Raw genomic sequence first — 57,671 nt, forward strand, 5'->3', positions numbered from 1 at the left:
TGGGCCGGTCCCACCTCGACGCCTCCCGGGTGCTGCACCGTCCGGCCCGGCTGGACGAGGCGGCCGAGGCGTTCCGGGGCGCGGCCGAGGCGGCCGGCACGGCGGAGGCGGAGCTGGACGGTCCGCAACAGTTCGGACAGGCCGTCGAGCTGAGTGCTACAGCCAACCACTGGCGGGGTATGACGTACGAGAGGGCGGGACGCCCCCGGGCCGCACGCGAGGCGTACCGGGCGGCCCACCGGGAATGGCGCAAACTGCCGGACGGCGGCGGCTCGGCGGGCGAGGCGACCGCCGAGCGGCTGGCGGAACTGGAACGCTGAGCCGCTCGAAGGAGCCTCCGGCGGAACGGTGCCGCCGGTGCGCGGGTGTGCCGCGGTCGTACGACCGGCGCGCGACCGGCACCGGCGGACGGCACGCTTCACGAGGCGTAGGCCCCCTCGTGCGGGGCATCCGTACAGGGGCGGCCGGTGCGGGCGGGATCCGCACCGGTGCACGGGTCAGGGACGCGGGCTCGACGGGGTGCGCTCAAGGGCGAGCACACCACCGCGAGCACGATGCGGTGTTACGGGGAGGAACGATGAGCGAGACGGCACACCAGGGCATACCCGACAACAGCGCGTCCGGCGGGCCGGGCGCACTGCCCGATCTGCTGGGGCTCGATCTGGAGTCGCTGCGGACGCTGGACCATCCGGTGCTCGCCGAGGTGGTCGCGGATCTGCGCGGGCGGGCCGAACAGCCGCGGGAGATGCTGTGGGGTTTCACCAACGCCTTCTGAGGCCGCACGATTTCGGTCCGGGGTCCGGTTGAACAGGACATCGTGGTGAGGGACGGGTTTGCCCCTGTGGCACGCCAGGGATACTCGCCTCGGGGCGGCGACGGGGGCCGTACCGGCGGATGTGAACGGCGCGGGGGTGCGGGAGTGTCTCGACAGGCGACGCCGAAACCGCGCCCGCGTACCGAGGGCGGCCGACCTCCGTTCCCCTTCGGGCAGTTCATCGTCAAGGTGCACGGCCGGTGCAATCTCGCCTGCCGCTACTGCTACCTCTACGAGGGACCCGACCACACCTGGCGCGACCGTCCGGCCGCCGCCGCACCCGCCGTCCTCGACCGCACCGCGCACCGCATCGCCGAACACGCGGCGACCCACGGACTGCGGGACGTGGCGCTGGTCCTGCACGGCGGCGAACCCCTCCTCGCGGGCGCCGACCGGCTGGCCGCCTTCGCCGACCGGGTACGCGGCCTGACGCCCGGCGACTGCACCGTCCACACCACCGTCCAGACCAACGCCACCCTCCTCACCGAGGCCCGCGTCACCACCCTCGCCCGGCACGGCATACGCATCGGCATCAGCCTCGACGGCGGCCGGCCCGCCCACAACAGCCGGCGCACCGACCACGCCGGACGCCCCTCCTGGCCCGCCGCCTCGCGCGGCGCCCGCCTCCTCGCCGACCGGCACCCCGACGCGTACGCGGGCATCCTCACCGTCGTCGACCCGGACACCGACCCGATCGAGATGTACGAGTCGCTGCTCGAACTGCACCCCCCGGCCCTGGACCTGCTGCTGCCGCACGGCAACTGGACGACCCCTCCACCGGGCCTGCCGTTCACCGGACCCGGCCGCCCGACCCCGTACGGCGACTGGCTCACCACCGTCTTCGACCGCTGGTGGCGCACCGGACGGCGGGAGACCCGGGTCCGGCTCTTCGAGGAGTGCATCGCCCTGCTGCTGGGGCTGCCCGGCGCCACCGAATCCCTCGGCCTCGACCCGGTCGACGCGATCGTGATCGAGACGGACGGGGCGATCGAACAGGTCGACTCCCTCAAGTCCGCCTACGACACGGCCGCCGCCACCGGGCTCGACGTCTTCCGCCACACCTTCGACGACGCCCTGCGCCACCCCGGCGTCGCCGCCCGCCGGGCAGGCGCCGACGCACTCGCCGCAGCCTGCCGCGCCTGCCCGCTGCTGACCGTCTGCGGGGGCGGCCACTACGCACACCGCTACCGCGCAGAGAACGGCTTCGCCAACCCGTCCGTCTACTGCGCAGACCTCGAACGGCTGGTACGCCATGTGGCCGCCCGGCTGTCCGACGCAACCGCAGGAGAACGCCGATGATCCCCCCACTCCACGACCACATGCTGCGCCAACTCGGCCGCACCGAGGGCGACTCCGACACCCTTCAGGTCCTCGTGCGCGATCAGGACACCCGTCGGCTCCTCCTGCTGAGGGCCCTGCTCGACGCGGCCGAGGCGGCCCCCGCGGCCGTCTGCCCGCCCCGGTCGCTCGACCGCCTGCGCCAGGACTGGGCGCTGCTGGAGACGGCCGAGCGTGCCGACCGGACCGCCGTACGCACCGTGCTGCTCCATCCCCTCGCCGGCCCCTGGGCGCAGCGCTGCCTGCGTGGCCTCTCCGGCTCCGGTCCCCTCGCCGGACCCGGACCCGGGCCCGAACTCCGCGCCGACCTCGACCACCTGGGCGCCCTGGCCGCCGCAGCCGCGATCCGTGTCGGAATCCCGTTCACCACCCGACTCGCCGCACACGACGGTCTCCTGTCCCTGCCCACCCTGGGCGCGCTGCGCACGGCCTCCGAGGCCGTCGACATCACCTTCTCCGACGGCGACCTGTCGATACGTCAGGAAGTGGGTGAACCCCTGTCGGCACACACGCAGCCGGACGGCACGACCGGATCGGCCGACCCGCGCTGGCTGCCGGTGCTCGCCCTGCCCGCCGTGCAGTCCGGCATCGGCCCCGTACCCCTGGACGACGTCGACCCGTACCGCACCGACGGCAGCGGACTCCAGCCGCACGGACTGAGCGCCGCCACCCACATCGACGACCACGAACGCAAGGCGTGGGCCGAGTCCTGGACCGGAGCGGCGCCCCTGCTCCGCGTCGGCGGCGAACACCGCCTCACCGAAGCGGCGGTCCTGCTGCGCTGCCTGGTGCCGCTCGGCCCGCCGCCCGGCTCCGGACCCATGGGCGAGAGCGCGGCACACTGCAGCGGCACCAGGCGCGAGGCCTTCGGCGCCGTCCTCAGCAGCAAACCGGCCACCCCCGCCTACTTCGCCTCCACCCTCGTCCACGAACTCCAGCACACCAAACTGGCCGCGCTCGGCGCCCTCGTACCGCTGCACCACGAGGACCCGGAGCCACGTCACTTCGCACCGTGGCGTTCCGACCCCCGCCCCTTCGACGGCCTCCTCCAGGGCGCCTACTCGCACATCGCGCTCGCCGACTACTGGCAGCGGTTCGCGCTCTCCGCCCGGCGCGTCACCCACCGCGACCTGGCCTGGGCCGAGCACGCCCGCTGCCGCGAACAGGTCGGAGCGGTCCTGCCCGTACTGGCCGGATCGGCGGCGCTGACCCGCGAAGGCCGGGTACTGGTCAACGAGATGATCACGCTCTACCACCGTCTGGACGATTGCCCGCCTCCTACGGGGCACCTCGCGCGCGCGGAGGCGTACGTGGCCACCGCCAAGGTGATATGGCAGCAGAGGAACGGTCCGCACAGGCCGTGAGAGACCCCGGGACTGTCCGCCGGAACGACCATGCTCCGGTGTATGTTGACAAGGCTCGAATCGAGGCAGGGAGACGTTTGAATGCCCGGAACGCGTAGGCAAGTTGGAGCAACCGGGGCGCAAACCGTCACCATCAGTTTCGCCGGTTTCAACCGGGCCTGGGCGACGTGGATCGGGGACCGTCTGGAGCGGCGCGGGGTGACGGTCGTCCAGCAGCGCTGGGACCCCCCGGTGGAGGTTCCGCTGGAGGAGTCCCTGCGGGATCTGACGCTCTCCCGGGGCCGCGTCCTGGTGATCCTCAGCGACTGGTACTTCCAGCTCGGCCCCCGCAGCCACGACGAGTGGAACAGGGCACTGCGCGAGGTCGTCGCCCCCGACCCCGACCGCTTCACCGCCGTCTGCGTCACCACGTCCGCGCTGCCCGGCGCCACCGCGGCCCTCGGCGCGGCCGACCTGACCAACGTCGGCGCCGACGAGGGCGAGCGACGGCTCCTGGTGCGCCTGGGCCTGCCCACCGACCCGCTGCCCGAGGCCGTCGAGGCCAGGCAGGGGCCCCGCTATCCGGCCGACACCCCCGAGGTGTGGGGCGGGGTGCCGCGCCGCAACACCCGGTTCACCGGCCGCGAGGAGCTGCTCAGCAAGGCGTACCAGGCCCTCCAGGACGCCGGACCCGGCGCCGGGGTCGTGGCCCTGCACGGCATGTCCGGGGTGGGCAAGACCCAGCTGGCGGCGGAGTACGTCTACCGGTTCGGCTCCGAGTACGACGTCGTGTGGTGGGTGCCCGCCGACCGCCGCGCCCTCTACCGCCAGAAGCTCGCCGAACTCGCCCCCGAACTGGGCCTGTCCACGGGCGCCGAGTACGGCGAGCGGCTGCGGGCCGTCCGGGACGCGCTGCGCCGCGGCGAACCGCACTCCCACTGGCTCCTGGTCCTGGACGGCGCGGACGAGCCCGAACACATCTGGGACCTGGTACCGACCGGCCCCGGCCATGTGCTGATCACCTCCCGCAACCCGGAGTGGAGCGAGCACAACAGCAACCTCGTCGAGGTCCCGGTCTACGAACGCGACGAGTCCGTCGCCTTCATCCGCCGCCGGGCACCGCGCCTGACCCCGGACGACGCCGACCAGCTGGCCGAGGCCCTCGAAGACCTCCCGCTCCTCCTCGACCAGACGGCGGGCTGGCTCAACGACTCCGACATGTCCGTCGAGGAGTACATCGAACTCCTCGAAGGCGGCATCGACCAGGACGTCGTCAAGGTCTCCGCCGACTTCCCGCTCGCCTTCCAGACCGCATGGTCGATACTGCTGAACAAGCTCAAGGAAACCGTCCCGGAATCCGTCGACCTGCTGCGCCTGTGCAGCTTCTTCGCCCCCGGCTCCATCCCCGTGCGGCTGCTGAGGGAAATGCCTCCCGGCGAACTGCCGGAACAGCTCGCCGGCCTGATGAACGACCCGCTGCTGTGGAACAGGGCGATCGGCCAGCTCCGCCAGTACTCCGTGGTCCGCCTGGAGTCCCACGAGATGGCCGGCGAGGAGGCCTCGTCCGGCGAATCGCTCTACATGCACCGCATGGTTCACCAGAGCGTCCGCAAGGACATGCCGGAACGCGACCGCCACGAGTTCATCGACGTGGTCCGCAGGGCCCTCGCCGCCGCCGACCCCGGCCGCCCCACCGACACCCGGCTGTGGCCCGCCTACGCCGAGATCACCCCGCACCTGAAGTGGGCCGACGTACTCAAGAGCACCGACCCGGCCGTGCACACCCTGGTGCTCAACTGCCTGCGCTACATGTACCTCTCCGGCGAGTACCGGGCCGGCATCAAGCTGGGCGAACGCGCCATGAAGGCCTGGCGCGAACTCCTCGGCGAGGACCACCCGAGGGTCTGGGACCTCAGCTACAACTACGCGAACCTGCTGCGCGCCGTCGGCGACTACGCCGGCACCGAAGCCATCGAACGCGCCGCCGTCGACCACCTCCGCGCCGAGCGCGGCGCACAGGACCTGGAACACCTCCGCGCCGCCGGCGGCCTCGCCGCCGACCTGCGGGGCCTCGGCCGGTACGACGAGGCGCTGGAGATGTCCGGCTGGATCCTCACGTCGTACCGCGAACTGCTGGGCGACCAGGATGCGCGCACGCTCAACGCACAGAACAACCTGGCCATCTCGCTTCGGCTGCTCGGCAGATACGAGGAATCGCTGGAGCTGAACCGGCGGACGCTGGAGGCCAGGCGGCAGGTGTTGCGCCATCGCCACGGCTGGACGCTCTACTCCGAGATCAACTACGCCACCGACCTACGGCTCCTCGGCCGCTACAACGACGCCCTCTCGCTCCAGAACCAGAGCGTCCGGGTGCACCGGCTGGTCATGGGACCCGACAACCCGCAGACCCTGCGCGCCGAACACAATCTCGCGCTGTGCCAGTACCGATCGGGGGAGCGGGCCAAGGCCGCGACCCTGTTCACCCGGGTTCTCGAACGGAGCGAGCGGGTGCTCGGCGAGAGCGACCCGCTGACGATGATGTTCGCGGCCAGCCAGAGCTTCTTCGCCCGCGAGCACGCCGACATCGACCAGGCCAGGGCCATAAGCGAGAAGGTGGTCGACGGCTATGTGGACATGCTCGGCGAGCAACACCCGTACGTGGCGGGAACCCGGGCGAACCACGCTCTGATCCTCCGCAACGTGGGTGAACGCGACCACGCGCACGCCCTGTTGGAGGAGGCGCTCGCCGACATGACGCGAGCCGTGGGCGAGCACCACCCCTGGACCCTGGGCTGCGCGGTGAACGCCTCGGCGCTGCGCAACCTGGTGGGCGACCCGGAATCCGCAGCCGCGCTGACGGACGCGATCATCGCCAGGGCCACCGAGGTCCTCGGCCGGACCCATCCGCTGACCCTCTCCGCCCGGATCGCACACGCCGCGGACCTGCGCGGCATCCGTGACCGCGAGCGTGCCGAGAAGGTCGAGCGGGAGGCATTGGGCGACCTGGTCACGACGCTGGGCGCCCAGCACGTCCACACGGTGTCGGCCCGCTCCCGCAACCGTCCGTACTGGGACTTCGAACCACAGATCATCTGACGCGAGGCGCCCAGCCCACGCGCCGAAGGGCCCGCCCCCGCGATCGTCTCGCGGGGGCGGGCCCTTCGGGTTGTGTACAGCGACCGGTCAGGCCTCGAAGACCTCGGCGACCAGCTGTGCCTGCTCGGCCTGGTGGCGCTTGGCCGAGCCGACCGCCGGGGACGAGCTGTGCGGACGCGAGATGCGGCGCAGGCGCTCACCGTGCGGGACGTCGGCGCCGACAGCCAGGTCCAGGTGGTCGATCAGGTTCAGGGCGATGAACGGCCAGGCGCCCTGGTTGGCCGGCTCCTCCTGGGTCCAGAGGTACTTCTCGGCGTTCGGGTACTTGGCGATCTCGGCCTGGAGCTCGGCACCCGGCAGCGGGTACAGGCGCTCCAGACGGATGATCGCGGTGTCCGTGACGCCGCGCTTCGTGCGCTCGGCCTCCAGGTCGTAGTAGACCTTGCCGGCGCAGAAGACGACCTTGCGGACGTCGGCCGGGTTCACCGAGTCGTCGCCGATCACCGGGCGGAAGCCGCCGGTGGTGAACTCCTCCACCTTCGACGCGGCCGCCTTGAGGCGGAGCATCGACTTCGGGGTGAAGACGATCAGCGGCTTGTGGTGCGGGTTGTGCACCTGCCACCGCAGGAGGTGGAAGTAGTTCGACGGCAGGGTCGGCATGGCGACCGTCATGTTGTTCTGCGCGCACAGCGTGAGGAAGCGCTCCGGGCGGGCGGACGAGTGGTCCGGGCCCTGGCCCTCGTAGCCGTGCGGCAGCAGCAGCGTGACGCCGGAGGTCTGGCCCCACTTCTGCTCGGCCGAGGAGATGAACTCGTCGACGACGGTCTGCGCGCCGTTGACGAAGTCACCGAACTGGGCCTCCCAGACGACCAGCGACTCCGGACGGGCCAGCGAGTAGCCGTACTCGAAGCCCATCGCCGCGTACTCGCTGAGCAGCGAGTCGTAGACGTTGTAACGGGCCTGCTCGTCGGAGAGGTAGAGCAGCGGGGTGTGGTCCTCGCCGGTCACCTGGTCGACGAGGACCGCGTGCCGCTGTCCGAAGGTGCCGCGGCGGGTGTCCTGGCCGGCGAGCCGGACCGGGGTGCCCTCCATCAGCAGCGAACCGATGGCCAGGGTCTCGCCCATGCCCCAGTCGATCGTGCCGTTCTCCACCGAGGCCGCGCGGCGCTGCATCTGCGGCATCAGGCGGGGGTGGACGGTGATCCGGTCGGGGATGTTGACCTGGGACTCGGCGATGACCTTGACGACCTCCGGGGAGATCGCGGTGGTCACGGCGACCGGGAACTCGGGCTGGACCTCGGGGGTGTGCGCCGGGGCCGGCAGCGAGGTGGCCTCGCGGACCTCCGCGAAGACCTTCTCCAGCTGGCCCTGGAAGTCCTGGAGCGCCTGCTCCGCCTCTTCCAGCGTGATGTCGCCGCGACCGATGAGGGACTCGGTGTAGAGCTTGCGCACCGAGCGCTTCTTGTCGATCAGGGTGTACATCTGCGGGTTGGTGAACTCCGGGTTGTCGCCCTCGTTGTGACCGCGGCGGCGGTAGCAGATGAGGTCGATCACGACGTCCTTGTTGAACGCCTGCCGGAACTCGAAGGCGAGCCGCGCGACGCGGACGACGGCCTCGGGGTCGTCGCCGTTGACGTGGATGATCGGCGCCTCGATCATGCGCGCCACGTCGGTGGCGTACATCGAGGAGCGCGAGGACTCCGGGGCGGCGGTGAAGCCGACCTGGTTGTTGATCACCACGTGCACGGTGCCGCCGGTGCGGTAGCCGCGCAGCTGCGACATGTTGAGCGTCTCGGCGACGACGCCCTGGCCCGCGAAGGCCGCGTCGCCGTGGAGCGCGACGGGCAGGACCGTGAAGTCCGTGCCGCCCTTGTTGATGATGTCCTGCTTGGCGCGGGCGATGCCCTCCAGGACCGGGTCGACCGCCTCCAGGTGCGAGGGGTTGGCGGCCAGCGAGACCTTGATCTGCTCGCCGTCCAGACCGGTGAAGGTGCCCTCGGCGCCCAGGTGGTACTTGACGTCGCCGGAGCCGTGCATCGACCGGGGGTCGAGGTTGCCCTCGAACTCGCGGAAGATCTGCGCGTACGACTTGCCGACGATGTTCGCCAGCACGTTCAGCCGGCCGCGGTGGGCCATGCCGATGACGACCTCGTCGAGGCGGGCCTCGGCGGCGGAGTCGATGACCGCGTCGAGCAGCGGGATGACGGACTCGCCGCCCTCCAGCGAGAACCGCTTCTGGCCGACGTACTTGGTCTGCAGGAACGTCTCGAACGCCTCGGCGGCGTTCAGCCGACGCAGGATGCGCAGCTGCTCCTCGCGCTCGGGCTGCTGGGCGCGCGGGCGCTCCACCCGGTCCTGGAGCCACTTGCGCTGCTTCGGGTCCTGGATGTGCATGAACTCGATGCCGGTCGTGCGGCAGTACGACTCGCGCAGCACACCGAGGATGTCGCGGAGCTTCATCATCGACTTGCCGGCGAAACCGCCGACCGCGAAGTCCCGCTCCAGGTCCCACAGGGTGAGGCCGTGCTCGGTGATGTCCAGGTCGGGGTGCTTGCGCTGGCGGTACTCCAGCGGGTCGGTGTCGGCCATGACGTGGCCGCGGACCCGGTAGGAGTGGATCAGCTCGAAGACCCGCGCGGCCTTGGTCACGTCGTTGTCGTGCGAGGCGTCGATGTCCGTGAGCCAGCGGACCGGCTCGTACGGGATGCGCAGCGACTTGAAGATCTCGTCGTAGAACTCGTTCTCGCCGAGCAGGAGCTGGGCGACGATCCGCAGGAACTCGCCGGAGGCGGCGCCCTGGATGACCCGGTGGTCGTACGTCGAGGTCAGCGTCATGACCTTGGAGATGCCCAGCTTGTTCAGGGTGTCCTGCGAGGTGCCCTGGAACTCGGCCGGGTAGTCCATCGCGCCGACGCCCATGATGAGGCCCTGTCCGGGCATCAGGCGGGGCACCGAGTGGACGGTGCCGATGCCGCCGGGGTTGGTCAGCGAGGCGGTGACCCCGGTGAAGTCGTCCATGCCGAGCTTGCCGTTGCGGGCGCGGCGGACGATGTCCTCGTAGGCCTGCCAGAACTCGAAGAAGTTGAGCGTCTCGGCCTTCTTGATGGCCGCGACGACCAGTTGGCGGTCGCCGTTCGGCTTCACCAGGTCGATGGCGAGACCGAGGTTGACGTGCTCCGGCTTGACCAGGGTCGGCTTGCCGTCCTTCAGCGCGAAGGAGTGGTTCATCGCCGGCATGGCCTTGAGGGCCTGCACCATCGCGTACCCGATGAGGTGCGTGAAGGAGATCTTCCCGCCCCGGGCGCGCTTGAGGTGGTTGTTGATGACGATGCGGTTGTCGAAGAGCAGCTTCACCGGGACGGCGCGGACGGACGTGGCCGTCGGCAGCTCCAGCGAGGCGTTCATGTTCTTCGCGACGGCGGCCGACGGGCCACGCAGCGTCACGTACTCCGGGCCGGCCGCGGCCTCGGTGGCCGGCGCTGCCGCGGCCTTGGCCGGGGCGGGCGCGGCGGCCTGCGCGGCCGGAGCCGGAGCGGCCTTTGCCGGAGCGGCCGGGGCTGCCGGAGCAGCGGCGGCGGGGGCGGCCTGTGCGGGCGCCGGAGCCGCGGGAGCCGGGGCGGGTGCGGCCGGAGCCGGGGCCTGCGCCGGGGTGGCCTGTGCGGGCGCGGCCTGGGCCGGGGTCACCGCAGCCCCTGTGGCCGGGGCGCCGGGAACGGGCTTGTCCGCCGTGCCGGAGGTACCCGGCTTGTAGTCGGCGAAGAAGTCCCACCAGGCGCGATCGACCGAATTGGGATCCTGGAGGTACTGCTGGTAGATCTCGTCGACGAGCCACTCATTGGGCCCGAAAGCAGCAGCCGGGTTCGAACCCGGGCTGGCTTGGTCGGTCGAGATGCTCGAGTTACTGGGGGACTGAGACGACACGGCGGCAACCGCCCTCTTCCGCTTCACAAGGTGATGGACAGCGGAAATCAAGGCTACGCCTCCCCAGCCGTTCCACGCAGGCCGGGCCGGTCTTCGTCGCGCAAGTCACATTGGAAGGCGGGTTTCGGTGCAGGAATTGGCGGGAAACATGCACGGTTCCGCTTCACTTTGGGTACGCGGCATCGCGGCTACGGCCCCCTGGGCCGTACCCCCTTGAAAGGAACACGTAGAACGTGCTCTTCCGGTTCGAACCCTATGTCAACCTCGCGGTTGAGGGACCCCCGGAAGAGTGACCTGGATGCGGCAGCCGCGAACGGATTCGGCCACACCGATGCGTCCGCCGTGCAGATCCACCGCCCAGCGGGCGATTGCCAGGCCCAGGCCCGTACCGCCGTCGCTGCCCGGCCCGTGCGGGGAGGGCACCTCGCCGCGGTTGAAGCGCTCGAAGACCCGGTACCGCTCGGACTCCGGAATGCCCGGCCCCTCGTCCAGGACCTCCAGCGTCAGGGACTCCGGTCCGGGCCCGCGCCGGGCCAGCACGGTGACCCGGCCGTGCGGCGGGCTGTGCTTGACGGCGTTGTCGATCAGATTGGCCACCACCTGGTGCAGGCGTTCCGCGTCCGCGTGCGCGGTCAGCTCCGGCGGCGACACGTCCAGATGCAGATGCACGTCCTTGCGCATGTGGTTCCCGGAACCGGACGACAGCCGGCGGTGCGAGGCGGCGAGGTTCGCCTCCTTCAGCACGCCCGACAGATACGGCCACACCTCGAAACGGCGGGCCTTGAGCGTGACCACCCCGTTGTCCAGGCGGGACAGGTCCAGCAGCGTCTCCACCAGCCTGCCGAGCCGCTCGGTCTGCTTCAGCGCGGTACGCATCGTCTCGGGATCGGCCGAGGACACCCCGTCCACGACGTTCTCCAGCACGGCTCTCAGCGCCGCGATGGGTGTGCGCAGCTCGTGCGAGACATTCGCCACCAGCTCCTTGCGATGCCGGTCCACGGCCTCCAGATCGTCCGCCATGCGGTTGATCGTCTGGGCCAGGTCGCCGAGCTCGTCGCGCCGGTCGGCGCCGCTCACCCGTCTGGTGTAGTCGCCGTGCGAGATGGACCGGGCCACGGTGGTCATCTCGTCCAGCGGCGCGGTCAGACCGTGCGCCACGAACTGGGTGATCAGCAGGGTCGCGATCACCGAGAACACCGTGATGAACCGCAGCTCGGTCCTGGTGCGCACGGCCACCATCAGCAGGCCGGTGGTGATGAAGACCGAGACCACGACGAGCGTGCTCATCTTGGCCTTGATCGAGAAAGGACGCAGTCCGGAACCGGGCCGGGTCATGGAGCCGGGGTCTCCAGGGCATAGCCCACACCGTGCACGGTACGGATCCGTTCCGCGCCGATCTTCCGGCGCAGCGCCTTGATGTGGCTGTCGACCGTACGGGTGCCGGAGGCGTCCGCCCAGTCCCAGACCTCGGCCAGCAACTGCTCCCGGGAGAGCACCGCACGCGGCGTATTGGCCAGACAGACCAGCAGGTCGAACTCGGTCGGCGTGAGGTGGACGTCGTCGGCGCGCACCCTGACCCGGCGCTGCGCGTGATCGATCTCCAGCTCGCCGAGGCGCAGGATCCCGCTGCGCGGCGTCACCGCGGCCAGCGCCGCGCGCTCGACCCGGCGCAGCAGGACATGGACCCGGGCCGCCAGCTCGCGCATCGAGAACGGCTTGGTCATGTAGTCGTCGGCGCCGACCCCGAGACCGACCAGCATGTCCGTCTCGTCGTCCCGGGCGGTCAGCATCAGCACCGGCACCGGCCGCTGGGCCTGCACGCGGCGGCAGACCTCCAGGCCGTCGAAGCCGGGAAGCATGATGTCGAGCACCATCAGATCGGGTTGCCACGCCTCGGCCGCGTCCACTGCCGCCGGGCCGTCGAGTGCGGTCTGCACCAGAAAGCCCTCGGCCCGCAGCCGGGCGGAAATGGCATCGACGATCGTGGGGTCGTCCTCGACCACCAGCACCCGGCGCTGCGCGCCAGGGGTGGCCGCGACGCCGTTGTGGGTGGTGTGTGTCTGTTCCATCGCCCCGCCCCTGCCCCGTTCTCACGGGGGCCATTCCCCCGGACGCACGGTCTTCGCTTGTGGATTTCGTGGGTGATCCCGTTACCGGTCAGCAGCGTAAAGGCAGCGGACTGCTCTCGGCTACGCAGGGTGTAACGCCTCGGGTGCGAGGAAGTGGCGGAGTGTCTGTCTTGTGACGCTTGGCCCCGGGCCTCCGGGGGTCGGCGATACCCGGTGGGGGATCTCAGTCTGTCCGAAGTGCGAGATGCACCACGTCGGGCACACCTCGGGCAACATTGACCTCTTCGGTTCTTACCCCATCGAATCCGGCATTCCGCAGGGCCTGTTCGAAATCGGCGGACGGCTGTGCGGACCACACTGCGAGAACGCCGCCCGGTGTCAGCCGCTCCCGGCAGTCCGCGAGACCGGCGGGGGAGTAGAGGCTCGTGTTGTCCTCGGTGACGGTCCAGTCCGGCCCGTTGTCGATGTCCAGACACAGAGCGTCGTAACGGTCCGTAGTCGTTCTCAGGTACTCGACGAGATCCGTCGTCAGGATCCCGGTCCGCGGATCGGCGAGCGCCGCACCCGAGATCGCGGCCAGCGGCCCCTCCAGGTGCCAGTCCACGATCGCCTGCTCCCGCTCGGCGACGACGATCCGGCCCCACCGCGGCTCGGCGGCGGCCCGGACGAGCGAGAAGCCGACGCCGAGACCCCCGATGAGCACCGACGGGGCCGGCCGGCCGGTGGGCAGGGCGGCCAGCGCCGCGTCGATCAGCAGGCGCTCGGAGCGTCCGTCCGAGGTGTCCATCAGGAAACACCCGTTGGCGATGATCTCGAAGTCGTCGCCCCGCTCCCGCAGAACGACCTCGCCGTGCGGGCCTTCGCGGCGGTCGAGCGTGACGGGGGCGGGAGCGTCGGAGTGGTGGATATGGGGCATGGTGCGGGTCTCCGGTGGATGGCGGACACGGGTCCCCGCCATCCTGTCCGGTCGGCGCGGCCGGAGGCCAGCGGATTGCCGGATCCGTCCGAGGGGGCACCCGCCGCCGGGGCTACCCGCGCTCCGGGCGCGGGCCACGCACCGTGAGGAACACCGCCCCGGCCACGTACGCCGCCCCGGCCACCGCCCACGCAGCGACCTGCGGTCCCGGCTGCATCGGCCAGGCCCACACCGCCGCCGCGCCGCCCGGGGTGCGGGGCGCCGCCAGGTAGACGGCGCCGCCGTAGACCGTCATCGGCAGCCAGCTCAGCCGGGCGCCGAGCAGGGCGACGGAGGCGGCGGCCACCCCGGTCGCGCCGAGCACGTTGCGCACCATGGCCGGTACGCCGAACTCCTCCGGGTGCCCCGGGACCGCCGCCGCGAGCACTCCGGCCGTCAGCACGGTCAGCGTCAGCAGATGCAGCAGCCGGCGCGGCCACCAGCGGCCCACGGCGGTCCGGTCCAGCTCGTCGGAGTGCGAGTGCAGGCTGGTGCCGATCGCCGAGGAGGCGAGCAGCGGGGCCAGCACGACGACCGGGACACGGGCGGTGTGGTCGAAGTACGGCTGGCTCTGCAGCCAGTGGGAGGCCCAGGCGGCGACGAGGGCGACGCAGGCCAGGGTGGCGGTGGTGAGGGGGAGGGCGCGGGAGCGGAGGTAGAGGAGAGGGAGAGCGGTGTGGGCCGACGACTGAGCGCTCACAGGGCCGGCACCTCCGCGGGCTCGCAGCTCTTCAGGGTGGCCAGGAAGCGGCCGAGCCAGGCCCTGCGGTCGGCGTCCGGCATGGTCGTGAGGCGGGTGACGAGGGGGCGGGCGTCCGGGTCCCACGGGGAGTCGTCGCCGGCCAGCCAGGTGCGTACCGCGTCGTCCGTGAGATGCACTCGCTCGGCCACCTTGCGGTCGCTCGTTCTCAAGCCGTCCGGACAGTCGCGGTCCACCAGGGTCAGGGCGGTTTCCGAGGCGTACGCCTGAGGGGCGGTCAGCTTGTTCCGCGTGATGCCCCAGCCGCGCATGACGTGGGCGAGCGCGGCTTCGCCGGCCTTCGGACCGGACTCCGGGTCCACGTATCCGACCGGTGCGCCCGGGACCCCCTCCAACCGCGAGAACATGCCGGCCAGGGCCGCGGAGGCGCTGGGCAGCACCGGGGCGTCGGACGCCTTCACACAGATCTGCGGCGTACCGGCTGCGGGTGCCGAGCAGACCCTGCGCGCCACGGCCGGATCGTCCCGGAACAGATTCTCGCCCGCCGGCGCGATCACCGCCCCCGCCGCGACCGCCAGCACGAGCGGTACGACGGCCAGCAGGCGCCGCCGGGCCGCGTACGCGAGCAGCGCGGTGGCGGCGATGCCGCCGGTCCAGGCCAGCAGGGCCGGCGCGAACCACCACACCGGGACGGACCCTTCGAACGCGTACTGCTGGGCGGGGTTCAGGAACCGGGCGTCCGACTCCACATAGCTCGGGGCCCCCAGGAGCACGTAGAGAACGGCCGCGAGCACCGGGGCGGTCAGCCGCCACCGCACCAGCCGCCCGACCACGAAGCCGACGAAGCCGATGGACAGCAGGGAACCGAGATCCGCGACGACGACCGAGAGGGCCGGACCGCCCGCCCCGGTGTACGGAGCCGTGGCCGCGAACACCACGCCCAGCGCGAGCAGGTACCCGGCCGCCGCCCACAGCACGATCGGTGTCGCGGCCGTCGTCACCTGCGCGAGCCGGCTGCGGGGGACCGAGAGCAGCAGTTCGGCGGTGCGTCGGCGGTGCTCCCGGCCGCCCTGCCAGCAGGTGGCCGCGGCGACGAGCGGGCCGCCGAGCAGCGTCGCCGCCGCGTGCAGCTGGGTCTGGGTCTCGCCCCAGCTCCCCTGCCACTGGGCCGCCTTGCTCCACAGCGGTACGAGGAGGGTGAGCGCGACGGCGAGACCGGTCCAGGGGGCGATCCCGCGCCGGAGTTCGGTGCGCAGGGCGGTGCGCAGGGCGGTGCGGGCCGGGGCCCGCCCGGACGGGGGCTTCCCGGCCGCGGTCCTCACGGACGTGGCGGAGGCTGTCATCGGCTCGCCACCGCCGCCCGGTGCGCCCGCAGCGCGGCGGTGTAGCCGCGCTCGATCGGGTTGCCGTCCGGCCGCTCCGCTCCGCCGTCCGCGGTGCCGCCGAGCTCCGTCAGCTCCCGTGTCGTACCCCGGTACGCGATCCGGCCCGCCTCGATCAGCGTGACATCGGTGCAGGCCGCGGCGACGTCCTCGACCAGATGGGTCGAGACGATCACGGTGGTGGTGCGGCCCAGCTCCCGTATCAGCGCCCGGAAATCGACCCGTTGCTCCGGGTCCAGACCGGCGGTGGGCTCGTCGAGCAGCAGCAGGTCCGGATCGTTGACGATCGCCTGGGCGATGCCGACGCGCCGCACCATGCCGCCCGACAGGGTCTTCACCCGTGAGTCGATCCGGTCCGCCAGACCCACCCGGTCCACCGCGCGTTCCACGGCCGCCGGGACCGTCGCCGCATCCATCTCCTTGAGCCAGGCCACATAGGAGACGAACTCGCGGACCGTGAAGCCCGGGTAGTAGCCGAACTCCTGCGGCAGATAGCCGAGCCTGCGCCGGACCGCCGCCCGGCTGCGGTGGTCCGACTCGGAGCCCACCTCGCTGCCGAGCAGCTCCACCCGGCCGCCGGAGGGCGCGGCGACGGTGGCGAGCACCCGGATCAACGAGGTCTTGCCCGCCCCGTTCGGTCCGAGCAGCCCGTGCACGCCGGGCGCGAAGTCCAGATCGACGGCGTCCAGCGCGGTCGTCCTGCGGTGCCGGACGGTCAGCGCCCTGACCTCGACCGTGTTCACGGCCTCGATACCGCTCATGTGTTCACGCTCACAACTTCTCCAGATGGTCGAAGGATCTACGGCGTACGGCGAGCAGCGCGGCGCACACCAGCGCGCCCGCCGCCCAGCCGGCCTGTGCGGCGGGCCCCGCGAAGTACCGCGCGGCCTCGGCCGCCGCCTCGGCGGTCGCCGGGGGCGACGCGGCGAAGGCGGGAAGGACGACGGCGGCCGCCCAGGCCGCGGCGATGGACGTGGCACCGGTACGGCAGCCGACGTACGAACCGAGGGCGAGCGCCGCCAGCGTCATCGCGAGTCCGGGCAGCAGCCATGCCGCCGCGCCGGGCCACCCGGCGGACGGGGGCAGCGCCGCCCCGGCGAGCGTGAGCGCCGGGATGCTCACGGCGAGCACCGCGGCGGTCCTGGTCAGCAGCAGCGGCAGCCCGCCGGACGGGGTGGTGGCGGTGATCTCGTGCATCGGGTCCGCGTGCCGGCCGTAGGAGAGGGCGACCCCGGCCAGCGGCAGCACCGGCGCGACGACGAGGAGCAGCGGGCGGATGGTGTCCCCGGCCCCGGCCCCGTACGCCAGCGCGAGAGCCCCGACGGCCACCAGCACCAGCGCCAGCAGCCACGGCCCGCGCAGCGCGGGCCCGGCGGCCCACAACAGCCGCCCGGCGCGGGTCGCGGCCCCGGGGAAGCGGTGCCGGACGCTGCGGGGCGACCGGGGGGCGGCTCCCGGGGAGCGGTGCCGGACGCTGCGGGCGGGCCCCCTCGGGTCTTTCGTCCGGATCACGCCGGACTCGCGTGCCCCGGTGCCTGATCCGGCCTGATCCAGACGAAGGACCCTCGCCGGCACCCCCTCCGCCGCCGCCGCGGCCAGTACCCCCGCGCGCACCGCGTCCAGCGCCGCCCCCGCCTCCGGCCGCGTCCGTACCGCCGCCGAGATCCGGGCCGCACATCCCCCGCACGCCTCCAGGTGCTTCTCCACGGACCACGCGTCCGTCTCCGCCACCGAACCGGCGGCGTACCGCCCGGCCAGCTCCTCGCTCACGTGCCAGCGGGGCATGCCGTCGCCTCCCGTCGTGGTCATGCCGTTCCTCCCAGCGGTCCGGCCTCCGCGGCCGACAGCTCCAGTGCGGCACGCAGCTCGCGTCTGGCCCGCATCGCCCGGGTCTTGACCGTGCCCTCGGGTATGCCCAGGAGCCGGGCCGTCTCGCGGGTCGTCAGCCCGTCGATGACCGTGGCGCGCAGGACCTCCCGCAGTTCGGGCGAGATCCGGTCGAGCGCGGCGCCCACATCCCCGTACTCCAGCCCGGCGAGCACCCGCTCCTCGGCGGACGGCGCGGTGGCGGCCCACTCGTTGCTCCCGGTCCGTCCGGCCCGGTTGGCGAGATCGGTACGGGCATGGACCCGCTGGGCGTCCACCAGCCGGCGCGAGGCGATCACCCACAGCCAGCCGCCGACCCGGGCACCGCGGTGCGAACCGGCGGAGCGCCAGACCGTCACGAAGGTGTCCTGGAGAACCTCCCGTACGGTCTCGGCATCCGCGCACCGCCTGCCCAGCCGGGCCAGCAGCCAGCCGGCGTGCCGGTCGTAGAGCGTCGCCAGGGCTTCCGTGTCCCCCTGCGCGACGGCACGCAGCAGGGCGTCGTCGTCGTTCGGGTCCTCCCCCGAGGGGCGCAACAGCTTCACACCTCTCTATCGGGCGACGGACCCGGGCCGGTTCACGGACGGCGCGTGTGGTTCACGCCATGGACGGCGCGGGGGATGATCACAGAAGGCAGGGCGTTGCTTTGGGGGGCTTGTGACGGAAAGGGGCCTCACGCGGTGCATCAGCGTACGGACAGGGCGGTCCGCGAAGAACCCTTCGCGGCTCCGCTGCTCGACGCCATCCCGCGCCAGAGCCGCACGGGCGACACCGCCGCCCCGCCGCCTCCGGTCCGCAGGGCCCGCCGATGGCCGCGGCTGCTGCCGACGCCCACCGGTACCCCGTTCACCTTCGGATACCTGCTGGTGCTGGTCGCCACGTCCCTCTTCATGGAGTACGCCGATCCCGACACCGTCGCCGCCGTGCTGCGCGAATCGAGCACGGACGTCGCGCACCTCGGCGAGACCCCGCTGCTCGTCCTGGTGGCCAGCGCCCTGTGGGTCGTCGGCGGGCTCACCTCCCCGTACGTCTTCGCCTTCGCTCTCGTGCTGACCGCGCTGGAACGCCGCATCGGGGGGTGGCGGACCGCCGCGGTGTTCCTGCTCGGTCATGTCGTGGCGACGCTCGCCACGGAGATCCCGGTCGGGCTCTCCGTGGTCGTCGGGCATCTGCCGGAGTCGTCGCTGCACCGACTCGACTACGGCATCAGCTTCGGGCTGCTGGCGAGCGTGGGCGCGCTCACCGGACTGCTCACCCCGCTGGTGCGGGTGCTGGTGCTCGGCGGGGTGGGCGCGATGCTCGTGCGCGACCTGCTCGATCTGGACAACCCGCTCGCCAACTGGGGCCATCCGCTGGCACTGCTGCTCGGTGTGGCCTGCTGGCCGCTGCTGCGCCGGGCCGGTGCGGTCAGGGGAGCGGTGGTCAGGGGCGTGGTGTCTTCTCGCCGTGCACCGCGAGGTACTCGGCCGCCAGCCAGGGGGCCAGGTCGTCGATGAGTGCCGCGACGACGGCCGGGTCGGCGGAGGGGTTGCGGCCGATGTGCGCGGCCAGCCGCATCTGCTCGATCCGCTCCGGGTGGTCCGGGTAGTAGCGGGCGAACACCTCGGCGGACTCGGCCAGGTCGCTGGTCCAGCCGCGCCACCGCGGCATGACCAGGGTGAAGCCGGACCGGACGAGACGGCGGGCGACGCCCCGGCTCAGATATCGGCGTTCGGCGTCCGTGGTGGCTTCTGCGGCCCTTCGCCGCCAGCGGGGGAGCAGGAGATACAGGTCCCCGTTGGTCTCGCGGGCGAGCAGCGGGGTCGGACGACAGTGCGGCAGCTGTCCGGCGAGATCCTCGCCCAGCAGCGGGGTGCAGAGGCAGGCGACGAAGAAGCCGAGGTCGTTGCGTTCGAGCTCGCTGGTGAGGGTCTCGGCGCGGGACAGCAGGATGCCGACGCCGTCGATCACGTCGAACGAGGCGTCCAGCTCGGCCTCCAAGGCGCGGGCCGTCACTTCGTCGGCGGCCGTGGGCGCGCCGCGCAGGGCCAGCAGCAGATCCAGGTCGGAGACACCGGGAATGGCCGCGCCGCGCGGAATGCTGCCGTAGATGTACGCGCTGTGCAGCCGCGTGCCGTCGAACGCCTCGGCGATCCGGGACCGGGCCGCCGCCACCACGGGGGCGAATGCCTCGGGCACCCGGCTCAGCGAGCCCTCCCGCCGGATCGTCCCGTCCTGGTTCAGCCCTCGGCCGCCGCTGTCGTCGTCCATGCGGGCACTGTGCCCGCATTTCCGTGACGAGCCGAATGGTTTATCCGCCCCGACGGACGGGGGCGGGGGCCGGGGCCCGGCGACCGGGGGTCGGGGCGCGAGCGCGACCGCTCGATCGCTCACAGCGAACACTCCCCGGGGAACAATAGGCCGCTCAGGAGCATTGAGTCTGGATAGCTCAACTTGACTGCCGAAGGGGAGATCATGGCTATCGATTCGAATGCGGTCACTCCGCTCGCCCTGCCCGTGCTGCCGCTCGACGACGAGGTCGTGCTGCCCGGGATGGTGGTGCCTCTGGACCTGTCCGACACCGATGTACGTGCCGCCGTGGAGGCCGCGCAGGCCGCGGCCCGGGACGGCGGCGGCAAGCCCGAGGTGCTTCTGGTGCCGCGGATCGACGGGACGTACACCGGCACCGGTGTCATCGGCACCGTCGAACAGGTCGGACGGCTTTCGGACGGAGATCCGGGCGCGCTGATCCGCGGCCGGGGCCGGGTGCGGATCGGGGCCGGGACCAGCGGGCCGGGGGGAGCGCTCTGGGTGGAGGGGACACGGGTCGACACGGTCGTCCCCGACCCGCTTCCCGGCGCCGCCGCCGAGCTGGTCAAGGAGTACAAGGCGCTCGCCACCAGCTGGCTGAAGAAGCGCGGCGCCTGGCAGGTCGTGGACCGGGTCCAGCAGATCGAGGACATCTCCGCGCTCGCCGACAATTCCGGTTACTCGCCCTTCCTCACCACCGCCCAGAAGGTGCAGCTCCTGGAGACCACGGACCCGGTCGCCCGGCTGAAGCTCGCCATCCAGTGGCTCGGTGAACACCTCGCCGAGCAGGACGTCGCCGAGTCGATCGCCAAGGACGTCCAGGAGGGCGTCGACAAGCAGCAGCGCGAATTCCTGCTGCGGCGCCAGCTCGAAGCCGTCCGCAAGGAGCTCTCCGATCTCAACGGCGGTCCTGGTTCCGGCGCAGACGAGTCCGACGACTACCGGGCCCGGGTCGAGGCCGCCGACCTTCCCGAGCATGTCCGCGAGGCCGCGCTCAAGGAGGTCGACAAGCTGGAGCGCTCCTCCGACCAGAGCCCCGAGGGCTCCTGGATCAGGACCTGGCTCGACACCGTCCTCGAACTGCCGTGGACCGAGCGGACCGAGGACGCCTACGACATCCGGGGCGCCCAGCGCATCCTCGACGCCGAGCACGCGGGGCTCCAGGACGTGAAGGAGCGCATCACCGAGTACCTCGCCGTCCGCAAGCGGCGTTCCGACCGTGGCCTGGGGGTCGTCGGCGGGCGGCGCGGCGGTGCCGTGCTGGCGCTGGTGGGGCCTCCGGGCGTGGGCAAGACCTCGCTCGGGGAGTCCGTCGCGCACGCCATGGGCCGCAAGTTCGTCCGCGTCGCGCTCGGCGGTGTGCGGGACGAGGCGGAGATCCGCGGCCACCGGCGTACGTACGTCGGCGCCCTGCCGGGACGTATCGTCCGGGCGATCAAGGAGGCCGGTTCGATGAACCCGGTCGTCCTGCTCGACGAGATCGACAAGGTCGGCTCCGACTTCCGGGGCGACCCGGCCGCCGCCCTCCTCGAAGTCCTCGACCCGGCGCAGAACCACACCTTCCGGGACCACTACCTGGAGGTCGAGCTCGACCTCAGCGACGTCGTCTTCCTGGCCACGGCCAATGTGCTCGAAGCCATCCCGGAGGCCCTGCTCGACCGCATGGAGCTGGTCAGGCTCGACGGCTACACCGAGGACGAGAAGGTCGTCATCGCCCGGGACCACCTGCTCCCGCGCCAGCTGGAGCGGGCCGGTCTGGGGAAGGACGAGGTGACGCTCGACGAGTCCGCGCTGCGCAAGCTGGCCGGCGAGTACACCCGTGAAGCGGGCGTACGGAACCTGGAGCGGGCCGTCGCCCGGCTGCTCCGCAAGGTCGCGGCCCAGCACGAACTGGGCGACCGGGAGCTTCCGTTCACGGTCACCGAAGCGGATCTGCGCGGTCTGATCGGGCGTCCGCACCACGTCCCCGAGTCCGCCCAGGACCCGGCCGAGCGCCGCACCTCGGTGCCGGGCGTGGCCACCGGGCTCGCGGTGACCGGCGCGGGCGGCGACGTGCTGTTCGTGGAGGCGTCGCTGGCCGACCCGGAGACCGGGGCGTCCGGACTGACCCTCACCGGCCAGCTCGGCGACGTCATGAAGGAGTCCGCGCAGATCGCGCTGAGCTTCCTGCGCTCGCACGGCGCGGAGCTGGAACTGCCCGTCGCGGACCTGAAGGACCGCGGCGCGCACATCCACTTCCCGGCGGGCGCGGTCCCGAAGGACGGCCCGAGCGCCGGTATCACCATGACGACGGCGCTGGCCTCGTTGCTCTCCGGACGGCTGGTCCGCACGGACGTGGCGATGACCGGTGAGGTCTCGCTGACCGGACGGGTGCTGCCGATCGGCGGCCTGAAGCAGAAGCTGCTGGCCGCACACCGCGCCGGGATCACCACCGTGGTGATCCCGAAGCGGAACGAGGCCGACCTGGACGACGTCCCCGCCGAGGTGCTGGACACGCTGGAGGTCCACCCGGTGACCGATGTCCGCCAGGTCCTGGAGATCGCCCTGGCCCCGGCCTCCGCGACCAGGCCCGAGGAGAGGATCCCGGCCGCGGCGTAGCCGCCACGGCGTGACGGACGTGGCACCGCGTACGCGACCGGTACGGACGGCCCGCCTCCCGGCAACGGGTGGGCGGGCCGTTCCGCGTGCGCCGGAGGTGCGTGCAGGCGGGCCGTTCCGCGTGCTCCGCAGGTGCGTACCGGCAACCGGCCCCGGCCGACGGTGCGCGCCGTCACCCGCCCCGCACCGGCCGCCGTCCCGCACCGGTGGTCACACCTCCAGCCACCCCCGCAGCGTCGCCTGCGCCCCCGCCTGGAAGCGCGTCTGGGCCCCCAGCGAATCCAGCAGCACGCTGATCCGGCGCCGGGCCGTGTGCACATGGACGCCCAGCCGGCGCGCTATCGCCTCGTCCTTCAGCCCCGCCGCGAGCAGCCCGAGCAGTTCCTTCTGCGGTTCCGGCAGCGGCCCGCCCGAGCCGCCCAGCGGAGTCGCCCGCTCCCACACCGTCTCGAACAGCGGCACCAGCGCGTTGCGCAGCAGCGCGTCGCCGACGACCAGGGCGGAGGCCGTCGGGTCGGAGGCGTCGCTCGGCGGCAGCAGGGTGATCCGCCCGTCCACGATGATCAGCTTGGTCGGTACGCCCGGCGCGACCCGGGCCCGCAGCCCCCGCTCGACCAGTCCGGTCAGCGAGCGCATCCGGCCCGGGTAGCTCACGCCCTCCCGGTCCAGCACCGTGCGTACCCGTACGCCCCGGTCCAGCACCGTGCGTACCCGTACGCCCCGGTCCAGCAGCGCCTCGATGTCCAGCCCGGGGGAGCGTGAACTCCCCTTCCGCGGCAGGCCCTTCACGTAGGGCGGCCGGTCGAGGATCGCCACCTCGTGCTCGGCGGAGGCCAGCAGGTACTCCGCGCGTTCGCCGATGGCGTGCGGGCCGACGACCACCTCGATGCCGTCCTCCGGGGCGGTGGGCGAGCCGGACATCAGCCGGCCGGCCAGCCGGTCGGCGTTCATCCGGAGCTGTTCCAACTCGGCCGAGCGCAGATGGAGTTCCGCCTGACGGCGGTGGATGAGCGCGCGGATCGCACCGGCCGGGGTCGCCGCCCGCGGCAGCGCATCCGGTTCGCCGGGCGGTCCGGGCAGGGCGAAGCCGTGTTCGGCCAGCCGGTCGAGCGTCGCCGCCAGCAGCTCCGGTGTCATGTCCAGCAGTGCGGCGAGCTCCTGCGCGTCGGCGGCATTTCCCGCGAGCAGTGCCTCGTATACGCGTTGCTCGGCCTCCCCGAGACCGAGATCCCGCAGCTCCCCCTGGATCATGCCTGGATTCTCACTCCGTTTTCACAAGCCACACAAGTGGGCGTGCCCACTTGTCAACACGGCTGTCACATTGATCCATTGATGCCCCACGGGTTGCATGGCCATGACGACTTGGATGGTTTCCAGGCACGTGGGAGGGGTCGAATTGCGTACGTCCAGAAGAGGTTCACGCGGATCCACGGCGGCGAGGGGAAGCGGCGCACCGAGGGGGAGCGGCATACCGAGGGGCGCTGCCCTGGCCGCTCTGCTCGGCAGCGCGGCGCTCGTCGTGACCGCGCTCCCGGCCCAGGCGGTCACCCCGTCGGCCGCCGCGCCACGGTCCGAGGTCGTCCCCGGGGACGGCACCGCCACCCCGGCCCTCGTCGACGCGATCTCCGAGCGGGTGGACGCGGGGGCGAAGCCGGCCGACGCGGCCCGCAGCCACCTCGCCGACCGGAAGAGCCGCTACCGGATCGCCGATCCCCAGCGGGATCTGACGCCCGTGCAGTCGCTCACCAGCGGCTCCGAGGAGACGGTGCGGTTCCAGCAGAAGCACCACGGCGTCGAGGTGCTCGGCGGCCAGTACGTCGTACGGATGGAGAAGAAGGCCGGGAAGCGCGTCGTCACCGGCACCTCGGGCAAGTACTTCACCGGGCTGACGACCGGCACCGAGGCGAAGGTCGACGCGGAGCTCGCCGTGCGCCGCGCCGTCGCCACGACCGCGTCCCGGCTCGGTGGCAACACGCTGACCGAGGCCGACGCGGTCCGCGCGAAGGGGAAGAAGTCCGCACGGGCGGCCGCGCTCACCGGTACCGCGCGGGGGCTCGTGGTCATCCCGAAGGGGGCCGGGGTCCTGGCCCAGCACGTCACCGTGCGCGGTACGGACCCGGCCACCGGCGAGCCGGTGCTCCAGGAGGTCTACATCGACGCCGCGGCCGGCTTCCCGGTCCTCCAGTACAGCGGCATCAAGACCCTGACCGCGCCGGACGCGACCTCCGCGGCGGGCACACCCGCGAAGGCCGCCGCCGCCAAGGCCGCGCCGGCCGCCGGGGCGGGCGACGACTTCCCGGGCGTCAAGGGCACCGGTCTGCGTGTCGACGGCAGCAAGGTCCCGCTCGACCTCTACTACGACAGCGGCAACGACAAGTACCTCATGGAGGACTACTCCCGGCAGTGGGACACCAGCAAGGGTGTACTCGCCACCTGGGACGCCCAGGGTGTCGACGTCGGCGAGGCGTCCGGCCGCTGGCCCAGCGGGATCAGCGTGTTCAGCCACCCCACCAGTGACTTCGGCAAGGAGGCCGGCCAGTCCGGCGCGACGGACGCGCACTGGGCGGCCGGCCAGGTCTACGACTACTACAGGAAGCATCACGGCCGGGACAGCCTCGACGGCCGCGGCATGAACATCAACTCGCTGGTCGGGGTGACCCTCAACGGCAGGCCGTACGTCAACGCCTTCTGGGACGGCCAGAAGATGGTCTACGGCAGCGGCGACAGCGAGTACAAGCCGCTCTCCGCCGACCTCGACGTGGTCGGCCACGAGATGACCCACGGCGTCGTCGAGAGCACCGCGAACCTCGTCTACGCGGGCCAGTCCGGCGCGATGAACGAGGCGATAGCCGACTACTTCGGCAACGCCATCGACGTCACCGCCTCCGGCACGGCCATGGACGACCCGGACGCGGGGCTGATCGGCGAGGACCTGTGCCGTACCACCGCGCCCCGCGCCTGTGCCTTCCGTGATCTCAACGACGGCGCCACCACCTCGAAGAACCACCTCGGCGTGGCCTTCTCCACCGACAACGGCGGTGTGCACCTCAACTCCACGATCTACTCCGGCGCCCTCTGGGACATCCGCGAGGACCTCGGTGCCGAGCTCGCCGACAAGATCGCCTACCGGGCGCTCGACTCCTATCTGACCCCGCTCGACGGCTTCACCGAGGGGCGCAACGCCACCATCGCGGCAGCCCGGGAGCTGGGTGTCACGGCGAAGCAACTGGCGGTCGTCAAGCGGTCGTTCGACGCCCATGGCATCGTCCCGGGCTGGGAGAAGGCGCTCGGCGTCGACTCCGACAAGCTCTTCGGCAAGCTCAACATCGCCGGAACGGGCGTCGGCGCGGGCGGCGGCTGGTGGGCCACGTCCAAGTCGAACGACGACGGCTCGGAGCCGTACTCCGTCTACGCCGGACGCACCGACGGCAAGGGGGCGCCCAAGCTGATCAGCCCCAACGACGGCCGCTACCACGTGTATCCGGCGACCGACGGCAAGACCGTGGTGTGGGCGGCGTTCGGTGACACCGGCGTCGACATCCTGAGCCGCCCGATCGCGGGCGGTCCGGTCAAGACCGTCTGGACGTCCTTCACCGGCGTCGAGGGGCTGCGGGTCGACGGCGACCTGGTGGTCTTCACCGAGTACGACCCGTTCGGCAGCCAGCACGTCGGCTATGTGAACACCCGGACCGGCAAGCAGGCCTACGTGGACGGTGGCAAGTACTACCTCTCCACCGCGGTCGGATCCGTCAAGGGCTCCACGATCGCCTACGGGAAGCTCTACCCGGGCGAGAACGAGTACGAGCTGGGCGTCGAGGTGCTCGACGTGACCACCGGGAAGACCAAGCTGCTGCCGCAGAGCGGGACACCGCAGGCGCTCGGCCAGACCGCGGTCACCAAGGACTCCGTGGTGTGGCTGGTCGACGAGGTGGCGGACCGGGGCCAGTTCGCGGTGCGCCGGTCGAACCCGGACGGCACCGGGCTCAAGGACATCAGCCCGGAGACCGGTGACGGCGCGCTCTTCGCGTACGACCTGACGGCGTCCGACGACGCGGTCACCGTGACGGCGCAGACCCCGGACACGGTGTACCGCAACGAGACGCTGCCCAAGCTGTGGCAGCTGACCCCGGACGGATCGCGTGTCCAGCGGGTCTCCTGCAACCGTGGCGAGCAGTCGTCCGCGGCGGCCGACGGCGGCAGGCGGGTGGTGTGGATCGACGGCACCACCGGCTGGACCGACCTGGTGACGCGGGAGCGGCCCGCGGGCAACTGCGGCTGACGTACCCCCTGCCCGGCAGGACCCCCGGCGCACCCGTGCCGGGGGTCCCCGGGTGTCCGGCCCGGCCGCTCAGGGACGGTAGATGGTCCCGGGGACCGGCTCGGCGGGAGCCATCAGCTGCGGCACGGTGACGAAGGTGTAGCCCTGCTTCTTCAGTGCGTCGATGATGCCGGGCACCGCGGGCACCGTGCCCTTGTAGATGTCGTGCAGCAGGATGACGCCGTCCTTGCTCGCCTGGTCCAGGATGCGCTTCTTGATCAGCGCCGAGTCGGTCGTGGAGTAGTCCTTCGCGGTGGCGCTCCACAGGATCTGGGAGAGCCCCAGGTCCTTGCTGATGTCCGAGACGGTGTCGTCGGTGCGGCCCTGCGGCGGGCGCATGAGGCGCGGCTTCTTGCCGGTGATCTCCGCTATCGCGTCCTGCGTCTTCGCCAGCTCGGCGCGTATCTCGGCCGGCTTGCGGTCCGTCAGGACCTGGTGGGTCCACGTGTGGTTGGCCACCTCGTGCCCCTCGGCGGCGATCCTGCGCACGGTGTCGGGGTGCTTCTTGACGTGGTTCTTGCCCAGCAGGAAGAAGGTCGCGTGCACCTTCTTCTCCTTGAGGATGTCCAGCAGGTGCGGGGTGTCCTCGCCCGGTCCCGCGTCGAAGGTCAGCGCTATGCACTTCGCCTTGCGGCAGTCCACCGGGCCGAAGGAACCCTTGGCGTCGGAGCCCGCGTCACCACGCGCCGAGGCCGGCGCGGTGGTCTGCATGGAGCAGCCGCTCAGCGTCAGGGTGAGCGCCGTCACAAGGGCGGCGGCCAACCCCGTACCGATCGACTTCGTCTTCATGGACAAGGCGGGTCACTCCTCCGTGGCTGAACAGGGCGCGCGGTGTGCGGCAGAGAAGGACTATACATAGCGTGTATACGTCGAATGCATAAGGGGTCCGCTGCTGCCCCGGAGGGCGAAATCCCTGGTCGGAGGGGTGAAAGCGAAGAGCCCCGGTGGATCACCGGGGCTCTGCTGGGTGAAGCGGTGCGGCGGGCGGGCTCAGCCGTTGGCGAGGGCCTGGACGCGGTCGAGGGCGCCGTTGAAGCGGTCGTGGTCGCCGACGGTGGGGCCGGACGAGGTGTACTGCCATATCGTGTAGAAGCCCCAGCCGGCCGGGAGCTCGCCGACCGTGGAGTCGTAGCGGGCCACCCACAGCGGGTTGGTGGCGCCGAAGCCCGCGTTGTTCCCGGTGCAGGTCTTCCACCAGCTGGTGGCGGTGTAGATGACCGCGTCGCGTCCGGTGCGCGCCTTGTACGTGTTCACGAAGTCGCGGATCCAGGAGACCATGCCGGCCGCGGTCTTGCCGAAGCACTGGTCGCCGTACGGGTTCCACTCGATGTCGAGCACACCGGGCAGCGTCTTGCCGTCCCGCGACCAGCCGCCCCCGTGGTCCACGAAGTAGTTGGCCTGGACGGCGCCGCTCGTGGTGTTCGGGGTGGCGAAGTGGTACGCGCCGCGGATCATGCCGACGTTGTACGAGCCGTTGTACTGCTGCGCGAAGTACTCGTTCGTGTAGTACGTGCCCTCGGTGGCCTTGGTGTAGGCCCACTTCACGCCGCTGTTCCAGAGCGTCGACCAGTTGACGTTGCCCTGGTGGCCGGAGACGTCCACGCCTTCGGTCTGGACGGCGCGGGTGTCCCGCGGCAGTCCGCCCTGGCCGTCGTGGGCGACGACGCCCATGCCCATCGTGGCCGTGCCGCGGGCGGGCTTCTTGGCGGCGGCCGGGTCATGGGTGCCGGCGGCGCTCGCCGCGCCGGGCAGGGTGAGCAGGAGGGAGAGGGCTGCGAGCAGGGTTCCGGCCGCCGCGAAGCGCGAGCGGCGGGACGCCTTGGAAGTGGATCTGAGCACCGGCATGGGGAATGCCTCCGAGGACGTGGTGGGGGGACGTGCTGATCCCAGGGGGCGCCGGGCGCACCCCCTGTGACATGTAATGGTGTGAACATGCCATGCATGACGCTACGCACGTAGACCCGTGCTGCGGAAGGGGGCCTGGTCGCTGCCGTTGGTCTACGCCTACGAAATACTGGCGGAGCTGCGGCGATGACCAGCGGCGAAAGAAATTTTCAGCGACAGGAAAGCTCACGAGGGGTGTTGACGTGCACGGGAGCGAAAGCGGTAGTGAACCCGGCGCGACCGGGGGGAGTGGTGTGGACCACGCATTCCTCGCCCTGGAGCGGGAGTTGGCCGTCTTTCTGCGCCGGGCACGTGCCAACTCGGGGGAGATGGCACGCGAGGTCCACCCGGAACTGGAGGCCGCCGCGTACGGACTTCTCGTCCGGCTGGAGTCTGCGGGGCAGCAGCGGGCCACCGATCTCGCAGCCTACTTCGGGGTGGGCAAGGCGACCATGAGCCGTCAACTGCGCGCCCTGGAGGACCTCGGACTGGTGGCCCGTGAACCCGATCCGGCCGACGGCCGGGCCTTCCTCGTCCACCTCACCGTCGAGGGGCTGGCCCGCTACCGCAGTGTGCGTGACGCCCGCCGTGAGCGCTATGTCCGCAAGCTCGACGACTGGGACCGGGCCGAGGTGGCCGAACTGGCCAGGCTGCTGCACCACTTGAACGCCCGAGCCGAGGACTGACGCCCACCGGCCGGCCTCCCGGTGTGCCGTCACAGCACCGCGTAGACCGCCGTCGCGTCGTCGTGCGTCTTGCTGCGGCGCAGACGCACGCGTCCGGTGTCCGCGTCCTCCAGGGCCCTGACCCGGTCGATCAGCGCCTGCGTCCCTTCCTTGTGGAGGATGCCGAGGCAGTCCGCCCAGTCGCCCTCGTGGAACATCTCGGTCCAGCGGGCCGACCCGTCGGTCAGTGCGGCGATGGCCCGCACCTGGTCGCGCGGGGTGCGCCCGGTGACCGCGCGGGCCGCCACGGAGGGGTCTGCGGCGGCGGTGAAGAAGCCGCCCTCCTTGTTCCGCACCCGGGCGTCGGTGATCGCCTCGGTGCTCAGCGAGCCGGGCGGCAGCCGGTCGAGCCGGTCGTCGAGCAGGGGGCGCACACTTCCGTCGTGCGCCTCGAACAGCAGTACGGAATCGGAGAGCACCAGGTGTTCGACCTCGCGGTCGTCCCAGCGCGCCATGACGACCGTCGCCTGAGGTGTGCGCACGTGAGAAAGGTCACACAGGGAACGGTGCGTGTCGGCGGTGCGCCGGATGGACACTGCCAGGATCTCCTGAAGAGTCAGATCCCGCCGTGAACCGGACAGTTCGACCAGCGCGCCGCCCAGCCGGGCGGTGAACCAGGGGACCGAGTGCACACAACCGTCGTCCCCCCGGGGCGGGGTCACTCCGTCGAGCAGGATCAGCGCCCCGCCCTGGCCGGAAGCGGGAAGTGCGGTGGCGACCCAGTCCTCGTTCGGGCGTTCCGGGCTGCCGGGGGCGGTGGCCAGTTCGATGCGCATGCGGCCAGTCTGCACGACCCCTTCACGAGCCCTGCACCCGCCCGGGATTGGCCTGCACCAGCAGGTCAGACGAGTGCCCGGAGCGGAAGGAATGACTCCGTGGGGCGTGCGGGCGGGCATCCTGCCAAAGCCTGCGCGGAAGTTCCAGCCGACGGACCAGGTGTGGCCGAAGACCCTCCGGGGCAAACTTGTTCGCCAACTCCGGAGTGTTGTTCACTCGTTCAGGTGGCGGAGTGGTTGATGCGCGCCCCCCTCTCAAAAGCACTGGAATGGTCGGAAGCCGTACCAGGGGTCGGGGCGCTCGTTACATGTGACCGTGCGTCACCTCTGCTTCAAGGGCGGACGAGTCAAGATTGCGAGCACCGGTGCAGAAGAAGCGGCCTCGGAGCAAGGGCAGCAAGCAGCGCGGTTCCGGGGCGACGCCACCGGCACCTGCCGAGAGCGAGGGCACCCGGCGCACCGTGCGCGTACGGAGCCGGCTGGTCGCCGGTGTCGCGGTCGTCGGTATCACCGTCATCGCCGCGGGCACGCCCGCGATCCTCGCCGCCTCCTCCGAACTGAACGAATCGCAACGGCTGGTCACCCTCGCCGAGCTGAACCAGCAGGCCCTCGCCCTCGCCCACGCCCTCGCGGACGAGCGCGACGAGGTCACCGCCCGGATCGCCGCCGGACGTGACGGGAAGTCCGGCGCGACGGACGGCAAGGACGACTCGCGCGGCCGGAGCGCCCGCGTCGACCAGCAGGTCGACGAGATCAGGGGCACGGCCCCGGAGGCACTGCGCCGCGACCTCTCCACCATCCCCTCCCTGCGCCGCGACGCGCTCAGCGGCAAGGGCACGGCACTGGAGGCCCACCAGGCCTACTCCGAGGTCATCGCCAAGCTCCACGACCTCGCCGACGAACTCGCCGAGAAGACTCCGCCGCGCGCGGCCGAGGCCACCCGCGCCCCGCTCGCCCTCGGGCAGGCCACCGAGCAGGCCTCCGCCACCCGCGGTCTGCTGATCGCCGCGCTCTCGGTGCCCCGCAAGGACCCGGTCCCGCAGACCGACCCGCTGACCGGGCTCCCGATGCAGCCCCAGGACAGGGGCAGCGACAAGGACGACCGCACCCGTGACGAGCTGAGCGCCGCCGCCCAGCAGGCCCGGGTCCGCGAGCTCGGCTCGCTCGCCGACTTCGACCAGGCCGCGGGCGCCACCGCCCGCGACAAGCTGTCGTCCACCGTCACCGGCCCCGAGGTCAACAGCGCGGAGAAGTACCTCAACTCCCTCACCGACCGCCCCGAGCTGTCGGACTCCGACCAGCAGACCAACCTCAAGAAGGCCGAGGCTGCGCTCTCCGCCCGGATCGACCGGATGCGGAGCGTCGAGTCGGCCCTCGGCACCGAACAGATCCAGCGCCTGGAGCAGTTGCGCGACGACGACGTCACCGCGCTCGAACTGCGCATCGCGCTGCTCGGCGGCTGTCTGCTGATCGCCGTCGGCGTCTCCACCGCCGTGGCCCGCACCCTCACCCAGCCGCTCGCCGTCCTGCGGATCGGCGCCGCCCGCCTGGCCACGGAGCCCGACACCGCCGAGCCGATCCGCTACACCGGTCGCAACGACGAGTTCGCCCAGGTCGTACGGTCCCTCAACAGCCTGCACGGCAAGCTCCAGGGGCTCCTCCACGAGTTCAACGGCCGCTTCGAGAGCCTGCAGACCGAGCGCGCCGAGCTGATCGCCGGGCGCGAGGCCCTCACCGTCCAGCGCGCCGAGCTCCAGGTCCTGGCCTCCGACCTCACCGGCCAGCTGGAGCGGCTGAAGAACACGGTCCACCACACCTTCGTCAACCTCTCGCTGCGCACCCTCGGCCTGGTCGAGCGCCAGCTCGGGGTCATCGAGAGCCTGGAGGAGCGGGAGCACGACCCGGAGCGGCTCGCCACCCTCTTCAAGCTCGACCACATGGCCACCGTCATGCGCAGGCACAGCGAGAACATGCTGGTCCTCGCGGGCGCCGAGCACGGCCACGGGCACGCGGGGCCGATCCCGCTGGTCGACGTGTTGCGCGCCGCCGTGTCGGAGATCGAGCGGTACGAGCGGGTCACCATCCAGTCCCTGCCGCCGCACGCCCAGATCGCCGGCTTCGCCGCCGACGACCTCAGCCACCTCGTCGCCGAACTCCTGGAGAACGCGACCTCCTTCTCGCCGCCGGACTCCCACGTCCAGCTCTCCGGCTGGCTGCTGGAGAGCGGCGAGGTGATGCTCTCCGTGCAGGACGAGGGCATCGGGATGTCGGCCGCGCGGATGAGCGAACTCAACACCCGGCTGGGCGACCCCACCCTGTTCGATGCGGGCGAGCCGGACGACAAGGGGGCGCCCGGGGCCGGTCTCGGCCTCCAGGTCACCTCCCTGCTGGCCGCGCGCCACGGCGTACGGGTCCAGCTGCGCGACCACAAGGGCAGCGGGGTCACCGCCGTCGTCGTCCTGCCCCAGGCCCTGCTGCCGAAGGCGCCCCCGGCCGCCACCCCGCCGCCGGTGCAGATCCCCGGGGAGGCGCCCGCGCTGAACCTGCCGGGATCGGTCGCCGAGGCCAACTCCAACGCACTGCCGGGCCGTACGCTCGGCCTGCCCGGGGACCCGCTGATCGCCGCCGCCGAGCAGACGATCCGCGAGGCGGGCGCCGAGCCGGCACCCGCCGCTCCTCCCGCACCCGCCGTCACCCCCGCGCCCGCCCCGGCCCGGACGGAGGCCCCGGCCACGACGGAGCTTCCGGTCGAGGCGGAGTCCGAGGTCACGATGCAGGTCCGGCTCCCGGTGGTGCCGGAGTTCGCGGACGTACCCGAGAGCAGGGCGCCCGACCCCTACGCCATCGGCCCCGACCGCCATGAGCACGTCGCGGACGAGACCCCGGAGCCGTACACCGCCGCCCCGGCCCCCGCTCCCGCGCCGACCCCCACACCCGTGGCCGACGCACTGCCCGGCCCCCGGCAGCCGGAACAGCAGCCGCAGCCGCAGCAGGCCGAACGCATCACGGACAAGGGGCTGCCCAAGCGCACCCCCAAGGTCGTCAAGCCCACCGCTGCACCCACCACCGAGCGCAAGGGCAGTCTGGACAAGGAGGCGCTGCGCCGTCGGCTCGGCGGCTTCCACCAGGGCGCGAAGGACGGCCGCCGGGACGTCGAGGCGGAGATCGCCGAGATCACGGCCACGCAGTCCCTCCCGGGAGCCACCGGACCAGGTGGACACCCCGTACGTACCGATCAGACGGATGAGACGGGGGACACAGTCGAGGAGGCACGCAGTTGACTGCGCCCAGCACATTCGGGCTGAGTACCGAGGCCCGTAACCTTCACTGGTTGCTGAGCAATCTGGTGGAGGAGGTGCCAGGGGTCCACTCGGTCACCGTCGTCTCGTCCGACGGACTGATGCTGCTCTCCTCCGACCCCGGCCATCTGGTCGCCCGGAGCACCGGCGGGCAGGACGGCCCCAAGGGCTCCAGCGCCGACCTGGCGACCATCGTTTCCGGCATCGGCAGCCTCACCATCGGCGCCGCCAAACTGATGGACGGCGGCGGCGTCAAGCAGACGATGGTCGCCATGGACGAAGGCAGCGTCTTCGTCATGTCGATCAGCGACGGCTCGCTGCTCGGTGTGCACGCCACCCCGGACTGCGACATGAGCGTCATCGCCTACCACATGGCGCTCTTCGTCGGCCGGGCCGGACATGTACTCACCCCCGAACTCCGCAGTGAACTGCGCAAATCGATGGAGAGCACCCAGTGAAGCCCGCTGCTGAACCCGCCCGCAGGCTCCCCGTCCGCGGGTCCGACCGAAGGCCCGCACGGGTCCGCCCGTACTCGCTCACCGGCGGACGCACCCGCTTCGGCCACGTCCTGCTCGTCGAGACGTTCGTCGCCGCGCTCGAAGCGCCCGAGGAGCGCCGGGAGCTGACCAACGGCAACCTGGCCGGCCGCGTCATGCCGGAACTCCAGGCCATCGTCGAAATCTGCCGCCGGATGCGTACGGTCGCGGAGATCTCGGCCCTGTTGAAGATGCCGCTCGGCGTGGTCCGGGTGCTGCTCAGCGACTTGGCCGACCAGGGAAAGATCCGCGTGTACGGGACCGGTCACGGCACCGGCCAGCCCGACCGCGCACTGCTCGAAAGGGTGCTCAATGGACTCCGCCGTCTCTGAGTCGCCGCTCTTCGCCCCGCGGCAGCCGGGCGCCAGGGACCAGGCCGAGGAGTCGCTCCAGGCCTGGCAGTTGGACCACACCAGGGCCCCCATCGCCACGAAGATCGTGGTCGCGGGCGGGTTCGGCGTGGGCAAGACGACCTTCGTCGGGTCGGTCTCCGAGATCACCCCGCTGAAGACCGAAGCGATGATGACCCAGGCCAGCGAGGAGACCGACGATCTCTCCGCGACGCCCGACAAGGTCACCACGACCGTCGCGATGGACTTCGGCCGGATCACACTCGACGACGACCTCGTGCTGTACGTGTTCGGCACACCGGGCCAGCAGCGCTTCTGGTTCATGTGGGACGACCTGGTGCGCGGCGCGATCGGCGCGGTCGTGATGGCCGACACCCGCCGGCTCGCCGACTGCTTCCCCGCCCTCGACTACTTCGAGAGCTGCGGGCTGCCGTACATCGTCGCCGTCAACCACTTCGAGGGAACACCCGGGTTCGAGGCCGAGGACGTACGGGAGGCCCTGACGGTCCCGCCGCACGTGCCTGTTGTGATCATGGACGCGCGCAACAAGATCACCGTCATCGAGTCGCTGCTGGCCCTGGTGGGCCACGCTCTCGATGCCACCCCGGCCTAGGCCGTGCCGTCGGACCGCCGGCTGCCGCGCGACATCCGACGACACGACCCAGCTACACACAACGGAGAACCGCGATGCGGAAGATACTCATAGTCGGAGCCGGCCAGTCCGGACTCCAGCTGGCCCTCGGACTGCAGTCCCGCGGGTACGAAGTCACCCTGATGTCCAACCGCACGGCCGACGAGATCCGCTCCGGCCGGGTCATGTCGACGCAGTGCATGTTCCACACGGCGCTCCAGCACGAGCGTGACTACCAGCTCAACTTCTGGGAGTCCCAGGCCCCGCACATCGAGGGTCTCGGTGTCTCGGTCGCCGCGCCGGACTCCTCGCGCGCCGTCGACTGGGTCGGCAAGCTGGACGGCTTCGCCCAGTCCGTCGACCAGCGCGTGAAGATGGCCGGCTGGATGGAGACCTTCGCCCAGCGCGGCGGACAGCTCGTCATCCACGGCGCGGCCGTCTCCGACCTGGACTACTTCTCCCGCACCTACGACCTGGTGATGGTCTCCGCGGGCAAGGGCGAGCTGGTCTCGATGTTCGGCCGGGACGCCTCCCGTTCGCCGTTCGACGCCCCGCAGCGCGCCCTGGCCGTCGCGTACGTCCACGGCATGGGCCCCCGCCCGGAGCACCCCGACTACGACGCGGTCCGCTGCAACCTGGTCCCCGGTGTCGGCGAGCTCTTCGTGATGCCGACGCTGACCACGTCCGGTCGCGCCGACATCCTGTTCTGGGAAGGCGTTCCGGGCGGCCCGCTCGACGTGTTCCAGGGCATCAAGGACCCCTCCGAGCACCTGGCGAAGACGCTGGAGCTCATGGAGCGGTTCACGCCGTGGGAGTACGCCCGCGCCACCAAGGTCGAACTGACCGACGCCAACGGCACCCTGGCGGGCCGCTACGCTCCGACCGTCCGCAAGCCGATCGGCCGGCTGCCCGGCGGCGGTCTGGTGCTCGGCGTCGCGGACGTCGTCGTCGCCAACGACCCGATCACCGGCCAGGGCTCCAACTCGGCCTCCAAGTGCGCCAACGCCTACCTGGACTCGATCATCGAGCACGGCGACCGGGAGTTCGACGCGGAGTGGATGCAGGCCACGTTCGACCGTTACTGGGACACCGCGCAGCACGTCGTGAAGTGGACCAACGCGATGCTCGGCGTACCGCCGGAGCACGTGCTGAACCTGATCGGCGCCGCCGGCCAGCTCCAGCCGGTCGCCAACCGCTTCGCCAACGGCTTCAACAACCCGGCGGACTTCGACAACTTCTTCTTCGACCCGGAGAAGACCAACGCGTATCTCGCCGAGGTCTCCGGGGCGGCGCAGACCGCCTGACCGACGACAGCGGGGCCGGGACCTGTCGGACATCCGACCGGACCCGGCCCCGCTGTGGTTCCCGCTCCGCGCCGCCTACTGCCCGGAGCCCGTGGGGGCCGACGACGAGCCGTACCCCGCGTCCGAGCCGGAGGAAGCCCCCTGCGGGAGCTGCGGCGGCCTGTACGTGGACAGTGGCGCGCTCTGCGGGTCGGGCCGTACGGCGCCGAGCAGCGGATTCGACGCCACCGGCGAGATCTTCACCCGCGAGCCCGGCCGGGGCGCCTGCACCACCAGACCGTTGCCGATGTACATCGCCACATGCGTGGCCTTCGGGAAGTAGATCACCAGGTCACCCGGGCGCAGCGCGTTCGTCGGCACCTTCCGCAGCTGCCGCCACTGTTCCTGCGACGTCCGCGGAATGACCCGGCCCGCCTTCGCCCAGGCCTGCGAGGTGAGCCCCGAGCAGTCGAAGGAGTCCGGCCCCTCCGCGCCCCACACGTACGGCTTGCCGACCTGGCCGATCGCGTACTTCACCGCCTCGCCGCCCGCCTCGGACGGCGGCCGCGTCGAGGACAGCGCCCCCGAGGCGACCAGGGCGCCCTGGGCCTTCTCCATGTCCCGCTGTTCGAGCCGGGACAGCTCGGTGAGCTGGGGGCCGGAGAGCTTGGCCAGCATCGAATCGACGGCCTTCAGCCGCGACCGGACCGTGTCCCGCTGCTTCTTCTGCTTCGAGGCCAGCACCTGCTGCCGGTCGAGGACCTTGCGGGACTCGGTCGCCAGCTCGTCGGCGTGCTTCTCGGCGCCGGTGAGCCGCTTCACCGTCGCCGCCCGCCCGGCCGCCGCGCGCCGGATCACATGCTCCTGGTCCAGGAGGTGTTCGGGGTCCCGGGACAGCAGGAGCCGCATGTACGCGGAGAAGTCGGATCGGCCCTGGTACTGCTCCCGGGCCAGCCGCCCCGCCTCGTCGCGGCTGTCGGCCAGCGCGGTCCGGGCGGTGACGAGAGCGATGTCGAGCTTCTTCGCCTGTGCCGCGCGCTTCTTCAGCTCGGCGGCGGTCCCGTTGTACGTCTCGGTGGCCTCCTCGGCCTGCTGGTACAGCTGCCGCAGCTCGGACAGGAGCTGGGTGACGCTCCTGTTCGTACTCGTGGGCGTGGACCCCGCAGCGGGCGGCACGGGCGCGGCGGCCGCCGGCGAGGTCACGACGAGCGCGGCCAGGGCGGCGGTGCAGACCGGACGCAAGACTCCGCCTGACACAACATCACCTCCGGTGACGGGGCGATCACGGAAATGCCCCATGAGTGGGCGCAACGCGTCAATACGGTCACCCGGTGTCCGGAGATGCAAGAACCGCCCGGTGTGGCGGCAGGCGGGTTCGCCCGGAAGGCCGTGGGCGGGCTTCGGCCGGATTCCAGGCGGTGCCGACCGCTCGCTGCGCGACGCCGACCGGTCTCTAGGCGACCGGGAACGCGTAGAAGATCCGGTCGCGTTGTACGACGGCCGTCCGGCCGGCCATCAGTACCCGGTACGGGGCGGTGACCGTGGGACCCTTCGGGTCCTGGGCGCCGATGTCCTGGAACTTCCACAACCGCCGCCCGTCCGCGGCGGCGAACGCGGTGACCTGGGAGCCGTCCGCGGCCAGCAGGGTGCGGCCGGTCGTGCTGAGGGTGACGGCGGGGGCGGCGGTGGTGATCGCCGCCTCCGTCGAGCGGCGCCAGCGCAGCCGCCCGGTCTCCCGCTCGACCGCGCCCACTTCCTGGTTGCGGTTGGTGGTGTGCAGCACGGTCCCGGTGACGACGGGGGTGCCGTACGGGGTCCCGCCGCTGCCGTTCAGCGTCCACTTCGGCTTGCCTGCCGGGGTCTCGAACGCCTGGAGATCGTCGCCCACCGCCGCGTACAGCAGGCCCCGGTCGTCGCCCATGGCCGCCGCGTCCGGGGCGACCGTGCCGAACTGCTTGCTCCACAGCGCCTTGCCGGTCCTGCGGTCGAAGCTCCGGAAGACGGCCTTGCCCTTGGCGGCCCTGACGTCGCCGGGGGCGAGCGTGGCCGGGTTCTGACGTACGACCAGGTCGTTCTGCCGGACCGCGATCAGCCGGTGGCCGGGGGTGGCGGGGCCGCGTCCGGCGGGTACCGGGGTACGCCACAGCTGCTCGCGCCGCACGATGTCGTACGCGAAGAGATAGGCCCTGACGATCTGCTTGTCCTTGCCGCGCTTCTTGCCCTTCTTCGGCGGCGGCGCCTTGACGGTGGCCTTCTCGGACCCGGTGAACCAGATCACCGGCCCGGACGAGCCGACGAACTCCGGCGCCGAGAGCTTCGGCGTCTCGGCGGACAGGTCCGCGTGATCCGCCCGGTGCACGGTCTTTCCGTCCTTCGGCGACAGCCAGAGGAACCCGGAGGGGGCGGCGACGAAGCAGAGGTCCTGGCCGGCGAGGAGGGCGGCCCGCCCCTCGGCGGCGTCCGTGTTCTGCCAGACCCGGCGTCCGGTGCGCAGGTCCACGGCGGTCGCGCCGTTCTTGGTGGTGAGCACCAGCAGCCGCTCGTTCCAGACGGCGGTGGTGAGCGGTGCCGGTTCCGCCGCCGGGTGCGTGTACACCCAGCGGGGTTGCGGCGGCAGCCCCGCGACGGTGGGACCGCCGTGGCTCGGCGCGGGCTTGGGGTCGTCCGTGTCCCCTCCGCCACTGCCCAGCGCCAGCACACCGCCGCCACCGACGACCAGTCCGGCGGCCCCGGCGGCGAGGCCGATCAGCAGACCGCGCCGGTCCACGGCGGGGGAGGGGGCGGTGGCGCGATTCGTGGGGATCGGCAGCGGGCGGGGGGCCACCGGGACCATGGGCGGAGGTACGGCGGGCACCCCGCCGGGCAGAGCCGGAGTGGGTCCGGCGGGCGGGGCCGGAGCAGGGGCGGCGGGGCGGCCGGTGAGTTCGGGAGGGACGGACAGCTGGGTCGTCGGCCGGTCGGTCCTCGGGGCATGGCGCCCGATGTCCCCGAGCTGAGCGGTCTGCGTGTCCGGGGCCGGGACGGGGGTCGGGGCGGGGACGGGTACCACCGCGTCGGTCGGCTCACCGGCCGAACCACCGGCCACCGCGTCGGTCGGCTCACCGGCCGAACCACCGGCCACCGCGTCCACCGGCGCACCGGCCGCGACCGTCTCCCGTACGCGCACCCCCTGCTCCGCCGCCGCGGCCGCCAACGCCTCCGGTAGCCAGCCGCCCTTCGCCAGGCCCGCCGCCCCCTCCAGGGCCAGCTCGGCCGCCACCGTCCCGGCGCTCGGCCGGTCGGCCGGGTCCTTCTCCAGGCAGCGGGCGATCAGGTCGCGCAACTCCTCCGGGACCGCGCCGAGTTCGGGGGCGGTGCGGGCGATTCGCTCGGCGCCCTCGGCGGCCGGGCCGTCGGCGAGCGGGGTCGTGCCGGTCGCCGCGTACGCCAGCAGCAGGCCCAGCACGAAGAGATCGGAAGCCGGTCCGGGCTCCTCGCCCTCGACCTGCTCCGGGGTGAGATAGCCGAGCCGTACGGACAACTGCCCGCCGGGCCGGGCCTCCGCGGCGGCAGCGGCGCCCAGCGGGCCGAACGCGGTGAGCCGCGGCCCGTCCTCGGCCAGCAGCACCGTCCGGGGGGCCAGACCCTGGAGCACGGCTCCGGTGGCGTGCACCCGGGAGAGGGTCTCGGCGAGGCCCGCGCCCAGTATCCGCACGGCGCGCTCGGGAAGCGGTCCGGTGGCGTCGATCGCCTCGGAGAGCGTCAGCGCGGGTACGTACGGGCCCGCCGTCCACAGCAGCTCTTCGTCCGGGGCGTCGTCCGGGCCGCCCAGCCGGGGCTGGACCCAGCCTCCGGCCAGCCGGTCCGCGATGCGGGCCTCCGCCTGGAAACGGCGCCGGAACGCGGGCAGCGCGGCGAGTTCGGGGCGGGCGGCGGTGATCACCACCGCGTCCTCGGAGGCCGTATCGTGCGCGAGGTACTGCACACTGCTCGCGGTCCCGCGCAACCGCGCCAGCACGGTGTACGGGCCGAAGCGGCGTGGATCGTCCTGACGCAGCGCCTCCATGGCGCACCCCCTCGCTGACCGTGCCTGGGCACCAGAGCGTCGATCTTAGACCGACCGGCCCCCGCTCCATCGGGCCCCTTACCCTCAGTCCGGCTTCGACCAGGGCCACTTGGGGCTGTGCCGCTCGCGGCCCCCGGGAGCGTACTCGTACACCCAGCCGCGCGGGAGCCCCAGCCGCTTGGAGTGACCGGCCGGCACCCTGCGGTACGCGTACACGGTCGCGGGACCGCCGTCGGCGGCCGGTACCGGGACCTCGTACCACTTGGGCGGATGGCCGGTCGGGCCGACAAGGACGGGCAGTACCCGCCCGTCCAGGGGCCCGCCGGTGAAGGTGGTGTTCTCGCTTCTCACCGTTCCAGTCTGACCGATCAGCCGTTCTGGGGCAGCAGATGGGCCGCCTCGCCGAGCACCGGTACCAGCAGCTGCGCCAGCCGTCCGGCCGGACCCGCGGCGGTCTCCAGCGGCAGCAGCGCCGCCACCGCCGACGCGGTCTCCGGATCCGTCGCCGCCGTGGCGGCCAGCAGCACGATCAACTGGTCGACCAGCCAGTCGCGCAGCTCGGCCGCGGCGGGCCGCTTCCCCTCGTCCAGCCAGATCAGGGACGCCGCCTCGACGGCCGCGATCCAGGTGCGCACCATCATCCGCAGCCTCGGGCCGGCCGCCTCGCCGCTGCCCAGGTGCAGCAGGATCTGCTCGGCCGCCGCCCGACGCACCTCGTCGACGATCGCCGACGTACGGGAGGTCTCGACGACGCAGCCGCCGCGCAGCAGCGCGCTGAAACCGGTGTCGTGCTCGTCGACGAAGGCGAGATAGCGGTCGAGCACCCGCGTGACCCGCTCGGTGGGCGGTCCCACGGGCGGTTCGCCGAAGCACAGGATCAGCTGCTCGGCGGCGGATCTCAGCGCCGCCTCGTACAGCTGCTGCCGCCCGCCGGGGAAGTAGCGGTAGACGAGCGGGCGGGACACCCCGGCGACGGTCGCGACCTCGTCGAGCGAGACCTCGTCGGGGGCCCGGTGGGCGAAGAGGGTGAGGGCCGCACCGAGGAGCTGGGCGCGGCGCTCCTCGACGCCGAGCCTTCGGTACGCGCGGGCCGGCGGCGCGGAGGCGGCAGCAGAGGTCATACGTCGAAGCCTAAGTGGTTGCCTCCGGAAGTCCTTCGGGGATTGACTCCTGAGCCTGTGTCGTGCGTGGTTTCGGGGGCGGCGAGGTAGAGGCCCCCTTGCGCGCGGAAGCCGCTTACTTCGTCACAGCGTTCAACGCGTTCACGATCCCCCGCCCGTAGAACCCGTTGTGGTACTTCGACCCCTTGCACACGGCGTCGATCTTGCCGTCGGAGTCGATGTCGTACGGATCCGTGCACGGCATGGCGTCGGCCTCGGAGTACAGCAGGGCCTTCACCTGTCCGGCGGTGGCGTGCGGGTGCGTCGACCTGATGAGGGCGGCCACCCCCGCGACGTGCGGGGACGCCATCGACGTGCCCGACTTGTAGGCCCAGCTGCCGCCGGGCATCGTGCCGAGGACCCCGGCATCGACGGCCGGCGCGGCCGGGGGCTGGTAGAGGATGGAGTCGCCTCCGGGCGCGGTGACGTCAATGACGTTCAGACCGTAGTTGGAGAACGACGACTTGATGCCCTTCGCGCCGGTCGCGGCCACGGTCACCACACCGGGCAGCTGGGGCGGCATGATCAAGCACTTGTGCGGGTCGATCACGCGGTCGCCCGGCGTGCCGTCGTTCGGGGAGGCGGGGTCGGTGAGGGAGTCCGCGTCCAGGTCGCGGCGCTCGTTGCCCGCGGCTGCGACGTTGACCGTGCCCTTGTGCTCCGCGTACCGCGAGGCCCGGGTGACGGCGTCGACGAGTGCCTTCTGGTCCGGGTCGTCGAGGCAGTTGAAGTTCCAGGGGTCGGTGTAATAGCTGTTGTTGGTGACGTCCACGTGGTGTTCGGCCGCCCAGACGAAGCCGCAGACCACGGCCTCGGTGTAGATGTAGTCCGCCGAGGTGGCCACCTTGATGCCGGCGACCCGCACGCCGGGTGCGACGCCGGTCATGCCGATGCCGTTCTTGGCTGCCGCGATCACACCCGCGACATGCGTGCCGTGGGCGGCGTTTTCCGACGCGCCCGGCCGCCAGGCCCCGTCCGCGGTGTTCGGCTTGCCCGAGGCGCAGTTGACGGACGCCTCGCGGTCGAAGTTCGGGGCGAGGTCGGGATGGGTGTCGTCCACGCCGGTGTCGATGACGGCGACCGTGACGTCGCGGCTGCCGAGCGTCTTCTCGTGCGCCTTGTCCGCCTTGATGGCGGGCAGGTCCCACTGCGACGGCTCCAGGGGGTCCTGGCCTTCGGCCGATTGAGCGCTCGCGGCTTCCTTGGCGCCGAGCATCCGTGTCGCGCCGACCTCGGTCGTCGACTGCGCGGCAAGCGGTGCGTTGCGGGTGGCGCCGGCCGACTGCACGCCCGGAACCTTACGGATGGTCCGGGCGAAGTCGGGGTTCGAGGAGTGGACGACGATCACACCGATCCGGTCGTACGAGATGACGATGGTGCCGCCCGTGTCGACGATGGCCCTCTTCACCGTCGTGGACGGGCCTTTTCCGGTAGCGACGTTGACGATGTAGCTGAGGGAGGTCGCGTCGGCCGTCGTGACCGTCGGGGCCGCCTCGGCCGCCGACACCGTGACGTTGGGCAGGAAGGTGAGGGCGGTCGCCATGACCATCCCCAGCGGAAGGGCGACGAGGCGATGGGAGCGTGAGCGCGGCGCTGTCATAGGAGTCTCCAGTTGGTTCGCGGTACGGGTGGTATGACGCGTGCGGAGGCTCAACGAGTTGATCGGGGGCGGTTACTTGATCGCCCGCAGGGCGTTGGCGACGCCGAAGCCGCAGAACCCGTTCACGCGCTTGCCGCCCGTGCAGGTCGCGTCCACGACCCCGTCGCCGTTGTAGTCGTAGGGGTCCTTCGGGCAGCTCGGGTTGTCACCCCGGGCCTTCAGGAGCGCCTGGAGCTGCGCCGTCCCACGCCGCTCCTCGAACAGGTCGAGCGGCTCGCGCCCGGCGGCTTCGGCGGCCGTCTCGATCGCCTCGACCAGCTGGGCACCGCTCAACGTGGCACGCGGATGCGCGCGCAATTCCGGGCGTACCAACTGCTCCCCGGTGGCCGGATGAATGCCGCTGCGCGAGATCGACGACGAGCTCACCGCCGGCATCCGTGGCCTGCAGGCAACGCAAGGTCGCCTGCGTGAGCTCGCCGCCGGGCAGCTGGCACCGCCGCCCACCGAAGTCGGTGCCCATCTGGAGCGCCTGGCCCGATGGAGATTCACCCCTTGATGGGTGGACCTGCAACGCGACCTGTGGATCCTCGTGTTCGCCACCTACCCGGACCGCGCGATCACGCTGTTTCATGACCAGGCCGAGACCCTGGCCGATCCGGGGCTTCGGCAGCTCTTCCTCGGTCACGACCACGCGCACGGCCTCGACGCCGACGATCCCCGCATCGACGGCCTCGCCCGCCGGATCGCCAAGGCGACCCGGGAACGCTACGGACCCGACGAACTGCCCGAGCCGGATGCAGCCTCTGAGACCCCCGCCCTTGTTCAGGGCACAGTCAACGCCTCGTCCCCGGCATGGCAGCGACTCGACACGCTCATCCGTGCACAACTGGATGCGTGACTCGACGTCGGGGACGTACGGTCCCGGCCTACGTGCGCAAATCAGTCGGCGCGGGCCGCTATCCCCGAGGCAGACGCTGCCGGCGTGGCACTGGATCGCCGATCACGGCTCGGACCCTCACGTCGACCCCCGAAGGACTTCCGGAGCCGACCACTGAGCGAGTCGCGCCGCGGGGCGGCCGGCTCAGGCCAGCAGGCCGGAGCGCTTCCACAGCCGGCGTCCCACCCCGTTCAGCACCCCGATGTCGTCGAAGAAGTCCGTCAGCCGCTTCGCGCCCGACTGCATGACCTCCGCCCGGTGGCCGCTCGCCTTCACCTGGGCGACGGCCTCGTGGCGGTCCAGGCCGACGTTCTCGTACACCTGCGGGTTGACGAAGCAGACGGAGAAGACGCGGGCCGCCTCGCCGCTGCTCAGCCGGGTCAGTTCGCGCTCCCAGCGCGGAGCGGTCACCATCTGGCGGCGCAGCTCCTCGCGGGCGTAGCGGACGTGCCGCGCCTCCTCGACCACATGGATGCGGGTCACGCCCCGCACCAGCGTCTGGACGCGCTCGTCCGGGAAGGTCAGCCGCTGCATCCAGTCGAGGATCTCCTCGCCGAGCAGGGTCGCGGCGAACGAACCGGGGGTGGTGGAGATGGTCTTCAGCACCCGTGCGAGGTTGTGATAGACGCGCGGCACGGGGTAGTCGGGCGACCCGCCCCACTTGATCATGCGGCCGAACATCATCGAGTGCCGGCACTCGTCGGCTATCTCGGTGAGCGCGTAGCGGACGTGATTGCTGGTCACCGGCCGGTCGTAGATGTGCCGGACCAGCAGCTGCATCAGGATGATCTCGAACCAGATGCCCAGCGAGGCGAGCGACGCCGCCTCGTGCCGGGACAGGTCCATCCGCTGCTCCTCGGACATCTTCCGCCACAGCGGGGTGTCGTAGAGCGAGACCAGCTCGGGCGGCCAGAACCACTTGCCGTCCTCGATCGCCGCGTCCCAGTCGAGTTCCTTGTCCGGGTCGAAGGAGTGCTTGGCCGAGGAGTCGAGCAGCCGCTCGGCGATCTGCTCGCGGTCCCGGAGCGGGCCGAGTGCGTCGCGAAGCAGCTGGACGTCGCGTTCGCTCACTGTGGTCATGCTGGAGGCACCTCACACATGGGGTTACCGGCGGTCACCTCTTATGAGACTCCTCGTCAGTAAGGTCGTCAATCCCTTGCGCACGACTTGTTGACCCGGCGTCTACCAACGTGTGAACCTGCCAACTGGAGCAACCGCCAAGGGAATTGCCGAAACATGCCAGGCGAAGGAGCCGTCCGTGTCGACACACGACCTCTACACCACCGCCCCCGAAGCACCGTTGTGGCAGGTACCCGCCTCCGGCGCCGCCCGCTTCAGCTGGGACTACGACGACGGCCGCGAACGCCTGCTCGCCCTCTACCAGAAGGGCAAGGACAAGCAGTGGGACGGCAACAAGCGCATCGACTGGTCCCTGGAGGTCGACCCCGCCGACCCGCTCGGCACCCCTGACGAGGCCCTCACCCTGTACGGCACCCCGCACTGGGCGAAGATGACGGAGAAGGACCGGGGCGAGCTGCGCAAGCACTACACCTCCTGGCAGTTCAGCCAGTTCCTCCACGGCGAGCAGGGCGCCATGGTCTGCGCGGCCAGGATCGTGGAGTCCGTCCCCGACCTGGACGCGAAGTTCTACTCCGCGACCCAGACCATGGACGAGGCCCGGCACGCGGAGATATACGGCCGGTTCCTGCACGAGAAGGTCGGGATGCTCTACCCGATCAACGACAACCTCCAGGGACTGCTCGGCGACACCCTGCGCGACTCCCGCTGGGACATGCCCTACCTCGGCATGCAGGTCCTCATAGAGGGGCTGGCGCTGGCCGCGTTCGGCATGATCCGCGACACGACGACCAAACCGCTGCCCAAGCAGATCCTCGCGTACGTCATGCAGGACGAGGCCCGGCACGTCGCGTTCGGGCGGATGGCGCTGCGCGACTACTACCAGCAGCTGAGCGACGCCGAACTGCGCGAGCGCGAGGAGTTCGTCATCGAGGGCTGCTATCTGATGCGGGACCGGCTCAGCGGCGTCGAGGTGCTGGAGAACTTCGGCATCGGCAAGCAGGAGGCCAAGGACCTCTCCGAGCACTCGGAGTTCCTCCAGCTCTTCCGCAAGCTGCTGTTCAGCCGGATAGTGCCGTGCGTCAAGGACATCGGCCTGTGGGGCGAACGGCTCCAGAAGGCCTACGTCGACATGGGCGTCTTCGAGCTCGGCGACTCCAGCCTGGACCTGCTGATGGCCCAGGACGAGGAGGTGGCCGAACAGCTGGACCGGGACCGGTTCGAGGAGGAGGAACGGGCCAGGGTCGCCGAGGTCGAGGAGGCGATAGCGCAGGGCGCACCGGGAGAGTGAGGGAAGCGGCGCCTTCGCGGTCCACAACGGATGTACGCCGTCGGCCGGTGCGGGGAGTATGGCGGGTATGACGACCCCGACCCCGCCCCTCGCCGCAGGTCCCGCGGCCGCCCGCCGAAGCCTCGAAGGGCTCTCCCTGGGCGATGCGTTCGGCGAGCGATGGTTCCCGCTCTTCCGTGCGCCCCGCCGGGCGTTCAACGAGATCAAGGCGCGCCGCACCCCCGAGGAGCCGGTCTGGCACTGGACCGACGACACCGCCCTCGCCCGTGCCCTGCTGCGCGTCCTCGACGAGCACGGCCGGGTCGAGCAGGACCGTCTCGCGCTCTGCTTCGCCCTCGCCTTCGAGGCGGACCCGGCCCGGGGCTACGGCCACGGCATGCACATCCTGCTGCCCGAACTGCTGGCCGCACCGGCCGACTGGCGCACCCTGGCCCCCGAACTCTTCGAGGGCGGCAGCCTCGGCAACGGGGCCGCGATGCGGGTCGCGCCGCTCGGCGCCCGCTTCCACCAGGACCTCGAACTCACCGCCGGGCAGGCCGCGCTGCAGGCGGCCGTCACCCACGCACACCCGGAGGGGATCGCGGGCGCGGTGGCGGTCGCGGTCGCGGCGGCGCTCTCCGTCCGCGGCGAGCTCACCCTGGCCGAGGTCGCCGGCCGGACCCCGGAAGGGCTGGTACGGGACGGGCTGCGCCGGGCCGTGGACGTACCCTTCGCCACCGAACCGTGGAAGGCGGCCGATCTGCTGGGCAACGGGCAGCGGATCCGCGCCGACGACACGGTGCCGTTCGCCCTGTGGACGGCGGCCCGGCACCCGGACGACCTGGAGGCGGCGCTCTGGGCGACAGCCGAGGGCCTCGGCGACGTCGACACGACCTGTGCCATCACCGGCGGCGTCGTCGGCGCGGCCACCGGGGTCGACGGGGTGCCCGAGCAGTGGCTGCGGCGCCGCGAGCCGCTGGACTGAGGCCGCGCGGGCGGGCCGGCTCCCCTTTCCCGCCCGCCCGCGCACGGGCCGGTCAGCCCTTCGCGGTCATCGCCTCCTCCACCGCACAGGCCATGGCCAGCAGCGGGACATCGGCCCCGCGCTCCGCGACCAGCTGGAGTCCGACCGGGCAGCCGTCCGCGGTGAATCCGGCGGGGACGCTGGCCGCAGGATGCCCACTCAGATTGAACGCCCAGGTCAGCGCGGTCGAGAAGAGCTCGCCCGGACCGTCGTGGCCGTGCGGGCGGTTGGGCGTGGTCGGTGTGAGCAGCAGTGGGGTCCGGGCGAACAGGGCGTCCAGCACGGCGTCGTTCGCGCGCCTGACCTCCACGGCGCGCGCGGACGGCGACCCGCCCCGGACCGCCTGCCACGCCTCTCGCGGGTCGAGCAGCTCGCACGTACGGTCCACGAGCCGTACCACCCCGGCCGCCACGAGCCGCCCCACCGCCCGCCGGACGACCGCCGCGACCTCCGGGTCGACCTCGGCGTACCCCAGATCGGGGCTGAGGACGGCCGGTACGGGCAGGACGGGCGGCACCGGCTCGCAGCCGCCCAGGACGGCGGCCAGATACGTCCGGGCCCCGGCCGCCGACCGGGTCAGCACTCCGGCGGAGGCCAGCCCGGTGCGGTCGGGGGAGGGCAGCAGACCGTTCGTCGTCTTCAGGCCGAACACCCCGCACCACGCCGCGGGGATCCGTACCGACCCCGCCCCGTCGCTGCCGGTCGCCAGCTCCACGAGGTCCGCCGCGACGGCGACCGCCGAGCCCGCCGAGGAGCCGCCCGGGGTGCGGTCAGGGCACCACGGGTTGACCGTGCGGCCGTGGGCACCCAGCCCCCAGGTCTGCCAGTGCGTGCCGGGGCCGGGCACCGAGGTCGCGCCGACCGGCACCCCGCCGGCCTCGATCAGCCGCCGGGCCGCGTACGACCGGATGCCGTTGGGCCCCTTGACCGCGAACGGCATCCCGGCCAGCGGGAGCCCCCGGGCCCGCTCCACGTCGGCGAGCGCCCGCTCCGGCCACACCTCGATGAACGCGCGGAGCCGGGGATCCTCCCGCCCGATGCGCTCCAGCGCCTGGTCCACCCCGATCCGTGCCCGAGCCTCAGCCATCCGGTCAGTCTCGCAGGGCCGCCGCCATGACGGAACGGGCGATCGGGGCCGCGCTGCCGCCGCCGCTGATGTCCGCCCGGTTCGCCGCGGCGTCCTCGACGACCACGGCGACCGCGACGGCCGGCTGTCCCGAGCGGGGCGACTGGGCCCAGGAGATGAACCAGGCGTACGGCCGGCCCGAGTTGTCGATGCCGTGCTGCGCGGTGCCGGTCTTGCCGCCGACCGTCACCCCGTCGATCGCGGCGTTGGACCCGGTGCCGTTCTCCACGACGTCGACCATCATCTCCCGCAGCTGCGTCGCCGTCCGCGGGTTCATCGCCCGGTGGTAGGTGTGCGAGCCGTTCTGGTGGACGGTCGAGCCGCTGTGCGTGGTCGTACGGTCCACCAGATACGGGTACTTGAGGTCGCCCCCGTTGGCCACGGCGGACGCCACCATCGCCATCTGGAGCGGTGTCGCCGTCGTGTCGAACTGCCCGATCGACGACAGCGCCAGCTGGTCCTTGGTCATCTCGGTGTCGAAGTTGCTCTTCGCGACCCCCGAGGGGATCTTCAGCCCGGTGTCGTTGAAGCCGAACTTCCGCACCGCGTCCACCATGCCGTCGAGCCCGACCCGCACCCCCAGGTCCGCCATCACGGTGTTGCAGGAGACCCGGATCGCCTCGGCGAGCGAGGCCTGCTCGCAGCCCCGCGCCTCATTGGGCAGCGTGGTCGACGTACCCGGCAGCACGTACGGGGACGGGGTGCCGGTGTCCGCGTCGGGATCGGTGACGACCTCCGCGTCGAGCGCCGCCGCCGCCGTCACGATCTTGAAGGTGGAGCCCGGCGGATAGGTCTGCCGGATCGCCCGGTTGAGCATCGGCTGGCTCTTCGACGCGTTCAGCAGCGCCCACGCGTCGGTGACGGACGAACCGGTGCCCGAGAGCAGCCCGGGATCGTACGAGGGGGTCGAGACCAGCGCCAGGATCTTCCCGGTGGACGGTTCGACGGCGGCGACCGCACCCCGCCGCCCGCCGAGCCCTTCGTAGGCGGCGCGCTGCATCGAGTCCTTGACGGTCGTGACGACCTTGCCGCCGGGCTGCCGGCCACGGGTGATCTCGTTCCACAGCGGGACCGGGGCGAGCATCGAGTCGGTGCCGGAGAGAATGCCGTCCTCGGCGTTCTCGATCAGGGTCGTGCCGTACGTCTGCGAGGCGTAGCCCGTCACCGGCGCGTACAGCGGGCCTTCGCGGTACGTGCGCTCGTACGTGAGCTGCTCGCCGGTGTTCTTCGAACCGGTCACGGACTTGCCGCCGACCAGGATGTTGCCGCGCGGCTGGTCGTAACGGGCGATCGTCAGACGGCGGTTGGCGGGATTCCTGTCCAGGCTGTCGGCCTCGAAGACCTGGATGCGGGCGGCGTTCAGCAGCAGCGCCACGAGCAGCACCAGACAGAGCGCCGCGGCCCGGCGGATGTAGCGGATCACTGCTCGGCCTCCGTGATCGGCGCGATGATCCCGGTCTCCACCTGACCCGGCTGCGGTCTGCGGGCCTGGTCGCTGACCCGGATCAGCAGCGCCACGATGATCCAGTTGGTGACGACGGACGAACCGCCCTGGGCGAGGAACGGCATCGCCATGCCGGTCAGCGGGATCAGCCCCATCACCCCGCCCGCGATCACGAACACCTGGAGCGCCAGGATCGAGGCGAGACCGATCGAGAGCAACCGCCCGAAGGGGTCGCGCAGGGCAAGGCCGGCCCGGTAGCCGCGGGCCACCAGCAGCGCGTACAGCAGGAAGATCGCGGTCAGCCCGGCCAGCCCGAGCTCCTCGCCCGCCGTCGCCAGGATGAAGTCCGACTTGGCGGCGAAACCGATGAGGATGGAGTGGCCGAGGCCGAGCCCCGCGCCGAGCATCCCGCCCGCGGCGAACGCGAACAGCGACTGGGCCAGCTGGCTGGGGCCCTGACCGGCGTCGATGGAGGCGAACGGGTCGAGCCAGTCCTGGACCCGGCTGTGCACATGCGGTTCGAAGGAGCCGACGACGAACGCGCCGACCGCGGCGAGCAGCAGGCCCACCGCGATCCATCCGGTCCGGCCGGTGGCCACGTACAGCATGATCACGAAGAGGCCGAAGAAGAGCAGCGAGGTGCCCAGATCGCGTTCCAGGACCAGCACGCCGACGCTGAGCAGCCAGATCGCCACGATCGGACCGAGCACCCGGCCGGTGGGCAGCTGGAGCTTCCAGATCCGGCGGCCGGTGTAGGCGAGCGCGTTGCGGTTCGCGGCGAGGTACGCGGCGAAGAACACGGCGAGCAGGATCTTGGCGAACTCGCCCGGCTGGAAGGAGAATCCGCCGACCCGGATCCAGATCTTGGCGCCGTTCACCGCGGGGAAGAAGATCGGCACGATCATCAGGGCCAGTGCGGTGGCGACCGAGAGATACGCGTACCGCTGGAGCACCCGGTGGTCGCGCAGGAGGACGACCACCGCGATGAACAGCGCCACACCGAGCGTGGACCAGACCAGCTGGGCGGGAGCCGCCTGGTCCTTCGGGGTCTCCAGGTCGAGCCGGTAGATCAGCACCAGGCCGAGCCCGTTGAGCAGCACGGCGATGGGCAGCAGCAGCGGATCGGCGAACGGGGCGCGGAAGCGGACCGCGAGATGCGCGAGGAGGGACAGCAGCCCCAGGCCCGCGCCGTAGCCGGCCACATCGGGCGGGACCGCGCCGTTCTTGGCCAGGCCGACGGCGGCGTAGCCGTAGACGGAGATGAGGACGGCCCCGATGAGGAGCAGCAGCTCGACTCCGCGCCGCTTGGGCAGACGTAGATCGGGCGGGGGTGCGTCCGCCGTCGTTGCGGTCATGCCAGGCAACGTAGCAAGAGCTGGTGTGTATTTCCCTTATGTCGTAGCAGGTATGTCCGACGGCATGATGCCGAACGTCCACCCGGCGTCCGACGCCCCCTCACTCCCCGTGATGCGGACCGGACTTCGGGGCGCCCCGGGTTTCCGGCTCCCCGCCGTCCGGTGCCGGGTACTCGGGCAGCGTGACCCGGGCCACCGCCCCGCCGTCCGGGGCGTTGCGGAACACCAGGTCGGCGCCAATCACCGCGGCCTGCCCGGCGGCGATGGTGAGCCCGAGACCGTGCCCCTTGCCGCTGCCCTCGGTACGGAAGCGCTGCGGGCCGTCGTCCAGCAGATAGTCCGGGAATCCCGGGCCGTGGTCGCGTACGGTCACCACCGATCCGTCGACCGTCAGCACCACCGGGGGCCGGCCGTGCCTGTGCGCATTGGTGATCAGATTGCCCAGCACCCGCTCCAGGCGCCGCAGGTCGGTCTCGACGCGCACGTGCGCGGCTCTCGCCGTCTCCCCGACCCGGATCGTGGTCCCGGTCCCGGACGCGCGCACCACCCGCTCGACGAGCGGCACCAGTTCGTACACATCGAGGTCGACCGCTTCCGTGCGGGCGTCGAGCCGGGAGATCTCCAGCAGATCCTCCGTCAGTGCCCGCATGGTCCGGACCCGGTCCCGCACCAGCTCGGACGGCCGCCCCGGGGGCAGCAGTTCGGCGGCGGCCGAGAGACCGGTCAGCGGGGTGCGGAGCTCGTGCGCCACATCGGCGGTGAAACGCTGCTCCGTCTGGAGTTTGCGCTGGAGCGTGGACGCCATCGTGTCCAGCGCGCCGGCGACGATCGCGACCTCGTCCTGCGGGCGCGAGGAGTCCGCCGTACGCGGGTCGCGGACGCGGGCGTCGAGGTCGCCCGCGCTGATCCGGCGGGCCACCCGGGCCGTCTGGTGCAGCCGCCGGGTGACCCGGGAGACCGCGAAGGCGCCGACCAGCAGGGTGGCGCCGATGGCCAGCAGGGAGGAGCCGACGATCGCCCCGTCGAGGCTGTCGATGGTGCGGGCGCTCTGGCTGTAGTCCACCTGTGTGGCCAGTGCGCGGCCGTCGGCCGGAGCCGCCGCCCACATGGCCGGGCGCCCGTCGTGCTCGCCGACGAGCGTGCCGCGTTCGCCGCTCGTGGCCAGGGCGCGCAGGGCGGCGGGCAGCCCCGGGGGATCGATCCCGGAACCCGGCGGCAGCGCCTCGCCCGTCTCGTACGCGGTGGTGACGTCCGCCAGCCGGGACAGGGCCTTCTCGCGGGCCTGGCCGACGGTCTGGCGGGTCACCTCGGTGTGGACCAGGACGCCCAGCAGCGCGGCGAGCGCACAGCACATCACGGTGATGAAGACGGCCGACTTCCAGGTGAGCGTCGCGGCCCAGGAAGGCATCCGCGGCCTGAGCCGCCCCGTTCCGCGCCTGCCCGCGCCGGGCGGGCTCATCGGCGCTCCGCGGAGACCCCGGCGGACGGTGTCGCGGTGGGGCCGGTGGGCGCGGTGGTCGGCCGGGCGCTCGTCAGCTGCGGGCGCGGCGCCCGGGACGGCGGAATCCGCTGGATCTCGTCCTGGGTGGGCAGCATCGCGCGCTGCCGGGCGTCCCAGGACCAGGCGGTGCGGTACTCGTATCCCGTGATCGCCGACGGCACCCGCATGATCAGGTCCCGGCCGGCCAGCTCGACGCTGATCACGGCGTCCGAGGTGGACAGGATCCGGGTCAGTCCGCCCGCCTCCGGCATGTAGACCCGCACGGAGAGCTGGTGGTCGGCCAGCCGGATGCCGAGCACCAGATCGTCCCTGCCGTCGCCCGTCAGATCGCGGAAGTACGGCCGGAGCACGGGACAGGACGCCGGTTCGGTCCGGCAGGCGTTGATCTTCTTCACGGTGTCGGCGGGAAGATCGGCCGTGCCGCTGGACCGGTTGGGCCGGGCCGCCAGACCGGCCCGCACCACCGCCACCGGATCGAGCCGGTGCACATCGCCGTCCGGCACCTTGATCCCCGGGATGCGCGCGGTCTCGCCCTCGCCGTAGTCGTACGGCGCGGCGGAGGCGGGCGGCAGCTCGGGCCAGAGCCGGGCGGGCCCGACGGCGGTCGGGGTCGGTCCGGCGCTCCGCAGCCCGCCGCCGTTCCCGCAGCCGGTCAGCAGCGCCACGCCGACGACGGCCCCGAGGGCCGCCGCCGCGCGGCACCGCACCCGGCGACGCGGACACATGACTCCCTCCCTTCCGGAGGTCCAGGTCCCACGACCCTATTCGGAAGGAAGTCTGTTCTGCCTATTTTATGTGGATAAGGGTTTTCGTTTCGATGCCGGCAGGGCGCCGATCAGCTCTGGTAGGGGTTCTGTCCCTGCCCGTTCGGCGCGTACCCCGCCTGCCCCTGCGGCTGGCCGTACGGGTTGCCCTGCTGCGAGGCCGCGTGCTGGGCCAGCAGCTGTTCGGCCTGCTCCTTCGGGATCTGCTGCTCCCCGCCGCAGAACGTGCACTGGGTCGCGAACTTCGTCGAGAACGGGAAGAGCGGCACGAAGAACAGCGTGAACTTGGTGACCCTCTTGCGCAGCGTGTGCGCGGCCGGATTGCCGCACCAGCCGCAGACCAGCGTCAGTATGGCCAGTTGGTACAGATAGCCTCGCGTACCGAAAATGATCATGTTGTGGGTCCCTTCCCCGTATTCCCCAAAAGCGCTTGCCGGCAGAGCGCCAGCAGCTTTTCGTCCTCGTACGCGTCGTGGCTGCCGAACACGCCGTCCATCGCGTTGTGACGGCGTACGGAGGTGAGTTCGGCGCGCAGCACGCGTGCCGCATCCGACCCTGCACCAGCGGCACCCATCCGCGCCAGGCCTTCCGCCACCCGGACGCGCACATGATGATTCTTCTCCCAGTCCGCCAGGAGCACCGGCACGGACTCGTCGGCCCGCCCGGTCACCGCCCACAGCGCGACCGCCGCGTCCACCCGCAGCCACTGCTCCTCGTGCCCCAGCAGCGCCCGCAGCCGGGGCGCGACCACCGCGGCCCGTGCCCCGAGCCCGCCCAGCGCGTTCACCGCCGACCGGACCTCATGGACGCGCTCCGCCCCCAGACCCTCGATCAGCACCGGCAGCACCGCGCCGGCATCCCCCTCGACCGCCCACAGGGCCTTCGCCACCTCGGTCACCGAGGTGGCCCCGGGACTCCGCAGCAGCGCCCGCAGCTCCGGCACGGCGCCGCGCGCCGCGGGCCCGAACGAACCGAGCGCCCGCAATGCCGCCGTACGCAGCCACTCGCCCCGGTGCTCCGGTGCGCCGCGCAGTACCCGCAGCACCTCCGGCAGCGCCTCGTCGGCCCGCAGCACGGCCAGACCGGTGAGCAGCGGGCCCGCCCGGTCGTGCGCCCGCTCGTCGAGCGGGACCTCGCCCAGCCTGCGGCGCAGCACCTCGGCCAGCGGGGCCGCCGCCGCCCCCAGATAGCCGATGGCGAACCCCACGTCGTGCGGCACCTCGGGCCGCTCCAGCGCGGCGGCCAGCGCGGGCACGGCACGGGCGTCGCCCAGCCGGGCCAGCGCCTGCACCGCACTGCCCAGCGCCGGCGGCCCGCTCGGCCAGTCCTGCACCCAGGCCCCGGGATCCGCCGCCACCCGCGCCGCCAGCGCGTCGGCGGCGGGCGCGGCCAGCCCGAAGAGCTCCTCCAGCACGTGCGCGGCCGCCTCGGCCAGTCGTGGATCAGGGGTGGCGAGCTGCTCACCGACCAGCCGGACGAGCTCCTCGTACGAGCCCCGCCAGGCCCGGATCAGCCCGCTGCTCATCCGGAGCGCGTCGATCCGCTGCCGGCGGTCCGGGCTGCGCAGCTGATCCGTCAGCAGCGCCGTCCGCTCGGCGACCCGGTCGTCGAGCCCGACGTGCAGGGTGCGCAGCAGATCCGCCGTCCAGGGGGCGGTGGGCACCGGGGCCTGCTCCTCGGAGAGTGCCCGCAACTGGCCCACCAGGGTCACCGGCGCGACCCGCTCCTCGGCGGGCGGCTCCCCGGCCGCGTCCGGGTACGCGTCGACGGCCGCGACCGCCTCGGCCGAACCCGCCGTACCGGCCTGGGCGTCGTCCGCGGGGGCCGGCCCCGGCCTGTGCGCGGGCACCGAACGCAACTGCCGCAGCAGCCCCGTCACCACCCGCACCACATCGCCGGGCAGCGCGTCCGGTGCGCACCGCGCCAGCTGGGCCAGGGCGGCCAGCCGCAGCCCCGGCGGGAAGCCTTCGCCGGCCAGCCGGCTCAGCCACGCGGCAGCCTGCCCGGCCAGCATCCGGTGGCGCAGGGCGACCCGCCCCGCGGCCTCGACCAGGGCGAGCCGCACCTCCTCGTCCGGCTCGATCGGCAGGCGTTCCCGCAGCAGCGCGAGAACCCGCTCCGGATGGCTGTGGAGCGCGGCGAGCGCCAGGGGCGCGCAGAGCCGTACCCCCGGGTCCTCGTCGGCCATCAGCTCGAAGAACACCCCGGCGCCCGCGGTGACGGCGGTCGCCGCCATCGCGTAATTGGCCGCGCCCTCGATCTCGTCCTCGTCGATCTCGTCCTCGTCGTCCTCGTCCAGATCGATACCACCGATGCTGGTGAGCAGCTCGACGATGCTGCCCCGGTCCTGGATCCCCGGATCCACGACCAGCTCGAAGAGAAAAGGAATGCTGGCCAGTGTGCAGGCGTACACGTCACCCTGATGGTGAACCGCCCCGTACATCCCGTCCAGCGCTGCCTCGCGCTCCGCCGTATCGGCGGACGCGAGGCCCCGCAGCATCGCAGGCACATCACCGGCCGGCCCGTAGGCGTGCTCCATCGAGGCCCAGTCGACCTCATCGATCCCTGCGAACACCCCATCGCCTCCCCACGCATTTCAACGAAGCAGTGTCTGCGAGGAGTGTGCACCACAGGTCGGACGCTCCGCCCTCCACATGCGGTCTTTTCCTGGCGAGCATGACAAAGGACCCTGTCATACGCTATCGATGGAGCGATGCGAAACGGTCACCTCCGGTGAGGTAGCGACAGAAAGGATCCCGGGCAGCCCTGTTGCCGGCCTACCGCGCGTCCGGCAGGCGTCCGGCCTCGTCCGGATCGGCCAGCGGCCCGAGCAGATCCCCGTACCGCTCCAGTCGCGCGCCCATTCCGTCGGCCAGGAAGACCAGCTCCCCGGGGGTCCGGCACTCCTCGATCTCCGCCCAGGTGACCGGCGCGGAGACGGTCGGCTCGGGCCGGGCGCGGAGCGTGTAGGGGGTGGCGGTGGTCTTCGCCGCCGCGTTCTGGCTGAAGTCGACGAACACCTTCCCCGGCCGCAGTGCCCGCTTCATCCGGCGCACGACCAGGTCCGGGAGTTCCCGTTCCGCCTGGACGGCCAGCCCCTTCGCGTAGGCCGACACCCGATCGGCGGGGGTCGGCTCCAGCGGTACGAGCAGATGCAGCCCCTTCGACCCGGACGTCTTCCCGTACGCGCGGAGCCCGTCCGCCGCCAGCCGCTCGCGCAGCCACAGCGCCACCGCACAGCACTCCACGACGGTCGCGGGCGCGCCCGGGTCCAGGTCGAACACCATCCGGTCGGCGATCCCGGGCGCGTCGGCCCGCCACTGCGGGGTGTGGAACTCCACCACCAGATTGGCCGCCCACATCAGCGAGGCCAGATCCCGCACGACCACCTGTCTGGCCTTCTTGTCCTCGTGGTGCGGCACCGGGGTGGTCCGTACCCAGGACGGCGTACCCGGCGGCGGATTCTTGGTGAAGAAACGCTGCCCGTCCGGCCCGTCCGGATAGCGCAGAAAGGACACGGGCCGGTTGTCCAGATGGGTCAGCAGAGGCCCGGCGGCAGTGGCCGCGTAGTAATGCAGCACCTCGCCCTTGGTGGTTCCGGTGGCCGGATACAGCACCTTGTCGAGATTGCTGAGCGCCAGCCGCCGCCCCTCCACCTCCGTGATCGGCGTCATACGATAAGAATCACATGATTCACGGACCTACAGGTATCTGTACGGACACAAGGGGTGAACGGTGAGGTCCATATGGAACGGCGCCATCTCCTTCGGGCTGGTCAGCATCCCCATCAAGCTGGTCAACGCCACCGAGAACCACTCGATCTCCTTCCGCCAGATCCACCTCGCCGACGGCGGCCGGATCCGCTACCGGAAGGTCTGCGAGATCGACGAGCAGGAGGTCACCGCCGCCGAGATCGGAAAGGCGTACGAGGAGGCCGGCGGTTCGATGATCCCGATCACCGACGAGGACCTCGGCGCGCTTCCCCTGCCCACGGCCAAGACGATCGAGATCGTGGCCTTCGTGCCGGCCGCCTCGATCGACCCGCTCCAGATGGACGCGGCGTACTACCTCAGCGCCAACGGGGTCCCGGCCGCCAAGCCGTACACCCTGCTCCGTGAGGCGCTGAAGCGGAGCCGGAAGGTCGCCGTGGCGAAGTACGCGCTGCGCGGTCGCGAACGGCTCGGCATGCTGCGGG

General features: G+C 71.8%; 46 protein-coding genes and 1 pseudogene (2 of these 47 cut by a window edge). 18 read left to right on the forward strand and 29 right to left on the reverse strand.

The features are described from left to right. The 5 genes from ACFV8T_RS21020 to fxsT all read left to right on the forward strand — a co-directional run. Positions 1-320, forward strand: partial view of an SAV_2336 N-terminal domain-related protein gene (locus ACFV8T_RS21020; protein WP_385329441.1) — the 3' portion only. The gene continues 3,097 nt to the left of window position 1, outside the view; only the last 320 of its 3,417 coding nucleotides appear in the window; its start codon lies beyond the left edge, outside the window; its stop codon occupies positions 318-320. A gap of 257 nt (positions 321-577) precedes the next feature. Next, positions 578-775: an FxSxx-COOH cyclophane-containing RiPP peptide gene (gene fxsA / locus ACFV8T_RS21025; RefSeq protein WP_385329444.1), complete on the forward strand. Its 198-nt coding sequence runs from the start codon at positions 578-580 to the stop codon at positions 773-775. Positions 776-919: 144 nt separating this feature from the next. Next, on the forward strand, positions 920-2,113 hold the full coding sequence (locus tag ACFV8T_RS21030) for an FxsB family cyclophane-forming radical SAM/SPASM peptide maturase (RefSeq protein WP_385329447.1): 1,194 nt from the start codon (positions 920-922) through the stop codon (positions 2,111-2,113). Continuing rightward, complete coding sequence (locus tag ACFV8T_RS21035) at positions 2,110-3,516, forward strand: aKG-HExxH-type peptide beta-hydroxylase (RefSeq protein ID WP_385329450.1); 1,407 nt, start codon at positions 2,110-2,112, stop codon at positions 3,514-3,516. Before ACFV8T_RS21030 ends, ACFV8T_RS21035 begins: the two co-directional genes overlap by 4 nt. An 81-nt stretch (positions 3,517-3,597) precedes the next feature. After that, positions 3,598-6,591, forward strand: a complete 2,994-nt coding sequence (gene fxsT / locus ACFV8T_RS21040) for an FxSxx-COOH system tetratricopeptide repeat protein (RefSeq protein ID WP_385329453.1) — start codon at positions 3,598-3,600, stop codon at positions 6,589-6,591. An 87-nt stretch (positions 6,592-6,678) separates the two neighbouring features. On the opposite strand, the gene ACFV8T_RS21045 is transcribed toward fxsT, so the two are convergent. From ACFV8T_RS21045 to ACFV8T_RS21085, 9 genes are all read right to left on the reverse strand, one after another. Next, positions 6,679-10,512 carry a multifunctional oxoglutarate decarboxylase/oxoglutarate dehydrogenase thiamine pyrophosphate-binding subunit/dihydrolipoyllysine-residue succinyltransferase subunit gene (locus ACFV8T_RS21045; RefSeq protein ID WP_385329455.1) on the reverse strand — a complete coding sequence of 1,278 codons (3,834 nt, stop codon included), beginning with the start codon at positions 10,510-10,512 and terminating at the stop codon, positions 6,679-6,681. Positions 10,513-10,770: 258 nt separating this feature from the next. Then, positions 10,771-11,847 (reverse strand): ATP-binding protein, encoded by a 1,077-nt coding sequence (locus ACFV8T_RS21050; RefSeq protein WP_385329458.1) that lies wholly within the window; start codon positions 11,845-11,847, stop codon positions 10,771-10,773. Continuing rightward, positions 11,844-12,581: a response regulator transcription factor gene (locus ACFV8T_RS21055; RefSeq protein WP_056794186.1), complete on the reverse strand. Its 738-nt coding sequence runs from the start codon at positions 12,579-12,581 to the stop codon at positions 11,844-11,846. Before ACFV8T_RS21055 ends, ACFV8T_RS21050 begins: the two co-directional genes overlap by 4 nt. Before the next feature lie 223 nt (positions 12,582-12,804). Beyond that, positions 12,805-13,497, reverse strand: a complete 693-nt coding sequence (locus ACFV8T_RS21060) for a spermidine synthase (protein WP_385329461.1) — start codon at positions 13,495-13,497, stop codon at positions 12,805-12,807. A gap of 112 nt (positions 13,498-13,609) precedes the next feature. Continuing rightward, positions 13,610-14,236: a hypothetical protein gene (locus ACFV8T_RS21065; protein ID WP_385329463.1), complete on the reverse strand. Its 627-nt coding sequence runs from the start codon at positions 14,234-14,236 to the stop codon at positions 13,610-13,612. Further along, positions 14,233-15,579 (reverse strand): hypothetical protein, encoded by a 1,347-nt coding sequence (locus tag ACFV8T_RS21070; RefSeq protein WP_385329466.1) that lies wholly within the window; start codon positions 15,577-15,579, stop codon positions 14,233-14,235. Before ACFV8T_RS21070 ends, ACFV8T_RS21065 begins: the two co-directional genes overlap by 4 nt. After that, a complete protein-coding gene (locus ACFV8T_RS21075; protein ID WP_385329469.1) occupies positions 15,576-16,379 on the reverse strand; it encodes an ABC transporter ATP-binding protein in 804 nt (267 codons plus the stop codon). Before ACFV8T_RS21075 ends, ACFV8T_RS21070 begins: the two co-directional genes overlap by 4 nt. A gap of 10 nt (positions 16,380-16,389) precedes the next feature. Further along, positions 16,390-17,427 carry a zf-HC2 domain-containing protein gene (locus ACFV8T_RS21080; protein ID WP_385329471.1) on the reverse strand — a complete coding sequence of 346 codons (1,038 nt, stop codon included), beginning with the start codon at positions 17,425-17,427 and terminating at the stop codon, positions 16,390-16,392. Then, on the reverse strand, positions 17,424-18,029 hold the full coding sequence (locus ACFV8T_RS21085; protein WP_385329474.1) for an RNA polymerase sigma factor: 606 nt from the start codon (positions 18,027-18,029) through the stop codon (positions 17,424-17,426). Before ACFV8T_RS21085 ends, ACFV8T_RS21080 begins: the two co-directional genes overlap by 4 nt. Positions 18,030-18,164: 135 nt before the next feature. Between ACFV8T_RS21085 and ACFV8T_RS21090 the strand changes: the two genes are divergently transcribed. Then, entirely contained in the window at positions 18,165-18,980 is an 816-nt protein-coding gene (locus tag ACFV8T_RS21090; RefSeq protein WP_385329477.1) for a rhomboid-like protein, read from the forward strand. On the opposite strand, the gene ACFV8T_RS21095 is transcribed toward ACFV8T_RS21090, so the two are convergent. Further along, complete coding sequence (locus tag ACFV8T_RS21095) at positions 18,907-19,734, reverse strand: nucleotidyltransferase (protein ID WP_385329479.1); 828 nt, start codon at positions 19,732-19,734, stop codon at positions 18,907-18,909. The genes ACFV8T_RS21090 and ACFV8T_RS21095 overlap by 74 nt on opposite strands. Before the next feature lie 204 nt (positions 19,735-19,938). Here ACFV8T_RS21095 and lon point away from each other — a divergent pair, with 204 nt between their 5' ends. Beyond that, positions 19,939-22,371 carry an endopeptidase La gene (lon, locus tag ACFV8T_RS21100; RefSeq protein WP_385329482.1) on the forward strand — a complete coding sequence of 811 codons (2,433 nt, stop codon included), beginning with the start codon at positions 19,939-19,941 and terminating at the stop codon, positions 22,369-22,371. A gap of 210 nt (positions 22,372-22,581) precedes the next feature. Here the strand turns inward: lon and ACFV8T_RS21105 are convergent, their stop codons facing one another. Then, entirely contained in the window at positions 22,582-23,622 is a 1,041-nt protein-coding gene (locus tag ACFV8T_RS21105) for a TrmB family transcriptional regulator (protein WP_385329484.1), read from the reverse strand. Between the two features lie 115 nt (positions 23,623-23,737). Here ACFV8T_RS21105 and ACFV8T_RS21110 point away from each other — a divergent pair, with 115 nt between their 5' ends. After that, entirely contained in the window at positions 23,738-26,650 is a 2,913-nt protein-coding gene (locus tag ACFV8T_RS21110) for a M4 family metallopeptidase (protein WP_385329486.1), read from the forward strand. A gap of 69 nt (positions 26,651-26,719) precedes the next feature. On the opposite strand, the gene ACFV8T_RS21115 is transcribed toward ACFV8T_RS21110, so the two are convergent. Both ACFV8T_RS21115 and ACFV8T_RS21120 read right to left on the reverse strand, forming a co-directional pair. Next, positions 26,720-27,478: a polysaccharide deacetylase family protein gene (locus ACFV8T_RS21115; protein ID WP_385329871.1), complete on the reverse strand. Its 759-nt coding sequence runs from the start codon at positions 27,476-27,478 to the stop codon at positions 26,720-26,722. 201 nt (positions 27,479-27,679) lie between these two features. After that, positions 27,680-28,534: a lysozyme gene (locus ACFV8T_RS21120; RefSeq protein ID WP_385329488.1), complete on the reverse strand. Its 855-nt coding sequence runs from the start codon at positions 28,532-28,534 to the stop codon at positions 27,680-27,682. Between the two features lie 242 nt (positions 28,535-28,776). Here ACFV8T_RS21120 and ACFV8T_RS21125 point away from each other — a divergent pair, with 242 nt between their 5' ends. Then, a complete protein-coding gene (locus ACFV8T_RS21125) occupies positions 28,777-29,259 on the forward strand; it encodes a MarR family winged helix-turn-helix transcriptional regulator (protein ID WP_385329491.1) in 483 nt (160 codons plus the stop codon). Positions 29,260-29,288: 29 nt separating this feature from the next. Here ACFV8T_RS21125 and ACFV8T_RS21130 read toward each other — a convergent pair whose 3' ends face one another. Then, positions 29,289-30,074: a hypothetical protein gene (locus ACFV8T_RS21130; protein WP_385329493.1), complete on the reverse strand. Its 786-nt coding sequence runs from the start codon at positions 30,072-30,074 to the stop codon at positions 29,289-29,291. A 365-nt stretch (positions 30,075-30,439) separates the two neighbouring features. Between ACFV8T_RS21130 and ACFV8T_RS21135 the strand changes: the two genes are divergently transcribed. From ACFV8T_RS21135 to ACFV8T_RS21155, 5 genes are all read left to right on the forward strand, one after another. Next, positions 30,440-33,355: a nitrate- and nitrite sensing domain-containing protein gene (locus ACFV8T_RS21135; protein ID WP_385329496.1), complete on the forward strand. Its 2,916-nt coding sequence runs from the start codon at positions 30,440-30,442 to the stop codon at positions 33,353-33,355. Further along, on the forward strand, positions 33,352-33,831 hold the full coding sequence (locus ACFV8T_RS21140; RefSeq protein WP_266414361.1) for a roadblock/LC7 domain-containing protein: 480 nt from the start codon (positions 33,352-33,354) through the stop codon (positions 33,829-33,831). Before ACFV8T_RS21135 ends, ACFV8T_RS21140 begins: the two co-directional genes overlap by 4 nt. Continuing rightward, on the forward strand, positions 33,828-34,241 hold the full coding sequence (locus tag ACFV8T_RS21145; RefSeq protein WP_266414359.1) for a DUF742 domain-containing protein: 414 nt from the start codon (positions 33,828-33,830) through the stop codon (positions 34,239-34,241). The genes ACFV8T_RS21140 and ACFV8T_RS21145 overlap by 4 nt, the downstream gene beginning before the upstream one ends. Next, a complete protein-coding gene (locus tag ACFV8T_RS21150) occupies positions 34,222-34,872 on the forward strand; it encodes an ATP/GTP-binding protein (protein ID WP_266414357.1) in 651 nt (216 codons plus the stop codon). The genes ACFV8T_RS21145 and ACFV8T_RS21150 overlap by 20 nt, the downstream gene beginning before the upstream one ends. 74 nt (positions 34,873-34,946) lie before the next feature. Beyond that, entirely contained in the window at positions 34,947-36,194 is a 1,248-nt protein-coding gene (locus ACFV8T_RS21155; RefSeq protein ID WP_385329500.1) for a styrene monooxygenase/indole monooxygenase family protein, read from the forward strand. Between the two features lie 75 nt (positions 36,195-36,269). Here the strand turns inward: ACFV8T_RS21155 and ACFV8T_RS21160 are convergent, their stop codons facing one another. From ACFV8T_RS21160 to ACFV8T_RS21185, 6 genes and pseudogenes are all read right to left on the reverse strand, one after another. Beyond that, entirely contained in the window at positions 36,270-37,430 is a 1,161-nt protein-coding gene (locus ACFV8T_RS21160) for an NlpC/P60 family protein (RefSeq protein WP_385329502.1), read from the reverse strand. Between the two features lie 196 nt (positions 37,431-37,626). Then, positions 37,627-40,218: a PQQ-binding-like beta-propeller repeat protein gene (locus ACFV8T_RS21165; protein ID WP_385329504.1), complete on the reverse strand. Its 2,592-nt coding sequence runs from the start codon at positions 40,216-40,218 to the stop codon at positions 37,627-37,629. 84 nt (positions 40,219-40,302) lie between these two features. Beyond that, entirely contained in the window at positions 40,303-40,569 is a 267-nt protein-coding gene (locus tag ACFV8T_RS21170; RefSeq protein WP_376628101.1) for a hypothetical protein, read from the reverse strand. Between the two features lie 17 nt (positions 40,570-40,586). Continuing rightward, positions 40,587-41,339 carry a TetR/AcrR family transcriptional regulator gene (locus ACFV8T_RS21175; RefSeq protein WP_385329507.1) on the reverse strand — a complete coding sequence of 251 codons (753 nt, stop codon included), beginning with the start codon at positions 41,337-41,339 and terminating at the stop codon, positions 40,587-40,589. A 115-nt stretch (positions 41,340-41,454) separates the two neighbouring features. Beyond that, entirely contained in the window at positions 41,455-42,978 is a 1,524-nt protein-coding gene (locus ACFV8T_RS21180; protein ID WP_385329510.1) for a S8 family serine peptidase, read from the reverse strand. A 72-nt stretch (positions 42,979-43,050) separates the two neighbouring features. Then, a pseudogene (locus ACFV8T_RS21185) lies at positions 43,051-43,218 on the reverse strand (peptidase S8); the annotation flags it as partial. 319 nt (positions 43,219-43,537) lie between these two features. On the opposite strand from ACFV8T_RS21185, the gene ACFV8T_RS21190 reads away from it, so the two are divergent. After that, a complete protein-coding gene (locus tag ACFV8T_RS21190) occupies positions 43,538-43,876 on the forward strand; it encodes a MerR family transcriptional regulator (protein ID WP_385329513.1) in 339 nt (112 codons plus the stop codon). Between the two features lie 183 nt (positions 43,877-44,059). Here ACFV8T_RS21190 and ACFV8T_RS21195 read toward each other — a convergent pair whose 3' ends face one another. After that, the gene (locus ACFV8T_RS21195) at positions 44,060-44,995 is read right to left on the reverse strand and encodes a diiron oxygenase (protein ID WP_385329516.1); all 936 of its coding nucleotides are present in this window, start codon (positions 44,993-44,995) and stop codon (positions 44,060-44,062) included. Positions 44,996-45,173: 178 nt separating this feature from the next. On the opposite strand from ACFV8T_RS21195, the gene ACFV8T_RS21200 reads away from it, so the two are divergent. Both ACFV8T_RS21200 and ACFV8T_RS21205 read left to right on the forward strand, forming a co-directional pair. Then, the gene (locus ACFV8T_RS21200) at positions 45,174-46,283 is read left to right on the forward strand and encodes a ferritin-like domain-containing protein (RefSeq protein ID WP_385329519.1); all 1,110 of its coding nucleotides are present in this window, start codon (positions 45,174-45,176) and stop codon (positions 46,281-46,283) included. Between the two features lie 67 nt (positions 46,284-46,350). After that, positions 46,351-47,247: an ADP-ribosylglycohydrolase family protein gene (locus ACFV8T_RS21205; protein ID WP_385329521.1), complete on the forward strand. Its 897-nt coding sequence runs from the start codon at positions 46,351-46,353 to the stop codon at positions 47,245-47,247. Between the two features lie 52 nt (positions 47,248-47,299). On the opposite strand, the gene ACFV8T_RS21210 is transcribed toward ACFV8T_RS21205, so the two are convergent. From ACFV8T_RS21210 to ligD, 8 genes are all read right to left on the reverse strand, one after another. Then, on the reverse strand, positions 47,300-48,373 hold the full coding sequence (locus ACFV8T_RS21210; RefSeq protein ID WP_385329524.1) for an amidase family protein: 1,074 nt from the start codon (positions 48,371-48,373) through the stop codon (positions 47,300-47,302). Positions 48,374-48,377: 4 nt separating this feature from the next. Next, entirely contained in the window at positions 48,378-49,835 is a 1,458-nt protein-coding gene (locus tag ACFV8T_RS21215) for a penicillin-binding transpeptidase domain-containing protein (RefSeq protein WP_385329527.1), read from the reverse strand. Continuing rightward, on the reverse strand, positions 49,832-51,211 hold the full coding sequence (locus ACFV8T_RS21220; protein ID WP_385329529.1) for an FtsW/RodA/SpoVE family cell cycle protein: 1,380 nt from the start codon (positions 51,209-51,211) through the stop codon (positions 49,832-49,834). The genes ACFV8T_RS21215 and ACFV8T_RS21220 overlap by 4 nt, the downstream gene beginning before the upstream one ends. Before the next feature lie 100 nt (positions 51,212-51,311). Beyond that, a complete protein-coding gene (locus ACFV8T_RS21225) occupies positions 51,312-52,670 on the reverse strand; it encodes an ATP-binding protein (protein ID WP_385329532.1) in 1,359 nt (452 codons plus the stop codon). Next, complete coding sequence (locus ACFV8T_RS21230; protein ID WP_385329535.1) at positions 52,667-53,437, reverse strand: hypothetical protein; 771 nt, start codon at positions 53,435-53,437, stop codon at positions 52,667-52,669. The genes ACFV8T_RS21225 and ACFV8T_RS21230 overlap by 4 nt, the downstream gene beginning before the upstream one ends. Positions 53,438-53,547: 110 nt before the next feature. Continuing rightward, a complete protein-coding gene (locus tag ACFV8T_RS21235; RefSeq protein WP_385329537.1) occupies positions 53,548-53,871 on the reverse strand; it encodes a zinc-ribbon domain-containing protein in 324 nt (107 codons plus the stop codon). Continuing rightward, entirely contained in the window at positions 53,868-56,051 is a 2,184-nt protein-coding gene (locus ACFV8T_RS21240) for a PBS lyase (RefSeq protein ID WP_385329540.1), read from the reverse strand. The genes ACFV8T_RS21235 and ACFV8T_RS21240 overlap by 4 nt, the downstream gene beginning before the upstream one ends. A gap of 202 nt (positions 56,052-56,253) precedes the next feature. Next, positions 56,254-57,150: a non-homologous end-joining DNA ligase gene (ligD, locus tag ACFV8T_RS21245; RefSeq protein WP_385329543.1), complete on the reverse strand. Its 897-nt coding sequence runs from the start codon at positions 57,148-57,150 to the stop codon at positions 56,254-56,256. 61 nt (positions 57,151-57,211) lie between these two features. On the opposite strand from ligD, the gene ACFV8T_RS21250 reads away from it, so the two are divergent. After that, a protein-coding gene (locus ACFV8T_RS21250) for a Ku protein (RefSeq protein WP_385329546.1) crosses the window boundary here: on the forward strand, positions 57,212-57,671 show its start. 617 nt of this gene lie beyond the right edge of the window; 460 of the gene's 1,077 nt are visible here — the first part of the coding sequence; its start codon is at positions 57,212-57,214; its stop codon lies beyond the right edge, outside the window.

Origin of the sequence: Streptomyces sp. NPDC059832 (assembly GCF_042731715.1) — a bacterium.
In the GTDB taxonomy this organism is placed as follows: domain Bacteria; phylum Actinomycetota; class Actinomycetes; order Streptomycetales; family Streptomycetaceae; genus Streptomyces.

Bases quoted from the DNA above. Each gene is read 5' to 3' on its own strand.
- fxsA (WP_385329444.1), top strand. From the start codon at position 578: ATGAGCGAGACGGCACACCAGGGCATACCCGACAACAGCGCGTCCGGC.
- ACFV8T_RS21035 (WP_385329450.1), top strand. From the start codon at position 2,110: ATGATCCCCCCACTCCACGACCACATGCTGCGCCAACTCGGCCGCACC.
- fxsT (WP_385329453.1), top strand. From the start codon at position 3,598: ATGCCCGGAACGCGTAGGCAAGTTGGAGCAACCGGGGCGCAAACCGTC.
- ACFV8T_RS21050 (WP_385329458.1), bottom strand. From the start codon at position 11,847: ATGACCCGGCCCGGTTCCGGACTGCGTCCTTTCTCGATCAAGGCCAAG.
- ACFV8T_RS21055 (WP_056794186.1), bottom strand. From the start codon at position 12,581: ATGGAACAGACACACACCACCCACAACGGCGTCGCGGCCACCCCTGGC.
- ACFV8T_RS21060 (WP_385329461.1), bottom strand. From the start codon at position 13,497: ATGCCCCATATCCACCACTCCGACGCTCCCGCCCCCGTCACGCTCGAC.
- ACFV8T_RS21070 (WP_385329466.1), bottom strand. From the start codon at position 15,579: ATGACAGCCTCCGCCACGTCCGTGAGGACCGCGGCCGGGAAGCCCCCG.
- ACFV8T_RS21075 (WP_385329469.1), bottom strand. From the start codon at position 16,379: ATGAGCGGTATCGAGGCCGTGAACACGGTCGAGGTCAGGGCGCTGACC.
- ACFV8T_RS21080 (WP_385329471.1), bottom strand. From the start codon at position 17,427: ATGACCACGACGGGAGGCGACGGCATGCCCCGCTGGCACGTGAGCGAG.
- ACFV8T_RS21095 (WP_385329479.1), bottom strand. From the start codon at position 19,734: ATGGACGACGACAGCGGCGGCCGAGGGCTGAACCAGGACGGGACGATC.
- lon (WP_385329482.1), top strand. From the start codon at position 19,939: ATGGCTATCGATTCGAATGCGGTCACTCCGCTCGCCCTGCCCGTGCTG.
- ACFV8T_RS21105 (WP_385329484.1), bottom strand. From the start codon at position 23,622: ATGATCCAGGGGGAGCTGCGGGATCTCGGTCTCGGGGAGGCCGAGCAA.
- ACFV8T_RS21110 (WP_385329486.1), top strand. From the start codon at position 23,738: ATGGTTTCCAGGCACGTGGGAGGGGTCGAATTGCGTACGTCCAGAAGA.
- ACFV8T_RS21115 (WP_385329871.1), bottom strand. From the start codon at position 27,478: ATGAAGACGAAGTCGATCGGTACGGGGTTGGCCGCCGCCCTTGTGACG.
- ACFV8T_RS21120 (WP_385329488.1), bottom strand. From the start codon at position 28,534: ATGCCGGTGCTCAGATCCACTTCCAAGGCGTCCCGCCGCTCGCGCTTC.
- ACFV8T_RS21130 (WP_385329493.1), bottom strand. From the start codon at position 30,074: ATGCGCATCGAACTGGCCACCGCCCCCGGCAGCCCGGAACGCCCGAAC.
- ACFV8T_RS21150 (WP_266414357.1), top strand. From the start codon at position 34,222: ATGGACTCCGCCGTCTCTGAGTCGCCGCTCTTCGCCCCGCGGCAGCCG.
- ACFV8T_RS21155 (WP_385329500.1), top strand. From the start codon at position 34,947: ATGCGGAAGATACTCATAGTCGGAGCCGGCCAGTCCGGACTCCAGCTG.
- ACFV8T_RS21165 (WP_385329504.1), bottom strand. From the start codon at position 40,218: ATGGAGGCGCTGCGTCAGGACGATCCACGCCGCTTCGGCCCGTACACC.
- ACFV8T_RS21175 (WP_385329507.1), bottom strand. From the start codon at position 41,339: ATGACCTCTGCTGCCGCCTCCGCGCCGCCGGCCCGCGCGTACCGAAGG.
- ACFV8T_RS21180 (WP_385329510.1), bottom strand. From the start codon at position 42,978: ATGACAGCGCCGCGCTCACGCTCCCATCGCCTCGTCGCCCTTCCGCTG.
- ACFV8T_RS21195 (WP_385329516.1), bottom strand. From the start codon at position 44,995: ATGACCACAGTGAGCGAACGCGACGTCCAGCTGCTTCGCGACGCACTC.
- ACFV8T_RS21205 (WP_385329521.1), top strand. From the start codon at position 46,351: ATGACGACCCCGACCCCGCCCCTCGCCGCAGGTCCCGCGGCCGCCCGC.
- ACFV8T_RS21210 (WP_385329524.1), bottom strand. From the start codon at position 48,373: ATGGCTGAGGCTCGGGCACGGATCGGGGTGGACCAGGCGCTGGAGCGC.
- ACFV8T_RS21220 (WP_385329529.1), bottom strand. From the start codon at position 51,211: ATGACCGCAACGACGGCGGACGCACCCCCGCCCGATCTACGTCTGCCC.
- ACFV8T_RS21225 (WP_385329532.1), bottom strand. From the start codon at position 52,670: ATGAGCCCGCCCGGCGCGGGCAGGCGCGGAACGGGGCGGCTCAGGCCG.
- ACFV8T_RS21230 (WP_385329535.1), bottom strand. From the start codon at position 53,437: ATGTGTCCGCGTCGCCGGGTGCGGTGCCGCGCGGCGGCGGCCCTCGGG.
- ACFV8T_RS21235 (WP_385329537.1), bottom strand. From the start codon at position 53,871: ATGATCATTTTCGGTACGCGAGGCTATCTGTACCAACTGGCCATACTG.
- ligD (WP_385329543.1), bottom strand. From the start codon at position 57,150: ATGACGCCGATCACGGAGGTGGAGGGGCGGCGGCTGGCGCTCAGCAAT.